Raw genomic sequence first — 57,671 nt, forward strand, 5'->3', positions numbered from 1 at the left:
CCAGGATCTTGGCGAGCAAGGTTTGCGGCTGAACGTCCTTCAATGCCTTGTAGGCCGAAAACGACGACCCACTCGCGGACTGATACTGACCGAGCTGCTCGACCAGCTGGGCGGCAAGCGCCTCCAGCTGCGCCTCGGCCGATTCCAGGGCCAGCAGTTCCGCGAGCAATTCCCGCAGGGCTTCGATGTCGACCTCACCCGAGGGCGTCTTGGGAATCTCGACCTCATCGTCTACGGCCGTGCGCTCACCCACCGCGATCGGAAACCACAGGTCGAACAGCCCGTCGAAGGTCGTGCGATGCGTGGTGCGGCGCAGCAACGCACACGCCAGCCCCTCGCGCAGCACCTCACGGTCCATCAGGTCGAGCACGGTCACCACCCGGCCCGCGTCCACAGTCTCCGAGGGACCCACCGGAATTCCGCGTGTCCGCAGTGCCTCGACGAATCCGACCAGGTGCCCGGGCAACCCGTGCGGCGCATCCATCAGCTCGGCGTCCGCAGGGATCGATCCCGTCGACATGGCTCAGGCCAGCTTCAGCTCGGCGACCGCACGCTGGTGGTCGGCCTGATGCTTGAGCACGACGCCGAGCGTGGCGCGCACCGTCTTGTCGTCCAAGTCGTTGAGCCCGAGCGCGAGCAGCGTGCGACCCCAGTCGATCGATTCGGCGACCGAGGGCAGCTTTTTGAGCTGCATGCCGCGCAGCACGTGCACGATTCGCACCAGCTGGGCGGCGACCGCGCTGGACAGCTCCGGCACCCGGCTGGCCAGGATGCGGCGCTCCAGTTCTTCGTCCGGGAAGTCCAGGTGCAGGTAGAGGCAGCGGCGCTTGAGCGCCTCGGACAGCTCGCGGGTGGCGTTGGAGGTCAGCACCACGAACGGTTTGCGCTCGGCGGTAATGGTCCCCAATTCCGGGACGGTGACCGCGAAATCGCTGAGCACCTCGAGCAGCAGACCCTCGATCTCGACGTCGGCCTTGTCGGTCTCGTCGATCAGCAGCACCGTCGGTTCGGTGCGCCGGATCGCGGTCAGCAGCGGCCGGGTGAGCAGGAACTCCTCGGTGAAGACGTCGGCTTTCGTTTCTTCCCAGTCGTTTTCGCTGGAGGCCTGGATGCGCAGGATCTGCTTGGCGTGGTTCCACTCGTACAGTGCGCGGGCCTCGTCGACACCCTCATAGCACTGCAGGCGCACCAATTCGGCGCCTGCGGTCTGCGCGACCGCCCTGGCCAGCTCGGTCTTTCCGACACCGGCAGGACCCTCGATCAACAGCGGCTTGCCGAGCCGGTCGGCCAGGAACACCGAAGTGGCGGTGGCCTTGTCGGCCAGATAGCCGGTGGTCGCGAGCCGTTCGATCACATCGTCGACCGACGTGAAAATCGGCTGCTGCGGTGCTTCCGCCACGGTTGTCCTTCCTCGGGTGAGCGGAACGAGCCGCCGCACTCCTTATCCATCCAGAGCTCTAAACCGGCCGGATCTGGCCGTCGCCCCACACGATCCACTTGGTGGAGGTCAGTTCCGGCAACGCCATCGGGCCTCGGGCGTGCAGCTTCTGGGTGGAGATGCCGATCTCCGCGCCGAAGCCGAACTGCTCGCCGTCGGTGAACGCGGTGGACGCGTTCACCATGACCGCGGCAGCGTCGACCCGGCTGGTGAACTCGCGTGCCGCGGCGACCTCGCCGGTGACGATGGCTTCGGTGTGGCCGGTGCCCCAGGTGTTGATGTGCTCGACGGCCGCGTCCAGGTCGTCGACCACCTTCAGCGCGATATCGAGGGTCAGGTACTCCTCGCCCCAGTCCTTCTCGTCGGCGGGCACCAGACCGGGCAGGTCACCGTGGACGGTGACGCCGTGCCGTTCCAGCGCCTCGATCAGGCGCGGCACCGCGGTGGTCGCGATCGCGTCATCGATGAGCACCGTCTCGATGGCGTTGCACACGCTCGGGCGGCGGGTCTTGCCGTTGATCAGGATGTTCTCGGCCATCTCGAGGTCGGCGGCGGAGTGCACGTAGAGGTGGCAGTTGCCGGTGCCGGTCTCGATGGTCGGCACCGTCGCGTCGCGGACCACGGCATTGATCAGACCGGCGCCGCCGCGTGGGATCACCACATCGACCAGGCCGCGCGCCTGGATCAGGTGAGTCACGCTGGAGCGGTCCGCGCTGGGCAGCAGCTGCACGGCGTCTTCCGGAATGCCTTGCGTGGCAAGCGCTTCCCGCAGCACCGCGACCAGGGCGCTGTTCGAATGCGCCGCCGAGGACGAGCCGCGCAGCAACACGGCATTGCCGGACTTCAGCGCCAGCCCGAACGCGTCGACGGTGACATTCGGCCGCGCCTCGTACACCATGCCGACCACGCCGAGCGGCACCCGCACCTGGCGGATCTCCAGCCCGTTGGGCAGCGTCGAACCACGCACCACTGTCCCGACCGGATCCGGCAGCCCGGCGACCTGCCGCAGCCCGGAGGCGATGCCGTCGATCCTGGCCTTGGTCAGCCGCAGCCGGTCCAGCAGCGACTCCTCCACGCCCGAAGACTTCGCGACCAGCAGATCTTCGAGATTGGCGTCGAGCACCGTGCCCGCGGTGGCGAGCAGCGCATCGGCCGCGGCATGCAGCGCGGCGTCCTTCTGCGCGGTGGTCAGTCGAGCCAGCGCACGGGAGGCGACGCGAGCCCTGCGCGCGGCCTCGTGCACCACTTCGCGGGTATCCTGCTCGGTCGTCGTGCCTGACGTCATGGGTACAGCCTACGCACCCGGTTTTGCACCGGTTTCACCCACTCGAGGCCCCGATAAGCTGCGCAGCCACTCGTTCGGGGGCAAGACAAACCCGCGGGTAGCGCGGGAACGGCAACGCTGTGCTCACCAGGGAGCACCCGGCTGACGCCCGCGCACCCGCCGGATCGTGCCGAGCGCGCGCCGCACCCCGCGGGCTGGGACTACCGTCGCGCGTATGACCGCCGACCCGAGCAAGCCCGCCATCGTCGTGCTTGGCAGCATCAATATGGACCTCGTCACCACCACCGAGCAGCGCCCCGCTCCGGGGGAAACCGTGCTCGGCACCGGTTTCGCCATGGTGCCCGGCGGGAAGGGCGCCAATCAGGCGATCGCGGCCCAGCGAGCAGGCGGGGCCGTCGAGTTCCTCGGCGCGGTAGGTGACGACGTCTTCGCCGGTGCGCTACGGGGCGTGCTGAAGGATTCGGGCGTCGGCACCGAGCGATTGCGCACCGTCGCCGGTCCGAGCGGAATCGCCGCGATCGTGGTCGATGCGCGCGGCGAGAACAGCATCGTCGTGGTCGGCGGGGCCAATGCCGCCATGACGGCACTCACCGACGCGGATCTGGCCGCGATCGCGGCGGCCGATATTCTGCTGTGCCAGTTGGAGATCCCGGTCGACACCGTGGCGGCCGCGGTCATGCATGCCAGCGCGAACGGGACCGTTGTGTTGCTGAATCCTTCCCCGGCACAACATCTGATGGCCGACCTGTGGGCACATGTCGATGTGGCGGTGGTGAATTCGGGCGAGGCCAAACATCTCGGCTCCGATCTCGAGCCCGTCGCGCATCTGGTGGTCACCCACGGTGCGGACGGCGCCACCTACCGCGGCCCCAACGGCAGGGAGCTGTCACAGCCGAGCCCGCGGGTCGAGGCGATCGATACCACCGGCGCGGGCGACACCTTCACCGGCGCGCTCGCCGCCGCCTGGCACCGCGGCCCCGAAGCGGCACTGGCATGGGCCAGCACAGCCGGTGCGCTGGCAACGACCACACTCGGCGCGAGTTCATCGATACCGACACGAGAACGCATCGAGGCAGCGCTCCCGCCGTGGTAGCGCACCAGGCTGCCCGATATCGAACACGCGGCCGCCGAGTCTGCTCCGACCGCGACCGTCGCCGACTATCGTTGCGGTTCATGCCAACCATGCCGGAACGCATACCCGCCGACGGCGACGTGGAGGCCGTCATCGGCAGGCTGGATGCCGATATGGTCGTGCTGTCCTTCGTGGACAACGCCGGTGTCACCCGAGTCAAGGCGGTGCCGAAATCCCGGCTCGCGCATGCGGCGCGGTATGGCGTCGGGGTGTCGCCGTGCTTCGAGACGTTCGCGTTCGACGATCTCATGGCCGTCGGGCGGTATCTCGGCGGCCCGGACGGCGATCTGCGTCTGGTTCCGGATTTGTCGAGGCTCACCGAGCTTGCCTGCCAGACCGGCTGGGCCTGGGCACCTGCCGACAAGTTCACCCAGGATGGCATGCGTTTCACCGCTTGCCAGCGTGCCTTTGCGGCGCGGCAGACCGAGGCGGCACAACGGGTGGGTATGCGGTTGTCGATGGCCTTCGAAACCGAGTGGTCGGTCGGACGGGACGATCCCGACGGCCACGGTTTCACTCCCGCGGCGCCCGGCCCTGCCTACGGCATCATTCGGTTCGGCCGGGTCGGCGACTACGCAAGAGACCTGGTCACCGCGCTGCAGCGGCAAGGGATCTCGGTCGAGCAGTTCCATCCCGAATATGCGCTGTCACAACTGGAATTATCGGTCGAGGCGACGGATCCGGTCGCGGCCGCCGACGACGCGGTGCTGGTCCGGCACACCATCAGGCAGGTCAGCCTGCAACACGGTTGGCGTGCGCTACTCGCGCCCTGCATCGAACCGGACGGTGCGGGTTCCGGTGCCCACCTCCATCTTTCGGCACACGACGAGGACGGTTCGCTGTTCGTCGGCGGCCATGGACCCTACGGTATGCGCGGCGCGGGCGAATCGTTCCTGGCCGGTGTGCTGCGTGAACTGCCCGCCCTGGTCGCCGTCGGCGCGGGCAATCCGGCGAGCTTCCTGCGTCTGGAGCCGTCCCGGTGGGCCGGGGTGTGGCAATGCTGGGGCCGCGAGACACGGGAGGCGGCGCTGCGCTACGTCACCGGTGTGCGCGGCACCGAACCGTGGGCGGCCAACGCCGAGGTCAAATGCTTCGACGCGACCGGAAACCCCTATCTGATCGTCGGCTCGGTCATCGCCGCCGGGCTCGCCGGCATCGCCGACGAACTCCGGCTGCCCACCGAAATCACCGGCGACCCAGCGACATTCGATGCCGACGCACTGATGATCTCCGGTGTGCACCGACTGCCGACCGCGCCGTCGGAGGCCGCGGATCGACTTGCGGAATCGGCCGTGCTCGCCGAGGCCATGGGGCCCGAACTGCACGACGCGCTTCTCACCGTGCGCCGCGCCGAGGCCGAGCGCTATCGAGACACCCCCGCGGCAGAGCTGGTCGAGCTCACGCGCTGGCGGTTCTAGCGGTGCTCACCGACGGCGTCCCGCTCACCGACCACCATTGCCACGGTGTGGTCACCGCTGACCTGGACCTGCCGCACTTCGAGGAGTTGCTCGGCGAGGGGCGGCGCGGAACGTTCGAGTCATCGATCGGACTCGCGGTGCGGCGCTGGTGCGCGCCCGTCCTCGACCTGCCGCCGCACACTGAACCGGACGACTATCTGACCCGTCGCGCCGAACTGGGCTGGCGCGAGGTCTCGGCGCGCTTATTGCGTGCCGCAGGCACGACTCGATGGTTCCTCGACACCGGTTTCGGGTCCGACGACCTGGCGGCCTTTGCCGAGCTCGCGGCGGGCGAGGTCGGCGAGGTCGTGCGCCTCGAGCAGGTCGCCGAACAGGTGATCGCCGAGATCGGCACGCCGACAACATTATTCGAGCATGTCGAAGCCGCGCTGCGGGAGCGAGCCCGGCACGCTGTGGGCTTCAAGACGATCGTCGCCTATCGGTGCGGGTTGGATTTTCCACTCGTGCACACGGACCCGACTACGGTCGCGTCCGAGCAACGCCTCACTGATCCGGAGACACTGGGCCGCCTTATCGGACTCGGCGCGCGCCTCGGCGCCGAGCTGGGTCTCCCGCTGCAGTTCCACACCGGATTCGGCGACACCGACCTGCGCGCGGCACGCGCCGATCCCCTGTTGCTCACCGATTTCCTGCGTTCGACCGCGGATACCGGGCTCACCGTCGTGCTCTTGCACTGCTGGCCCTTCCACCGCAACGCCGCGTATCTCGCGCATGCGTATCCGCATGTGCTGATGGATCTCGGACTGGCGATTCCCTATGTGGGACATCGCTCTTCGGCCGTGCTGGCCGAGACGCTCGAGCTCGCGCCGTTCCGATCGCTGTGCTACTCCTCCGACGGCTACGGACTGCCTGAACTGCACTATCTCGGTGCGAAACTCTGGCGTCGCGGTCTCGGCCTGCTGCTCGACGAATGGCTGGCCGCGGACGTGATCACCGTCGCCGATGCCGAACGGCTGGTCGCCGCCGTCGCGCACGGCAATGCGAAGCACCGCTACCCGCCAATCCCGCGTCACAGACCGACGTCGAGCAGTCATTCTGGATGAATTCGGCAAATACCGGCAGTACTTCACGAACATCGGCGACACCGCCGACGATGGCGCGCCGAGGCCGGGCCAGGAAATAATGTGGCCTCGCGGCCGACTTCATGGAGCCTGACGGCGGATAATGGAATGCGAGGTCGGCGCAACGACCTCTACCGTTGCGGGAACAGATCAATCGAGAGAAGGACGTTCCCATGTTTCCCGTCGAGCTGCGCGGTACCAGGGCGCAGACGCTGATGTGGGCCAACGAGCACGAGATCGAGCAGTCCGCGCTGCGGCAACTGCGAAATATCGCGCAACTGCCCTGGGTGCACGGCGTCCGCGTAATGCCGGACGTGCATCTCGGTAAAGGCGCGACGGTCGGCTCGGTCATCGCGATGAAGGACGCGGTGGCGCCCGCCGCCGTCGGTGTCGACATCGGCTGCGGAATGGAGAGCGTGAAGACCGACCTCACCGCCGCCGACCTGCCCGACAACCTGCATTCGCTGCGCTCGCGCATCGAGGCGGCGGTGCCGGTCGGTTTCCAGGCGCACAAGGACGCGGTCGATATCACCCGGCTCGGTGCGGAGTTCGCCGCATCGCACGGCGACCTCGCGCGGTACAAGACGGGCTGGGATCGGTTCTGGTCGTCCTTCGGGTCGCTGAACCCCGGGGTGCAGGCGCTGGAGTCCAAGGCGCACAGGCAGATCGGTTCGCTCGGCGGCGGCAACCATTTCATCGAGGTATGCCTGGACGAGAACGACTCGGTGTGGATTCTGCTGCACTCCGGCAGCCGGAATATCGGCAAGGAACTCGCCGAGCGGCACATGACTGTCGCTCGGGGGCTGCCGCACAACGCCGATCTGCCGGATCGCGACCTGGCCGTATTCCTTTCCGGCACACCGGAAATGGATGCCTATCGGCGCGATCTGACCTGGGCGCAGGAGTACGCCGCGCGTAACCGCGCGGTGATGCTGTCGCTGGTCTGCCGTGCGGTCCGAGACGAGTTCGCCGGCCGTGTCGTGGGTTTCGACGACCCGATATCATGCCACCACAACTATGTGGCCGAGGAGACGATCGACGGCGTGCCGATGCTGGTGACCCGTAAGGGCGCGGTGCGCGCCGGGGCGGGCGACCTCGCGTTGATCCCCGGCTCGATGGGCACCCGCTCCTATGTGGTGCGCGGCAAGGGAAATCCCGCCTCGTTCCAGTCGGCCTCGCACGGTGCGGGGCGGCGGATGAGCCGGACCGCGGCCAAGAAGCAGTTCACCGTCGCCGACCTGATCGCCCAGACCGAGGGCGTCGAGTCCCGCAAGGACGCGGGCGTGGTCGACGAGATTCCGGCCGCGTACAAGGACATCGACGAGGTCATCTCAGCGCAGCGGGACCTGGTCGACATTGTCGCCACGCTGCGTCAGGTGCTCTGCGTCAAGGGTTGACGGGTGGCCGCGTCCATCCAGCATGGGCGCGGCCGACCTGGCAAGCGCGCCGGATTCGGATCGCCGACTTCTCGTAACCGACCCGGCTGTCCGGTTAAGCAGCGGGGCAACCGCGAACTGTGTGAGGCAGGGTTCAGCGACGTCTCATGGTGGCCGCGATGCCGGAGCCGATCAGGAGCATGCCGGTGATGAGGGCGAAGCCGTTCATCAGCCAGGCGTGCAGCGCCTGGTGCATCTCGCCGGACATGCGGGGTAGGTCTTCGACGAATCGCCAGGTGTCGTCGGGGAAGGTGAAGTGCGCGATGCCCGGGATGAGGCCCCAGATGAGCCCGGCGATCACGGTGCCTGCCGGGGAATAGCCCGCCAAGGTCGCCACCAGGAACAGCAGTAGCGCCCCGCCGACCATTTGGAAGGTGGATCCCCACCGCGCGCCCACGTCACCGAAGACGACCCATTGCCGGGTGTCCAGTGCGCCGTGTGCGGCAAGCCCGATCCCGATCGGCGTCACCACCAAGCCGATCACGGTACCGACCACGGTCCGTGCGGCATTGCCCCTGGTGCGGAACTGGGCGCCGGGCGGCGACCAACCGGGCGGTGGCTGATAGCTGCTCGACATGGTCGCCTCCTGCGCGGTCCCGCGGTGCCGAGGAAATCCTCTCACCCTATTGCCCTTTGTCCAGGGCGATTTCACGTTTCGTAACGGGATCGGCGCAGGACAACGCAGTGCCCGCTCCGACACTGACAACCATCTGGTGCTCGCCCTGGCCGTCATCGGGCACACCGGCGCGCGCGGGCATCGGGCACACATGTTTCTTGCGTCGGCGTCGGCGCGCACCGGATCCCGCACACCGACACGTGCCGGCTCCGATCACATCCGCGGCGACTACCCCCGGAACGGTCGCCGACCACGCGGCCCGAACGGCTGTCGGTGCCATCCGGCACGATGGAGCCCATGACCACGGCGGCGCACAGCGAAGCGATCGACCTCACCTCGCCAGATCTGCGCGAGCGTGCCGAAGAACTGCTGCGCGAACTCGCGGGCCCGCAGGCGCGGCTGCGCGAGGACCAGTGGACGGCGATCGAGGCGCTGGTGGTGCAACGGCGCAGGGCACTGGTGGTGCAGCGCACCGGCTGGGGTAAATCGGCGGTGTATTTCATCGCGGCCAAGCTGCTGCGCAGGGCGGGGCGCGGGCCGACGGTGATCGTGTCGCCGCTACTCGCGCTGATGCGCAACCAGGTCGCGGCCGCGCAACGCGCGGGTGTGGTGGCGGCGACCATCAACTCGGGCAACGTCACCGAATGGGACGAGATCCACGATCAGGTGGCCTCGGGCGCTGTCGACGTGCTGTTGGTCAGCCCGGAACGGCTGAACAACCCGGACTTTCGCGACCAAGTGCTGCCGAAACTCGCCGCCGACGCCGGACTCGTCGTCATCGATGAAGCGCACTGCGTCTCCGACTGGGGACACGACTTCCGGCCCGACTACCGGCGGATCCGCACACTGATCGCCGATCTCGGCTCCGACGTTCCGGTCCTGGCCACCACCGCGACGGCCAACGATCGGGTGGTGACCGATGTGGCCACGCAGATCGGCACCGACACGCTGGTGCTGCGCGGCACCCTGGACCGGGAATCGCTGCACCTGTCGGTGGTGCGTTTCGCCGACGCGGTCGAGCGCACCGCCTGGCTGAGCGGACACCTCGGCGAGCTGTCCGGTTCCGGCATCGTCTACACCCTCACCGTCGCCGCCGCGCACGATCTCGCCGACGTCTTGAATTCGCACGGGCACAACGTCGCCGCCTATACCGGGCAGACCGACACCGCCCAGCGCGAAGCGCTCGAGACCGCGCTGCTGAACAACGAGGTCAAAGCACTGATCGCGACCTCCGCGCTCGGGATGGGCTTCGACAAACCGGATCTCGGTTTCGTCGTGCATGTGGGTGCGCCGTCCTCACCTATCGCGTACTACCAGCAAGTGGGTCGTGCGGGTCGCGGAACCGAGCGCGCCGAGGTGGTGCTGCTGCCCGGCCCGGAGGACGCCAGGATCTGGAGTTATTTCGCCTCGGTCGCCTTTCCACGCGAGCACATCGTGCGTGCCGTGCTGGATGCGCTCGATTTCGATCGGGCCATGTCGACCGCGGCCCTGGAGCCGTTGGTCGAATTGAACCGCTCCCGGCTGGAGATGGTGCTCAAGGTGCTCGACGTGGACGGCGCGGTGCGCCGGGTCCGCGGCGGCTGGATCGCGACCGGCCAGGAATGGACCTACGACACCGAACGCTACGAGCGCCTCGCCGCGGCCCGTGAGGTCGAGCAGCAGGCCATGATCGACTATCAGTCCACGTCAGGGTGCCGGATGCAATTTCTGCGCCGTCAGCTCGACGACCCGGGACTCCCTGCGCTGGAAGGGAATTCACCCGGCTGCGGCCGCTGCGACAATTGCACGGGCACCCGGCCGGACGTCACGGTCGACGCCGCGGCCATCGCCGCGACCCGGGCCCGCCTCGACCGCCCCGGCCTCGATCTCGCGCCGCGCAAACAGTGGCCGACGGGCATGGCGAAGCTCGGAATTCCGTTGTCCGGCAAGATCTCCGACGGCGCGGAAACCGGCCGCGTCCTGGGCAGGCTCACCGATCTGGGCTGGGGCCAGCGCCTTCGTGCCCTGCTCGACGCCCCCGACGACCCCATCCCCGACGCGGTCTTCGACGCCTGCATCGCCGTGCTGCGCGACTGGAACTGGACAACCCGGCCCACCTCGGTCATGGCCCTGGAATCCCCGCGCTACCCCGTGCTGACCGCCACCCTCGCCGCCCGCCTCGCCGAAGTCGGCCGCCTCCGTGACCTCGGCACCCTGCAAACCCGCCCCGACAGCCCACCCGTCTCGGCCGCGAACTCCGCACACCGCGTCGCCGCCCTCTACGACTCCTGGCTGATCCCCGACCTCAGCGCGGTAGACGGCCCGATCCTCCTGGTGGACACCCTCACCGACACCGGCTGGACCATGACCCTGGCCACCCATGCCCTCCGCGCCGCAGGCGCACCCGCGGTACTCCCCTTCGCCCTGGCAACACCCACCTGACACGCCCTGCACCTCATCTCGGGACCCGCACCCATCCGCACACCCGCAACAAGTGCGTATCCCCAAAAGGCGCCACTGAACTCGGGCCGCTCGAGGGGCTGCCGGACACGCTGGTCGCGGCCGGTGGCTTGTGGTCGGACTCTCGAACTTTCGGCGAGATGTCGAGCTCACACCTGTGGTCGAACCGGACACCCGCTGCGCGGGGCAGGCGGTTCGAGGACCGGGTCCGGTGCATAGTTGTCGCGGGCGGGCGGCGTCACTGGCGGGGGTCGGGCAGGATGATGGTCTTGGGGTCGGGGTCTGGGGTGAAGGGGCGGGTGGCGCTCAATTGGTCCTCCGGCGGGATCGGCCGACGTGGCTCTCGTACGCCTGCGCCGCCGGCGCTGTCGGGGCCGTCGCGGCCACCGCGGTTCCCGGCCGGTACCTCTCTGCCCATCAGTCTGCGGATCGCCCGCATCAGTCTTTGCTTCATCCCTCCAGTGTGCTCGCGCGGCACCACCGGGCCGACAGTTTTCGCACCTAGCGAATCGACCGGAAGCCATTGCGACCTGCCCGGGAACGACGGACACGGTCTCGGCGGCGCTGGCCACGTGATCGCGAGCGACCGCTGCGATGTGGCGCGGCCGAGGGTGCGCGGCATGTCGCGCCCTGGCCTCGGGACTACCGAGTCAGCCGAGCCGAGTGTTCCGGGCCTGCCGCGCGGCCGTTCAGAGGCTGAGTGTGGCGCGCAGGCGGGCGTCCAGGGAGTCGGTTTCGCTGGGTGTCAGCTCGCCGAGGTGCTCGGCCAACCAGGGGCGGTAGATGCGGTGCAGCTCCAACGCATCGGCCCAGCCGTGCGCGGTCTCGGCGGCCAGGACGTGGCCGGGATCGGCGTCCATCAGTGGGACCGCGCTCAGCCAGCGGTTGGGCGAGGTCATCACCGCGGTATCGGATACCAGCACAACTCTGGTTTGCCGCGGAAAAGGCGTGCCGTCACGCAACGTCGGTGCGTAGCGCCAGATTTCGCCGCGCCTCATGCCGCACCGCACGGGCCGGGGTCTTCGGACTCGGCCGCCCTGGCGTGGTCCAGATCGGTGTAGGCGGCAGCCAGCTCGGCGTCGTCGTCGACCACCAGCTTCGCCAGGCTGTCGTGCACCAGCGCGGTGCGCAGCGCGGAGTTGATCACCGACGACAGGCTGCGCTGCTGCCGGTCGGCCGCCTGTTCGGCCCAAGCGGCCACCTGCGGGTCCAGCGTGACCGTCACGCGCTTCGCCTTGCTCATACCGAAATGCATACCAGTTCGGCGCCAGGGTGGATCGGCTATGGTCGGACTCGTGGCCAGCAAATCTGCGACGCCCGCCATCGAGCTGGATGTCGGCGACCGCACGATTCGTATCTCCAACCCGGACCGGGTCTACTTTCCGGAGACCGGCGCGACCAAGCTCGACCTGGTGCAGTACTACCTGAGCGTCGGGGACGGCATCGTCAACGCGCTGCGCGACCGGCCGTGCATGCTGCACCGGTTCCCGAAGGGGCTCGCCGGTGCCAAGGTCCACCAGAAGCGGCTGCCCGCAGGCGCGCCGGACTGGATTCCGACCGTGCGAGTCTTCTTCCCCCGCTACGGAAGACATGCCGACGAGCTGTGCGTGCGCGAGCTCGCCGACGTCATATGGGCAGTGCAGATGTCGACGGTCGAGTTCCACCCGTGGAATTCGCGCCGCGCCGACACCGAGCGCCCGGACGAATGGCGGATCGATCTCGATCCGATGCCGGATTGCCCGTGGTCACGGGTCCAGCGCGTGGCGGGCGTCGTGCACGAGGTGCTCGACGAGCTCGGCGCGGTCGGCTGGCCGAAAACCTCCGGCGGCAAGGGTCTGCACGTATACGTCCGCATCGCACCCGAATTCGGTTTCAAGCAGGTGCGCCGAGGGGCGCTGGCGTTCGCGAAAGAGGTCGAGCGGCGGGCGCCCGACGACGTGACAACCACGTGGTGGCGCAAAGACCGCGATCCGAAGCTGCTGTTCGTCGACTACAACCAGAATGCCCGCGACCACACCATCGCGGCCGCCTATTCGGTGCGCGGTGTGCCGGAGGCCACCGTCTCCACACCGATCCGCTGGGACGAAATCCCCGATATCGATCCGCGCGACTTCACCATGAAAACGGTGCCCGCCCGCTACGCCGAACTCGGCGATCTGCACGCGGGCATCGACAATGCGATATTCCCCATCGAGCCGCTGCTGGAGTGGGCGGAACGCGACGGCGTCGATGTCGACCTGGACGAGGAGTAGCGGACCGGTCCGACCCGGGAGCACGTGTTTCGACCGCAGCCCCGGGACCATCACGATCACGCGGATTCTGTCGCTGAGGTCCGGCGGCCTCGGGTGCTACCTTCGCTTCTGGACACCCGCGAAGAGTCCGCGGGCCGCCATCATCACCGCGAACTCACCGTCGTGCCTACTGCAGGAGGTCTCGAGATGAACCGACCAGAGTTCCCGGTGCCGCTCGCGATCGGCCCGGCCACCCCAGCCCCGACACTGCTGCAGAAGGCAGTCGTCGAAGGCGGGGCCACCCTGACCGAGCTGGCGCAGGCCCGAGGGTTGATCTGGGCCGGCGGCCCCGGCGAATTCCCCGACGAACTGCCCGAGAGCATCGAATGGGTGCAGCTGCCCGCGGCCGGTATCGAGGACTGGTTCACCGCTGGCATCTTCGCCAGACACCCCGATATTCGATTCACCTCCGCCGCAGGCGCTTTCGCCGCCAGCGTGGCCGAACACGCGCTGACGATGCTGCTGGCCGGAGTGCGCTACCTGCCCGAACACCTGCGTGCGGCGAGCTGGCGGCAGCATGACTTCTTCCCGCACGTCGGCACCTTGCGCGGCAAGACCGTCACCATTGTCGGCGCAGGCGGTATCGGCCGCGCCCTGATCCCCATGCTGGTGCCGCTCGGCACGCACATCATCGCTGTCAACCGTTCCGGCCGCCCGGTGACCGGCGCCGGAATCCCCGAATCCATCGAGACCATCCCGGCCGACCAACTCGGGAAGGTCTGGTCACGCACCGACCACGTCGTGATCGCCGCTCCGGCGACACCCGCCACCAAGCACCTGATCGGTGCGGACGAACTGGCTCGGCTGAAGCCGTCCTCGTGGGTCATCAACGTGGCCCGCGGCAGCCTGATCGACACCGACGCGCTGGTCGCGGCGCTGGCGTCCGGCGCGATCGCCGGCGCGGGCCTCGATGTCACCGACCCTGAACCGCTGCCCGACGGCCACCCCCTCTGGGTCCTGCCGAATGCCATTGTCACCCCGCATGATTCGAATCCGCCGCAACTGCGCTTCGCGGCCTTCGCCGACCATGTCGCCGCGAATGTCGCACGGTTCGTCGAGGGCAGAGATCTGCTCGCCCCGATCGATACCGAGCGCGGCTACTGAGGCCAACGCGACAACAGTCCATGGACCCGACGCCGGTTGGCGCAACGTGCATCGAATCCGGGCCGTCGAGAGCAGCCGAACTCCTTCGGCGGCCACCCGTCGGCCTCCCCCGGGTCGGTTGTACTCGCGGCCGATGGCTGGGAGGCGCACAAGCTGGTGCTGCCGCGCGTCGTCGACACCGCGGCGGCGAGCTGACTCAACACGGCATCTGAAGGCTGCTCGCCCGGTCTGAGCAGGGCCGGGCGGCCTCGCAGCTGACGTACAGCGCCCATAATTCGCCTTTTTTGAATGTGCCATTGACAACTGGCACATTCATAGATGACTCTAAATGCATGACAAGGTCAATGAGGACCTCGGTCCCCGGCGTTCCTTCGGCGCCATCCGCGCGGTCCCGGCTCGCTGCCACGGCAGCGGAGATCGGGATGCGGCCACTGAACAATGTGGTGCCGATGAACACCCCGGGCATCTGGTTCGCCCGGAAGCTGATCGCGACCGTGATGGCCGCGGCGGGGCCACCGCTGCGCGGCACCGCTGTCACCCGGGTCCGATCCGGCGCGGTCCGCGGCGAATGGGTGCGAGCTCCCGGCATCGATTTCGGCAAGCGCGCCCTCTACTACATCCACGGCAGCGGCTACGTCCTGTGCTCGGCCCGCACCCATCGCGGACTTGCCTCGCAGCTGTCGAAGAAGACCGGGCTTCCGGTCTTTCTCACCGACTACCGGCTCGCGCCGGAGCATCGGTTTCCTGCCGCCGCCGACGATGTCGAGGCAGGATATCGGTGGCTGCTCGACCGCGGCATCGCCTCGCAAGATCTGGTGATCGCGTGCGATTCGGCGGGCGGGCATCTGGCGCTCGATCTGCTGATCGAAAACGGCCGCCGGGCCAGACCACAGCCCGCTGCCGTCGCCATGTTCTCGCCGCTGATCGATCTCACCCTCGGGCTGGCCGCCGAACAGGAACGGCGCCAACGGGATCCGATCATCTCGGCACGCGCGGCGAGCAGGCTGCCCCACGCCTACACCCGAGGCCTGCCCGCCGACGCACCCCGGCTGCGGTTGACGGTGCCGCCCGGCACAGCGCTGCCGCCGATGCTGGTGCAGGCCGGCGGCACCGAAATGCTCAGCGCCGACGCGCGACACCTGCACGACATGGTGCGCGCCGCGGGCGGCAGCTGCGAACTCGAGATCTGGCCGGGCCAGGTGCACGTGTTCCAGGCCCTGCCGCTGCTCGCCCCCGAGGCGGACCGCGCGCTGGACCGGGTCGCCGACTTCCTGCGCGCCGCAATGGTTTCCCCCACCACCGTCTCGGAAAAGGTGAGCTGACATGTTCGGACTGGAGAGACTCATCCCCCTCGGTATCCGCCCGCGCCGCACCCACGGTGCGCGAGCAGTGGTGACCGGCGCGGGCAGCGGCATCGGCCGCGCCTTCGCGCTCGAAATCGCCCACCGTGGTGGGCAAGTGATCTGTGCCGACATCGATGAGGCACGCGCGGACGAGACCGTCGCCCTCATCGAACGCACACACCCTGGCGCCGCACACGCGTTCCGCTGCGACGTCGCCCGCAGAGAAGACGTGGAAATCCTTGCGCGCTTCGCCGAATCGCAGTTCGAGCGCCCTGCCACGCTGGTGATCAACAATGCCGGTGTCGGCATCGGCGGAAAGCACGTCGGCGATATCGGATTCGACGACTGGGATTGGGCGCTCGGCATCAACCTGTGGGGCGTCGTGCACGGCTGCGAGATCTTCGCGCCGCAACTGCGCGCGGCCGGACGCGGCGGCATCATCAACGTGGCCTCGGCGGCCGGGTTCGCGGCCGCCCCTTCGATGGCCGTCTACAACACGTCCAAGGCCGCGGTCATGTCACTGTCGGAGACGATGGCCGCCGAAATGAGCGGCACCGGCGTCGCGGTCACCGTACTGTGCCCGACCTTCGTCAAGACCAATGTCGCTCGCGACGGTCGCATTACGCGGGAGGCGACCCGGCTCGCCGACACCCTCATGCGCTGGACCGGCTTCTCGCCAGAGCATGTCGCGCGCACCACCCTCGACGCGCACGACCGCGGGCAGCTGTATGTGCTCCCGCAGCTGGACGCACACCTCGTGTGGCGGCTCAAGCGCTACTTCCCCGCCCAGTACACCTATGCCCTCGGGCTCCTGGATCGGCTACTGCCACAGGAGAACTCGACCACCACCGACCGTGCCACGGTCACCGACAAGACAGGAGTCTGACATGGCGACCGCTATGGACTTCGACGACATGCTCCGCAAGATCAAGGATCGGCAGTGGGCCCTGGCCGATATCGACTGGGACGCCCCTGGCGCGGAGACGATCTCACCCGAACTGCACGCCAAGCTCAAGCCCTTCATGGCCGACCTGATGTGGATCGAGAATGTCGGCGCGCGCGGCTTCGCGGCAATGGCGAAGAAGGCGCCCACCGAGACGCTGCGCGAGATCTACCGCTACTTCCACGCCGAGGAGCAGAAGCACGCCAATGCCGAGCTCGCGCTGATGCGGCGCTGGGGCATGCTCGACGGTGACGAGATCCCGCAGCCGAATGTGAACGTCAAGCTGGTCATCGACTTCCTCGACAAGTACTCCGACGACATGTCGTTGTCGTTCCTCGGCACCGTGATCCCGATGCTCGAGGTGACCCTGGACGGCGCGCTGGTCAAGTTCATCATGGACGAGATCGAGGACCCGATCTGTCAGGAGGCGTTCAAGAAGATCAATGCCGACGAATCACGGCATCTCGCTGTGGATTTCGCGGTGATGGATCTGCTCGGCCACGCCACGCTGCGCAAGCTGCTCGTCGATCTGGTCGGTGGCTGGGCCAAACCGTCGCTGCTCATCGGAGTGTTGAGCTACGTGCCGCTGCTGAACAAGATGCGCGACAACATCGTGGAGATGGGTGTCGACGAGGAGAAGCTGTACGCCGCGCTCAAGCGTTACGCGAATGTCGGTGAGCGTAGCGAATTCGCTCGACGGCTGCCGATGTACCAGCTGGTCAAGATGCACGGCGGCTGGGTGATCAACCGCGATCATCCCTACCATCTGGTGGCCGACGCGCTGGTCAAGATCACTGCCCGGGTCCCCAAGCGGCTGCTGCGGTCGCAGCCGACCTGGTCGAAGGAACTCACCTACGAGCCCGCGGCGTGAGCACGATGAGCACCGAAACCCTCGACGTGGCTGTGATAGGCGGCGGGTTCGCCGGTATCGGCACCGCGATTCGCTTGAAGCAGCATGGGATCAGCGATGTCGCGATCTTCGAACGCGGCACGGCGATCGGCGGCACCTGGCGCGACAACACCTATCCCGGTGCGGCTTGCGACATCCCGTCGCGGCTGTACTCCTACAGTTTCGCGCCGAACCCGAACTGGTCGCACACGTATTCCGGAAGCGACGAGATCCTCGGGTACATCGAGTCGATGGCCGCGCAGTTCCAGCTGCACAAGCATTTCCGGTTCGGCCACAACATCACCGGCATCGTGTTCGACGAAGCGGCCGGGCGATGGGACATCACCGTCGAGGGCCGGGCCGACACCGTCCACGCTCGCGCGGTAGTGCTGGCGTCCGGACCGCTGGCCAATGCCAGCTTTCCCGCTATTCGCGGGCTGGAGAACTATCAGGGCCACAAAATCCACAGTGCCCGTTGGGATCACGACTACGACTTCACCGGTAAGAAGGTCGCGGTGGTCGGCACCGGGGCCAGCGCGGTACAGATCATTCCGGAACTGGTCGACAAGGCGGCCTCGGTGAAGGTGTTCCAGCGGACGCCGGGCTGGGTGCTGCCGCGGGTCAATCGACGCACCAACGCACTGACCAAAGAGCTCTACCGGCGGGTGCCCGCCGCCGAGAACCTGGCCAGGCGGGCCTGGTTCTACGGGCACGAGTCGGTCGCGCTCGGCGTCGTCTGGAATACGCCGTTGACCAGGGTGGTCGAGCTCGTGGGCCGGGCCCAGCTGCATCGGCAGGTGAAGGATCCGTGGCTGCGACGACAGCTCACCCCGGACTTCCGGGCGGGCTGCAAGCGACTGCTGATGACCGACGACTACTACCCGGCATTGCAGCAGGACAATTGCACACTGATCACCTGGCCGATCGCCCGTATCGCCGAACACGGCATTCGGACCGCGGAAGGTATCGAGCATCAAGCGGATTGCATCGTCTTCGCCACCGGATTCGATGTCTCCAAAACCGGCACACCGATCCCGATCACCGGACGCGACGGCCGGGTGCTCGCCCAGGAATGGCAGCGCGGCGCATACGCGTACAAGAGCATTGCGGTATCCGGGTATCCGAACCTCTTCTTCACCTTCGGCCCGAACTCCGGCCCTGGCCACAACTCGGCGCTGGTCTATATGGAAGCGCAGATCAATTACCTGGTCGGTGCGATCGAGACCATTCTCGACAGGGATCTGCGGATGCTCGATGTGCGGCGCGACCGGCAGGACCGCTACAACGCGGGAATGCAACGGCGGCTCACCGGGACCACGTGGAACTCGGGCTGCCGCAGTTGGTATCTCACCGAGGACGGATTCAACGCAACCATGTATCCGGGCTTCGCGACGCAGTACGTCAATCAGCTGCGGACGGTCGACCTCGACGACTACAACGTCGTGCCCGCCCAGCCGCGAACGCCACGGATCGCGGCGGTCTCCTGAGGTGACGGTCACCGGCCGCCGGAACGTTAGACTCGGTCGATCGATAACCGTGTTGTTCGGCTGCCGGCAGACCGGCGCCGCAGTGGGCGAGGGAGGTGACGCCGATGCCGGAGTACCGGATCGATGACCTCGCTCGCGCCGCGGGCACGACCACCCGCAACGTACGCGCCTACCAGGAACGCGGCCTGCTGCCGCCGCCCGCGGGCAAAGACGGGCGGGCCAGCATCTACGACGACGCGCACCTGGAGCGGCTGCGCCTGATCGACGCGCTGCTGCAGCGCGGCTTCACCACCGCCCACATCGCCGACTTCATCACGAGCTGGGAGACCGGAAAAGACCTCACCGAGGTGCTCGGCCTGCAGCATGCGGTGACGGCCTCCTGGGCCAAGGACGAGAGCTTCGAGGTGTCACGCGAGCTGATCGGCACCATCCTCGGCGCCGACGCCGACGAGCTCGTCGACCGGCTCGCGGAGATGAAGCTGGTCCGGTTCGAAGGCGACACCGTGGTGTTCACCGACACCCAGCTGCTGGCCTCCTTCGCCGAACTGCACGAGTACGGCATCGAACTGCGCACCCTCATCGAGATCTACGCCAAAGTGGCCGACCGGATCGACGACATCACCCACCTGATGATCACCGCGGCCAAACAGCACATCGTGGATGAACACGGCCCCGGCTGGCTCCCCGAGACCAGCAACGAAATCGCCGACACCACAACAATGCTGAACAAAATGCGCGAGCTGGCCGTCGCCTCGGTGCACACCACCCTGGCGCGCTCCCTCGACGTCACCCTGCGCCGAGAACTCGGCGACTACCTCGCCACCGCCGCCGAGCGCGAACGCGGGCGCCACGCCGACACCCGCTGAGTCTTTTGGCAGCGCCTGCGGCGCTGTGTTTTTGGCCGCGGCTGCGCCGCGGCGTGTTCGCGGCCCCCTTGGTCTCGCTTCCGAGCCGTCGAGACTTGCGCCTTCGGCGCGTGCGCTTCGACGGCTCGGAAGCGAGACGGGCCGCGAACTCTAGGGCTCGGTCTCGCTTCGCTCGGAAGACATCATCGTGCCCAGTGGGGGCGTTGGTGGCTGAGGTTGCGACTTTGGTGGACGCGTCTCGGGTGTTACAGGAGGCGGGCCGCGAACTCTGGTGGTCGGTCTCGCTTCGCTCGGAAGACATCATCGTGCCGAGTGGGCGCGCGGGTGTGCCACAGTCGAGTCCCGTTCGCTGGCCTTCAGAGGCTGGCAGCCCCCAACCCCGACGACGAGCGATGCGGCCTGCGGCTTCGCGGGGATTGTGTCTGCCACGATGGACAGCGTGGGCGAGATCCGGATCGGCACATCGGGGTGGGTGTATCCGCCGTGGCGCGGCGCCTTCTATCCCGAGGGGTTGGCCCACAAGAACGAGCTTGCCTATCTCTCGCAGCAACTCGGCAGCGTCGAGATCAACGGCTCGTTCTATGCCTTGCAGCGTCCGTCGAGCTACCAGAAGTGGGCGAGTCAGACGCCGGAGGGCTTCGTGTTCGCCGTGAAGGGCAGCCGGTTCATCACCCACATGAAGCGGCTGCGCGACGGTGACGCCCTGCTTGCGAACTTCCTCGCGTCCGGGCTGCTTGCACTCGGCCCCAAGCTGGGACCGATCCTCTGGCAGCTGCCGCCCAACTTCGCCTTCGATCCGGTCCTACTAGGCGAATTCTTCGGTCACCTCCCCCGCACGACGACACGGGCCGCCGAGATCGCGGCACAGCACGACCACCGGGTCGACCCCGGATTCACCACGACCGACGCCGAACGGCCGATGCGGTACGCGCTCGAGATCCGACATCCGAGCTTCGTCACTCCGCACTTCACCGAACTGCTGGCCGCACACGACATCGCGCTGGTCGTCGCCGACGCCGCAGGCAAATACCCGCTCATCGAGGCTGCCACCTCGAATTTCGTCTACATCCGGCTCCACGGCCACGACGAGCTCTACGTCAGCGGCTACACCGACAACGGCCTCGACATGTGGGCGGCGAAGATCCGCTCATGGGCCGCGGACCGCGATGTATTCGTCTACTTCGACAACGACGCGAAGGTCATGGCGCCACGCGACGCTCTCGCACTCCAGGCGCGCGTGGGCGGCTGACCCTGGTCGGCATCGCGGTGGGGTGGCAGGCCCACCCTCGAGACAGCTCGGTGTATCGGTCGCCCGAAGCCGGGGTGGAGTGCTCAGGTACCGCGCGCGACTCAGCCGACGACGTTGCTGCTCAATTAGCCGCGCGAGCGGCGAATCGCCACGTAGCCTCCTGAGAGAAACTGTCGATACCCGACGGGATGGAGGCACGATGGCATCCAACCGATCGAAAGTTCCACCGCAGGCGCTGTTGCGAGTGCTCGAGTTCGCCCGCAATTCGATGGCGGGGCTACACCGGCGACTTGTGCCAGGGCATATCGCGCTGCTGGAAATGATCGTTGCCGGGTTCTTGACCCAGGCGATCCACGCGGCCGCCGCACTCGGTGTGGCAGACGCGCTCGCCGACGGTCCGCGTAGCGGTGCGGAATTGGCGCGCGCCACCGGCGCGAACGAGGATGCGCTACATCGGCTGCTGCGGCTGCTGACGAGCCACGGCATCTTCGCTCGCCGATCGGACGGCACATACACGCTCACCCCGATGGCACAGGCGCTGCGCCGGGATGCGAGCGTCTCGCTGCGCGATACCGTGCTCTTCTTCGGCTCGCCGATGCACCGCAATCATTGGACGCATCTGGTCGACGCGGTGCGCACCGGCGAAACCGTCGGCACCGATCTGGACGGTATGTCGTTCTTCGACTACGTGCAGAAAGACCGTGAGCTCGGCGAACTGTTCGACCGCGCCATGACCAGCATCGGCACCCTGGCGATAGAACCGCTGTTCGCCGCGTACGACTTCGGCCAGTACGGCACGATTGTCGACGTAGGCGGCGGACAGGGCACCCTGCTCACCGAAATCCTCTCCCGCACACCGGCATCACGCGGCATCCTGTTCGATCTGCCGGAAGTGGTCGCGTCGGCGCCCGCCCGCCTCGCCGAACTCGGCCTCACCGACCGCTGCACGGTCGAGAGCGGCTCCTTCTTCGAGACGGTGCCCAAGGGCGGCGACGCCTACATTCTCAAACACATCATCCACGATTGGGCCGACGACAAAGCCAAGCAGATCCTGCGCACCCTGCACGAGCAGATGCCCAAGGACGCGACGCTGCTGCTCATCGAACTCGTACTCCCCGAAGACAATCGACCGCACCCGGGAAAATTCATCGACCTGGAAATGCTCATCAATGTAGGCGGCCGCGAACGCACCGAAGACCAATACCGAGACTTCCTCGCCGCCTCTGGATTCACCCTTGTGCGCCGGATCCCCACCGTAGCCCCCGACAATGTCCTCGAAGTGCGCCCCAGTTAGGTGCCGAGTGGCACCTGGCTGTGGCAAACGTCGAGGAAGATGCGGCAATGACGACGGATGAGTCAGCGGATTCCGGCGAGATGAATGATCCGCTGCTGCTGGATGCACGGCGGGCGCGGTTGCTCGAGCGGGTTCGCGAATTACGAGGTGACCTCGAGGCACTTGGCGCGGAATACCAGGCTTTGCCGGGGTCGGGAGTGCTCGTCGATACCGAAGGGGTCGGCGCGTTGACAACGCCCGGGTACTGCATCGCAGGCGCGGTCGAAGTCTTCGAGGAGGCGCAGATCGAGTTGGATGCGGCGGCGGATGCGCTCGACCGGGCCGGAAGATTCACGACTCGACTGCGGCCTGTGGTGTTCGATTGACCTCGGTGATCATGTCAGGGCCAGCGCCTGAACAATCAGCACGATGTAGAGGGCAAGAATGAACAGGACCGCGGGTAGGACCGGGTAGTCCGGCGTGCTCGCGCGCCGGAACTTCGATGCCGCCGTGGCTGGAATCAGTAAGAGCGCCACAGGAATCCAGGCGATCAACGCTTGCGACCCGGAATAGCTCCACGGTCGAACCAGGGCGAGGTCACCGAAAACCGCTATCGCGGCGCACACTAGCGCGGCCGTCGCGCTACCGTGGGCGCCCAAGGCGTTCGAGTAGTACATCTCGCCGGTGCGCGGCAACTTGGATGTCTTGCGGGCGAATTCGAACTGCAGGAAAGCGCCCGCGAAAATGATCGCGACGGCCGCTGCCTGCCAACGGGAGCGGACTTCGCCGGTCCCGATCGCGGAAACGACGACGTACGCGGTGACGAGGAGTTGAACCGGGTAGGTGATGACCAGGTTCAGCACGATGTCGGTGCGCACGGATGCCGAGAGATTCTCCAGACCCCAGAGGGCAAGTCCGTAGGCGAGCACGGCGGTGATCAGCACCGCCGAGCCGAAGGAGAGCGTCAGGCAGGCGGCGATGGCGCCCACCGCTATCACCGCCATCGCGCTGCGCAGTTCGTTCGCGCTGATCGCGCCGGTGACCAGGGGGCGGTCGGGATTGTGCACTCTGTCGTAGTCGAGATCCTTCTGTTCGTCGACGATGCGCAGATACAGCAGGACGACGGCGACGACGGCGATGCGGACAGCAGTGGACCCGGTCGGATGCCACGACGAATCCGGTTCGGAGACAAGGGCTGCCGTTCCTTCGAGTGCGAGCACCCAGAGCACGCCGTAGAGCAGGTAGTGCGGCTTGTACATCACCGCGGTGAACCGGGCGATGCGCGCAAGGGAGCCGAGCAGGCGCGGAGTCGACGAGGTTCCCGCTGCGCCGCTCATGCCGCGCCCCGGTGCCCGCGACTCGCCGATACGCCACTCACTCTTCGCTCCAGCGGTTCCACATCGTCACCTCGGCGGCCGGAATACGGTGCGGACCAGGACTTCTGGCGCCGGGCAGCAGATGGGCTACCGGGAGCATGGCGACCTGGGTTATCTGGTCGAAGGGAATGCCGAGCAGGTCGGCGATCTCTTGTTCGTAGACCAGGTGGGCGGTGGTCATGGTGGAGCCGAGGCCACGGTCGTGCAGGGCGAGCATGAAGTTCCAGACCGCCGGGTAGACGGAGCCGTAGAAGCTGGCGAGCTGGAGGCCGGCGGCGTTCGCGGGAGGACGCCCGAGCGAGCAGACGACCACCAGGGCCGGAACCTCGTGCAGGTGGGCGGCGAGGTATCGGCCGGAGGCGAGGTCGCCGAGTTGGTCGGGGCGTGGGGTGCGGGCGGACAGGTAGGCGGCAAAGCCTTTTCGGTAGTACTCGGCGATCTGCTGTTTGGTATCGGGGTCCTCGACCACGAGGAAGCGCCACGGCTGCCGGTTGGTGCCGCTCGGGGCGTGCACCGCGACGTCGAGGCAGTCGAGCAGGTCCTGTCTGGCGACCGGCCTGGTGAGGTCGAGGCGGCGGCGAAAGGCCCTGGTCGTTGTCAGCAGATCGTTGCCCATCCGGCTCCTGTCCATCAGACGATCCCGGAGTTCGGTTCGGCCTCGGGATCCAGTGTGTCCTCGGCGAATTCGAGATCGACCTGGGCCGCGACGGCACCGGCCTGGCGGATCTCACAGTGGATCACCACGGTGCCCGCACCCTGGTCGACGACCTCCGCCACGCATTCGGCGGGCAGATCGAGTTCGACGAATCGATCGAAAGTACTTGCTACACACTCCAACCGCGGCAATTCGTCGACGATCATCGACAGTGCGGTCTGGCGGCACGCTTCGATCAGCAGACTGCCGGGGACATGGTCGAGCTGATGATCGAACAAGAACGGGTGGCCGAGGTCGGCGACCAGCGCGGCCCGCGCGGTTGCGCCGGCCCGGCGCGGCGGACCGATGACCACGTTGCGCCAGTTCTCCCGGCCCACCGCGGCGGGCACGGCGCGTTCGGTGAGTGCGGAGGCCCCGTGGAAAGGTCCGAGCCCCAGGCTGTCCCGGAACGCGGAGCGCAGGCCCGACCACTGCCGCGCGGTGACCCAGGAGAAGGAACCGTCGACCGTCAACATCGGCTTGCCCGCACACTCGATATCCAGCACCATGTCGAGGCCGTGCAGCACACCGCCGCGGCGGTGCCGCTGCGGCACCCGTACCCGCATCACGAGGTCGGCGGGCGCGGTGTGCACTTCCCAGGCCGGGGTATCGGAGGCGGTGCCGTTGAAAGTCCTGACTACGAAGGCCATTTCGGGCGGCACACCATAGAACTCGTGGGTCAGCGCGATCGCCGCCTGTCTGGCCGCCTCCATCACCAGCAGCGGATCGTGTCGCATCGCGAGCGAACCGGCGTGGTCGCCGTAGTAGGCGTGCATTCTCGGTAGCTGTCCGCCCGCGACGAACTCGTCCGGTGCCACGGTATCCAGCGAGGTCACGAAGACCTCGGAGACCGCGCAGCGATGCGCTAGTTCGCGGGAGATGGTGCGGACGTGGCTTGCTGCCCGTACCGGTGCTGCGTCTGTGGTCACCGTCGACCCTCCAACCAATCTGTCGCGGACACGGGCCGCAAGGTCTGCGGCTGAGTGCCGGTCCGCATGGGAAGCACATATGAGCCGAGCACGATCACCGACCACGGATCCAGGTCCTGGTCCGCGGCCCATGCCGAGTACAGCAATTGCGCGCAGCCCGCATCGGATTCCAGGTCGAGATCGGGCGGGAGCGCGAAACCTGCCCGGTCGAGATCGCTCAGCAGCCGTGCGAGTGCCTCGGCACGGTCGAAGCTGCGGGCAGGAGCGTGGGTGTACAGGTCATGAGCGATCGCGACGGCATCGGCCGAGCGGTCGACACCCGCGCCTGCCTGCGCGATCACCGCCGCCCGCGTCCGCTCGCCGAAGTAGATGGCGAGCTCGCGCAGCACATCGGCGGGATCGTCGGGTGAGTGCACCAGATTGAGCAGATAGTTGTGCCTGCCGAGCAGGTACCGCAATTCGCCGGGCCTGCGTTTACGTGGATCGGTCGCGCCTTTGGCCTCGGTGAGCCGCACCGAGACCGGCAGCTCCCCGTCGGGACCGTGCACCACCAGGACAAGCACCTCCGAGATGCCGACCAGCAGATCGGCGAGCCGCCTGCGTTCGGGTGAGGCGATATTCCATGCGAAGTACCACAGCGCTCGGGCCAGGTGTCGATCCACCGGGATGCGGTAGGCGCCGACCACACGAAAACCGTTGTCGGCCAGCCATTGCAGTGTCGGTTCGACGGCGCGGGCGACGATCGCGTCGGGTTTCAGCAGCAGCAGCGAATGTTGCACGGCGAACTTCGCCGCGTCGACGCCCAACCGATCGAGCTGGTCTACCGACTCCTGCACGTAGGTGTCGTCGAGGTAGACACCGGCTTTCTCCGCCGAGGGCGTCGAACCGGCCAGCAGCTCGCGCAGCGAATCGCCGACGGCCCCGTCGCGCTCGCCCGGTGACGCACCGCTCATCGCCCGCCTCCGAAGTCATTGCTCGCCAGTACATCTTCGATCGATGGCAGCCGCACGCCCAGGTATCCCGATTCCAGGCAGTAGTCGAGGAGCAGACGCAGGTAGTCCTTGCCGCTCGGTGGCGACGGCTTGCCCAGTAGTGCGTCGGCATGAGCGGTGTCGAATATCAAGCGCCGCTGGAAGTAACTGGTATAGAGCGAGCCGATGCGCCGGTAGTACTCCCGTTCTACCGGGTCCAGGTCGTCCTCGGCAAAGGTCGCCTCCGGCACGAAGGTGGCCACCTCGAAAGAGGGATATTCGGCGAGCACATCCGATACCTCGCGCAACGACACGGTGTCCCGGCCGAGCGCGTGGAAGGTGCGACCGTGAGCGGAGTCGAAATCCAGGACCGCCGCGGCGATGACGTCGGCGACGTGATCCACCGGAGCCAGCGACAGGGTCGCGTCGTAGCGGCCCGGCAGGGCCCGGAGTTTGCCTTCCACCATGAGTTTCACGACGGTGTAGAGGTTCTTGTATTCGCGGATCGCGCCCGAGTCGGCGACGCCGGTCACGATGCCGGGCCGTACGATCGCCCAGCGCAGCCCCTGCTCACCGGCCGCGCGCACCAACTGTTCAGCGCGAAACTTGCTGTCCTCGTAGCCATTGCCGAACGACTGGCCCGCGTCCAGCTCGTCCTCGGTGACCACGCCGCCGCGCCGTCCGCACACATACGCGGTGCTGACGTGCACGAGCGGAACGTCCCACTGCCTGGCCAGCGCGATGGCGTGCACAGTGCCGCGCACATTCAGTTCCTCATAGTCGGAATCTCGCGCGTCGAAGGCGGTGGTCGCCGCGCAGTGCACGATGGCGCCGACGCGCTCGGCCAAGTCGGCGGTGTCGCGCTCCGACATGCCGAAACCGCGCGCCCGAATATCGCCCGCCACCGGCGTGCCCGCCTCCAGCACCGTGCCGTCGTTGCGGACAATGCTCGAATTGCTGTGCAACACAGCAGCCACCGGTCGGCCGGCGGCGGCCAGCCGCGCCACGACTTCGGCGCCCACCAATCCGGTCGCGCCGGTGACCAGCACGGTATCGCGCGCGCTCGCGATCGCACCGCGCTGCCGGTCAGCCCCGGCCTGCTCGCTCATGATGGGCCGCCTTCGGCCAGCGTCCCCGCGACGAGGGCGATCACTTGCCCGACTCGACGCACGCCGATCAATTGCTCCGGGCGATAGCGCGGCAGGTCGAAGGAGCGCTCGAGGACCACCGTGAGTTCCATGAGACGCAAGGAATCGAAGCCGAGGTCTTCGACCAGCCGCTTCTCATCGTCGGTCGCCGATGGTCGCGGTGCCATCGCGAGGACGAGGCGGCGGACCTTCTCGGCGATCGCGGTATCGGCTACAGCGGTCATGCCGACTCTCCTTCCCGTAGATGGGGCTGGTGGCCACCGGAGGCCAGCAGATCGCGGGCCTCGTCGAGCGGCAGGTCGGTGTTCAGGTAACCGGCGAGGCGCAGCCAGTCATAACCGATCGCCAGGGTCCGGCGCCATTGCTCGCGCGAATCGAACGAGGCGGGGAAACCCGTCGCGGACTCCGAGCCGCCTGCGATCCGCCGCACCAGGGCGACGAAGTCGTCCAGGATCGCGAGACCGGCGCTGGTGTCACCGCTGGTGCGGAGAATGTCCGAGAAGCACACCTGTTGAGCTGATTTCAGCTGGGCCAGCAGCGCATCGCGACCCGATGCGTGCGCCGGAAGTATGCGTCGTACCGTTTCGGCGGGCGCCACGTCGGCGGGCAATGGATGAATACCGAAGGCGGATAGCACGACCCGAACTGCCATGGCGATCAGGCGGTGGGCGGCTATGTCGGCGACCGCGCCCTGGGAGTTCTTCACCGCGCCCGCCAGGTCCTCCCTGGCATTCTCCAGAACGATGTTGGACCACACCAGATTCAGCGCACATTCGGTGAATCTGGTCGCGGGCAGTGGAGAAAGGGTGGCGATCGGTTCTGCTCCCGCGGCTCCGGTCACGCCGAGCGCGGGGGCGCTCGTACTCGGCACCGGTGTATAGGGCCGCACCGGCTTGCACAGTGCCAAGGCGGGTTCGATGGGTTCGCCGCCGCGCCATTGCAATCCGACGAACCCGAGCCGGATGAACTCGGACAGCTCGGCGGCGATGTCCGACTGGGCGCGGGCGAGCACGTCGCGCACCGAATGCCGGAACACCACCGACCGCCAGGCCCGCGCGGCCGGGTCCGAGAGCACGAAGACATCTCGATCGTCGCGTACGACATGCACGCGGCCACCGATCGTCCAGGTGGTGACGCCGGGGCGGCGCGCGAACAAGATCTGATGCGGGTCGTCCGGCACCGCGGGCACGCCGAGTGCCGCGGCAAGTTCCCACACCTTGTGCCAGGTCAGCTGTTCGGCCGCGGCCCCAGCTCGCGCGTCGCCGGGCCGATCGGATTCCGTGCCGACGGACACCGGGACAGCATGGTGCGCAGTTTCGGAATCCGATTCCGCGTCGCCGATCTCCCGCGCCTGGTCGTCGAACGCCCAGACGGCGGCAGCACTGGCGTCCCGGTAGCGATCGATAAGGTCGTCGTGCCCGATCCGGTCCAGCTGCTGGGGCAGCCATTTGGTCTCCAGGTAGGTTTCGCCGCGCCGCGCCGCCCACCCCTTCATCGCCTGCACGAGACCATCGCGCGCCCACCCGCCCGCTTCGGCGTGCGCTCCCAGTGCGCGCAGTGCGACAGCGAATCGCAATGCCTGCGTGGCCCGCGCGGTCCACCAGTCCGCCATCAGCTCCGTGAAGCCGGAGTAGGGCAGCAGCGAGCGCAATTCGGCTACGTCGGGCGTGCCCGACCGGACCACGGCCGCGCGCAGGAATCGCTGACACCGGTTGAGCAGGTCCTCATCGAGTTCTCTGGGGTTCCCCGCCGCCGCGACCTGCGCCAACTGTCCGCGCAGCTGTGCCTGCGACCGGGTGCGCACCTCGACTCGCCGCCCATCGATGAACAGCACTGTCGGCAGTGTCGGCATCTCCTCGTCGCCGGGAGCGAGCACGAGGAAGTCCACATCGGATCCCTCGTTGCCGAACCCCTCGGCCAGTGAACCTTCGAACAGCACCGTCGAATCCCGCGGTACCACTACGGTTTCCAAGGCGCGCTCGAGCAGCTGACGCACCCGCTCCGCAGCCAGCGCCGGTTCCGGTGCGATGTCCTGAGCGGCTCTGCCATGGCCTGCTTCGGTGTTGTCTGCCTCGTGGGCGATGGCGCCGTCGAGGACTCCATCGCGAAACAGCTGCCACATATGGCGGCGGCGCGGTTTGCCGCTGGAGGTGCGGCGGATGGTTCCACGGGGTCCGGTGACGATGGTGACGGACTGGGCGGGACCGAGCTCACCACGAATGATGGTGCGAGCCTGGGAGATCCAGTCGCCCGGCGCGGATTCGGCGAACAAAGCGATGCCCTGCGCGCCCGCCTCGGTGATCGTGACCGCGGCGAGTTTGCCTTTGGTGATCCCGGTTTCCTGGGCGACCCGGGATTCGATGTCCTCCATGAACACCGAACGGCCGCGCACCTTCAGGCTCGAGCCCATCCGGCCGAGCACGAAAACCTCACCGCGATACAGGAATCCCGCGTCACCGGTGTAGAGCCTGCCGTCGATGATCCGGGTGGACGAACCCGCCGCGGGCTCCCCCGAGTCCGTCACCGAATACCCGAGCGCCACCGAATCGCCGACCACGACCATCTCGCCCAGGGTGCCGTCGGGGAGCTCGTGACCGTCCTCGTCGACCACCGTGACCGTCGACTCCGGCGTCGAGTAGCCCAGGCCGGTAATCCAGCCCGCGCCTTCGACCCGATGGGTGTCGTCGAGCAATCGCTCGTCCAGGATCGTGATCCTCGACCCGAAGCGCAGACTCGGGTTGTCGAGGCGCAGCGCGGTGACCGGGCGGTTGCGTGCCGACGAGGTCACCATCAGCGTCGCCTCCGCGAGCCCGTAGGCCAGCGTGTACGCATTGGTCGAGAAGCCTTGTTCGCCTGCGAGATTCGCGAACGACTGCAGATCGGCGACCTCGACGGGTTCGGAGCCGACGGCGAGCGTGCGCCAGCCGGAGAGGTCGAGCTCGGCGATGTCCTCCTGCGGCACCCGATGTGCCACATAGCCGAGCGCGAACGAGGGTGACGGCGAGTGCTGGGCATGGGTCATCGCGCGCAGCCACCGCACCGGGTCGCGGACGAACTGGTCGGGTCGCATCAGGTATAGGTCGCCCTGATTGGTCACAGCGGTGAGGAAGGCGCCGACCAGGCCCATGTCGTGATAGAGCGGCAGCCACGAAACCATGGCCTCGCCGGGTCGCCAGTCCACGAGGGTGGAGATCATCGCGATGTTGTTGGCCAGGTTCTGCCAGCTGACGCGCACGCCGCGCGGCGTGCCGGTGGAGCCGGAGGTGAATTGCAGCAGCGCGCACTCGTCCGGCTCGCCGAACTCACGCACCGCGGGTGGCGGCCCCAGGGTCTGAGCGTTGATCACCAGCGGCTCGTCGGTGCGGCCCGCTTCGATCGCCGCCCTGCGGACGAGTTGCTCGAACTCCGTCGAGGTCACCACCAGTCGCGGACGGGCCTGCGCCAGGATCGCCGCGATGTGGGCGACGATCTGGTCGAGGTCACCGAACATCGGCGGGGCGACCGGGGTGAAGACCCCGCCGCAGGCCCACACGGCGTAGAACGCTGCGGCACACGGGAATCCGGTCGGCATGATCACGCACGCACCGTCGCCGCTGCCCATGCCGTGCGCCCGCATCAGAGCGGCGATGGACCAGGTGATGTCGGCGAGCTCGCGATAGCTGCGATAGGTCCAGCCCTCGCCTTCGTCGGCCAGATGGACCCCGGCGTCCTCCGCGGGCTCGACAAGCCAATTACGCACTGCCGCAACATATATGTCACGCTCCATCGCGGAGGTCTCCTTCGGACAGCACGGTAACCGTCCCATTGGTTCCATCGACCCGAATCCGCATGCTGGACCGTATCTTTTTCGTGAGGTCCTTGACTTGTACCACGGTGGGAACTCCTAATTCACGCGCCACGATCGCGACATGCGTGAGGGGGCTGCCGCGCTCGATCACCAGAGCCGACGCCGAGGGCAGCGCAGCCACCCAGCCCGGGTCGGTTCGATATGCCACCAGGACGCCGCCTGCGACGTCACGGGGCTTGTCGACCACGATAGCCGTGCCCTCGACGATCCCCGACGCCGACGGCGTTCCGGTCAGCACCGTTCCGACTGTCGCGGCCGGAGTGTCGGTCACCGGCACCCAGCCCTGAGCCGCGAGCTCGGCCCGCCCGAAGGCCGGACCTGTTGTGACGAAGCGAGCCGGCGCGACCAACTCGCTGTCCCTGGCGCGCTGAGCTTTTCGTGCCGCCACCAGATCGCGCAGCGTCTCGGTCTGCGCGCCTTCGTAGCAGCCACGCAATTCCTGCACGGTCAGCAAGAACACGTCGCCGAACTCGTCGATAACCTCGCGCTCGACCAGGTCGCGGCCCATCACCCGGATCATCCGCTTCACCATGCCGAAGGCTCGCGTCCGGCAGAAGCGCAGCCGCTCGCGGTGCGCGGCACAACGATTCACCTTGGCGCGCAGCCGTTCGTAGATCCGACGGCGCAGGCCGTGCAGGTGAGCGTCGAGATAGTCGTCGGCCTCGGCGCTGCGGCTGTGCTGTGCGGCGTCTCCTACCCGCCCGATGGCGCTGCGCAGCATGACGAACAGGCTGGCCGGGTCTTCCCGCAGATCGGGCGTCTCCAGTTTCAGCTCGTCGAGACTGCGATAGCCGTAGCGATCGATGTAGGCGTCGACCCGGGCCAGGAACTCGGCGCGCTGCGATCCGCGCAATGCCGGGTAGATCTGTTCCGGCGGAGTCGAATTGACCAATGCCACGAGTTCCGGCTCGGTGCGCACGAACTGGGCCAGCTCGGTCATCGCACGCGCGGGCTCCGCCGATTCGACATCGGCACCCGGGCCGACCACGGCGTACAGGAACCACTCCGGCGCCTTGGGCAGCAGCAGTTTCGTCAGCAGGAACATCAAACCGGTGCTGGTCAGCAGGATCGCGTCCAGCACCATCAGCGGGCCCCAGCGCTGCACCAGATCACGGTCGACGGTGCGGTAGGACGCGTAGGCCTGTTCGCCGGACAGGGACGGGTAGTCCATGGCGTCGTATTCATCGTAGACGCGATAGAACTCGGTCATGAATTGCTCGACCATATCGTCGATTCCGAACAGCCGCCGCAGATAGGTGACCGTGGTGACCGTCCTGGAGCGAAGCCGGGCCCCTCGCGTTCGGAAAGTGAACGGCCGCAGCGTCTTCGCGAGCTCGTCGGCAAGTGGTTCGTCGACGCCGAGCGCCGCTTCCAGCACCTTCCTGTTCAACGGGTAGCCGGGCGCGATGCCCACCATCCGGTACCAGTGCAGGAGGTTGTAGTAGACGCGGCCGTGAAAGTAGCCCAGCAGCACCGGAGTCCAGCGATCGGTCTGACGCAGCTGCTCGTCGGGCACCCGCAACGATTTCGCGTAGCCATGATAGACCCGGCCGTAGATATCGGCCGCCGTGGTGAACGTCAACGGCGAAGTGATGCCGCTGAAACTCTCGATGATGTTGGAGTTGTCCCAGATCCGCTGCTCGTCGTCGGCGAGCACCTCACCCGCGCCGCGCAACAGCGCGCCACCGGATCGGGAGGTGTCGCGCACGGCGGTGGTGATCGGTCGTGTCTGCAGCAACCAGAGCCCGTCGTCATCGATCGCCCACTCGACGTCCTGCGGCGCGCCGAGGTCGGCCTCCAGCTTGCGCCCCAGTTCGGCCACCTCGATGAGTTCGGCATCCGACAGCGCGGCACGGCTGCGCCGCTCCTGATCGACCTCATCGATCGCGACGCCCTGATCACCGGCGGGTGTATAGGACCGCTCCTTGTCCCCCAGCACCGTTTCCAGCACCGCGCCGGAGGATTTGTCGACGATCGCCGAGTCGGCGTCCACCGCGCCCGATACGAGGCCTTCACCGAGCCCGTACACCGCGCTGATCACCAACTCCTCCGCCGCGCCGGTGATCGGGTTCGCGGTGAACATCACGCCGCTGGTCCGCGCGGAGATCAACCGCTGCAGGACGACGGCAGGCGCGCCGGTAGAGGGCAGCTCGTGGGCGAAGGCGTAGCGGATGGACCGCTCGGAGAACGCCGACGCCCAGCACGCCCGCACCCGGGATGTCACCGCGTCGAGGCCGTTGACGTTCAGGAACGAGTCGAATTGGCCCGCGTAGGAGTGGCTGGGGCCATCCTCGGCGGCCACCGAGGAGCGCACGGCGACCGAGCCGCCGTCGAACCGGTCGTAGGCGTCGGTGATCAACGCGAGCACCGACGGCGGCAGCGCCGCGGCGACGACCTGTGTGCGCAGCGCCGCTCCCGCCGCCAACGCCCTTTCCAGGTCGTCGATGGCGAGGAAAGCCGTCAACTCCCCGGTGAGGTCGCCCGCGCGCAGCACCTGCTCGAACACATCGGTTCCCAGCACGACCCAATCCGGCACGCGGAAACCACTGGTGTGCAGAGTGTGCAATCCGCGCGCTTTACCTCCCGCTAGCGCGGCGATCGTTGCTGTATCGGTCCACGGTCCAAGTACCTGCAAGGTGTCTCCTGTCGACCCCTCGGTACCGGGTGGAGCCGGGTGCTACGGCACCGGGCACGCCGAACAAAAGAGGGGACTATTTTGGATATATCCGAGAATTCACCTCGACGTTAGCCCGCAATCCTGCGGGCTCGCTGACCGAAGAGTTGGTCGCAACCCTCGACTCGCCGCTAAGCTTCAGGCTGATTCGGTGGGTTCGGTGAGGATGTGAGTCGGCGTGGGTTGGACATTCACCCCGGATGAGTTCGCACATGTCTGGCAGGAAACCAAGGTAGATCGCCATCCCTACCCCATCCGGATCCTCGAGACACCGCGCACGGAGCGTGACGCCGATGTGTTGCGCGCGCAGCTGGACGAGCGGCTGCCACCCGGCAGCGACCCGGACCTGACCGCGTGTCTGCGGATCCTGGCCCAACCGCACACGCGGATAGTGGCGATCGGCGGGACGCATCGCCCGGGCACCGAGATCCGTTTGCTGGCGGGTGCGATCTTCGACCATGCCGTGCTCGCCCTGCAGGAGCCGGGCGCCGGCCCGGATTTCGGTGGCCGAGTACGCATCTCGATCGGGCACAGCGCCAAACTCGGCGCCAGGATCGCGGCGCTGCTGCCGAAGACGCCGCCGGGGCGGGAACCGGCCAGAGCCGCACCTGCCGACACCATCCGCGACGATGAGATCGTCGCGCGCCAACCGGCCGCGCCACCGATCCGCAGGCTGTTGCTGAAGCCGCACACCGCGGAGGGACACCTCCGGATCGAGGCGCGGCTGGATCGGGCGGAACCGGCGCCCCCGATCCACTACACCTGGATCGATGTCGAGGGCGACGGACGCTACCTGATCAAAGCGGGTTCGACCGTGCATGTTGTGCCCGCTTCGGCCGAGCAACTCGCCGCTCAGCTGCAGAAACGCATTCCGGCACAGGCAGGATGACCATCGCCGACGGGTAACTACTACTGACCGACGGCTTGGCTTCCGGTTAGTCTGGGTCGGACCGACCGATCTCAGGGGTGCGCATGACGATCGAGACCAGCCGAGCCGATATCGCCCGGTTCAAGCAGCAGGCGCAGGCAGGAACAGTCAAGTTCGATCCGGCCGCGGCACGGCGCTGTGCCGAGATGTACGACCATCAGGCCGATCGACTGACCTATCTCCAGCAACGCCTCGAAGCCGCGTCCGAAGCACAGGGCTTCGGCGGGTTCGTCTCCGCTCAGCAGCTCCAGGCCGGTTTCAGCCACAAGGCTCGCGACGCCGCCGCACTGCTCGACCACTACATCGAGGCCGCCTACCGAATGAAGGAGGCGTTCCTGATCAGCGGCGGACTGCTCGAAGAGGCCGACGCCGCGAATGCCGCCGCGTTGCGGGCCATCGAAACGAGGGTGCCGCGGTGAACGGGAACGACCCCGACTACATCAGCTCGATGGAGCATTTCGAGTCGATGCGGCATGAGGAGATCTACGCCAAGACTCAGCAAATCGACGCTGCGCAGGTCCTGAGCGCCTCGGTCACCTGGCTGGAAGTGGCAGGCACACTGGCTACTTCGTTTCCACTGACCCGAGCCAGCTCGGATCGAGCGATGAACTCCATGGAGTGGGAGGGCGCCACGGCGGACGCGGCATACGCCAGTGCCCGCAGTTACGCCGAGTCGGTCGACGAGCTCGCCGCCATCATGGGCCAGGTGGGCGCGCGGCTCGGTGGGGTCGCCGCGGCCGCCGAGGCGGTGAAGATCGCCGTGGTTCCCCCCGGAGGCTCGGGCCCGGTCGGCGCGATCGCGAAACTGCTGGAGGCCGGCGGCATTATCGACGCGCAGATGGCGGCGGAAGCACTGCGCCAGGAAGCCGTCCTCGCGATGAACATGGTGTACAAACCGGCCTACAACATGGCAGGCACCGGCGTTCCCGCCCTTCCCGACCCCCCACAGCTGCCCGGCGAGATGGCCCCGCGGCCGATCAACCCACGACATACCCGACCGGAACACTCCGAACCCTCACTGCCGCAACAGGATCAGCAGCCGATCACCCCGGTTCCAACCACCCCCGCCCCGACGCCGCCCGGCACCGCTGTGCCGCCGACGGTTCCCTCGACACCGGAACAGCCAGCCCCCCAACCTGTTCCGACACCGCCGTCCACCCCGGCGCCCGCGCCCGACCCCCGGCTAACCCCCAGCCCGACGCCGGTGCCGACCCCTCCGCCGACCCAGCAAACCACGCCGCTTGCACCATCTCCGGCTCCGCAGCCGGAATCATCTTCTCCCGCACCGGGACCCACACCGTCAACGCAGCAGGCACCGCCGGAGCCATCCCCTGCCCCGCAACCGGAACCACCAGTCCCCACAGTGGAACCGACTCCGCCACCTGCTCCGCCGACCCAGCAAGCGCCACCACCGGAGCCACCGCCTGCCCCACAGCCCGAACCACCAGTCCCCACAGTGGAACCGACCCCGCCACCCGCGCCACCGACACAACAAACGCCACCACCAGAGCCACCCCCAGCCCCACAGCCCGAGCCACCAGCCCCTGCACCGCCAACACAACAAGCACCACCACCGGAGCCACCGCCTGCCCCACAGCCCGAACCACCAGTCCCCACAGTGGAACCGACCCCGCCACCCGCTCCGCCGACCCCGCAAACACCACCAGCCCCACAGCCGGAACCACCTGCCCCACAGCCTGGAGAACCCACTCCCCCACTTGTCGACCCCGGCGGCCAGCCAGGTGTCACCGGCCCCGTCACAGAAGACCAAGACCAGCAATCACCTTCGACCACCAACCAGCCCGGCGTCATCCCCACACCCCACAAGTAGGCCACCGACAGCCCTCCCACCCATGCGTACCCAGCAACACCCGAGCGCCCGAACCCCGGATGGCCGACGCCCTCGATCCTCCATCCCGATGATGCGTTCGATCAGGTGTCGGGCAAACCCACACCTCCAACCGGCACAGCAACCGGCAGCGCCGAACGGAGTCGAATGGCGGCCACCCGGCAACCTCGGACCACCATCTGACTCGACTCGACGTAACAAGCCGGCGCTCACCAGCACCGCAGCACGATTCGGGCGCAGCAGCCGGGCGGAGGGCGCACCTCTACCCGACCCGCATTCGATCAGGTGTAACCAAAGCCCCCCACTCGGCGAAGCACAGCACAGCACAGCACAGCAACGACACCGCAGCCGCCGAACGGAGTCGAGTGGCGGCCATCCGACAGCCTCGAACCGCCACAGGACCGACTCGACGAAACGCGGCGCCGTGCCTACCAAAGTTCGAACACCGCTGCATGATTCGGGCACATCCGCCGGAGGCGAGAGCACACCCGACCCACGCCACTTGGTCATCCACCCGACCCTGATTCGATCATGTGTCGGGAAAACCACCAGCGGATCCAATGCTCAGCCCACCGCAACGGCACCGCAGCGGCCGAATGGAGCTGAATGGCGGCAACGCACCACAGCCTCGAACCGCCGAACGACCCGACTCGAGGAAATAGGATCGCCAAAGTTGCAGCACCGCACTATGATTCGATCACAACTACCGGGCGGAGGCGCAACAGGGCCGATGCCACAATCCTCCATCCTGACCGCGGATTCGATCAGGAGTCGCGCACACACTCATCGAGCACCCCGCCAACCGCACCGCAGTCGGCGAGCGGAGACGGGTGGCGGCCGCGATCTCCTCGGCAACCGCCAATTCTCGCCCCGCCCGACCCCATGCCCCTCGCCGGACACCCACTCAGCGGTGTGCCCTGCGGAGGCAAGGGTGCGGATCTTGCAGAATGGGGGGTCAGACGTTGACGAGGTCGTCGGCGTGTATTACCGGGCGCTGCATGGTGTCCGGGAGCTCGGCGGTGGAGCGGCCGAGCATGCCGGTGAGTTCGGTGCTGTCGTATTCGATTACGCCGCGGGCTATTACGCGGTTGTCGGGGGCTACGAGGTCGACTACGTCGCCGCCGTGGAAGCGGCCGCGGACGCCGATGATGCCTGCGGCGAGCAGGGAGCGGCGGCGGTGGGCCACGGCTTGGACCGCGCCCTCGTCGATGAGGACGGCGCCGCGGCTGTCGGCGGCGTGGCGGACCCAGAACTTGCGGGCGGATAGGCGGACCGGGCGGGCGGCGAAGGCCGTGCCGACGGTGCCTGTGGTCAGTGCGGTGGCAGCCTCGGTAGCGGCCGCGAGCAGTACGGGCACGCCCGCGTCGGCGGCAAGGCGGGCCGCCGACAACTTCGAAGCCATCCCGCCGGTGCCGAGTGCGCCGCCGCTGCCTGCGATGACGCCGTCGAGATCGGCACTGCTGCGGACCTCGGGGATGAAGTTCGCCGCACCCTTGCGCGGGTCGCCGTCGTAGAGGCCTTCGACGTCGGAGAGCAGGATCAGCGCGTCGGCGCCGACCAGGTGCGCGACCAGCGCGGCGAGCCGGTCGTTGTCGCCGAAGCGGATCTCCTCCGTTGCGACAGTATCGTTTTCGTTCACCACGGCGACCGCACCGAGCGAGCGCAGCCGGTCCAGAGTGCGTTGGGCGTTGCGGTGGTGCTCGCGGCGGGAGAAGTCGTCGGCGCTGAGCAACACCTGTCCGACGGTGCGTCCGTACCTGGTGAAGGAGGTGCCCCACGCATGGGCGAGCGCCAGCTGGCCGACGCTGGCGGCCGCCTGCTTGGTGGCCAGATCACGCGGGCGGCTGGTCAGCCCGAGCGGAGCGATGCCCGCGCCGATCGCGCCCGAAGACACGACGACCACTTCGGATCCCGCGCGCATCCGCGCCTCCACCGCATCGGCGAGTCGATCGAGACGCGCGGTATCCAGCCCGCCCTTCAGGCTGGTGAGCGCGGACGACCCGATCTTCACCACCACACTGCGCGCCGAAGCGATCGCCTGCCGAGCCTCACTCAGCCCATCCTGCGACATCGCCTCGGCCATACCAGAACTCACCTGCATAGCAACCGAACTCCCTGTACCGCACCAGAACACACCGTCGCCCCGACGAATACCGGGGCTCGAACGACACCGAAGGCAGCGCGAGACTCCCGCTTCCGCCCCGGCGAAGAGACGGCTCGCACACGCACCACGCCTGCACCGGAACCCCGACCGCCGAATCCCGTCATACCCTGCCGCGCCACAACAGCTCGCGACCGCACCGCATCAACACCGGAAACACCGGAACCCCAACGCACGCCATCGAATTCCGGTGTGCGCCGCACCGACAAGGTGGCAGTTCCCGCGCCCCCGGGCATCATCACTTGTCCTTGTCCTCGTCCTCGTCCTCTTTCACCAGACCACGGCGCACTCGGGACGCGTGCTTGCGTTCAGCGGCGCCGATCCGGTCGTTCTGCTCCAGCCGCAGGTCGGTGCCGCGGCCGGTCGGCACCATATCGATGCCGGCCGAGATCTGCGGCTCCCATTCGAAGGTCACATCGCCGATGGTGACCGGCGCTCCGGGCTCGGCGCCCTGTTTCACCAGAGCATCTTCGACACCGAGGCGGGCCAGCCGGTCGGCGAGGTAGCCCACCGCTTCATCGTTGTCGAACTGGGTCTGGCGCACCCAGCGCTCGGGCTGGCTGCCACGCACGATGAAGCCGCCCGGCTCTTCGGGATCGGCGATCACGCTGAAACCGGTCTCGTTCGCCGCGATCGGCCTGATCACCGGGCGCGCAGGCGCTGCCTTCGGATGCGCTTCACGGTACTTCAGCACCAGGTCGGCGAGAGCAAAGGTCAAGGGCCGCAGGCCTGCTCGGCTCACCGCGGAGATCTCGAACACGGGCCAGCCGCGCGCGGTGAACTCCGCGGTCACCATCTCCGCCAGCTCGGCGGCATCGGGCACGTCGATCTTGTTCAGAATGACCACACGAGGCCGATCGGCGAGGTCGCCGAGGCCGGTGTCGGCGTTGAGCATGGACTTGTAGGCCGCCAGCTCCGTCTCCAGCGCGTCCACGTCGGACACCGGGTCGCGACCTGGCTCCAACGTGGCGCAGTCGACAACATGCGCGAGCACCGCGCACCGTTCCAGATGGCGCAGGAATTCCAGCCCGAGCCCGCGACCCTCGCTGGCTCCCGGAATCAGCCCTGGCACATCGGCGATGACGAACGTGGTGTCACCACTGGCGACCACGCCGAGGTTGGGCACCAACGTGGTGAACGGGTAGTCCGCGATCTTCGGCTTGGCCGCCGACAGCACCGACACCAGCGAGGACTTGCCCGCCGACGGGAACCCGACCAGACCGACGTCGGCGAGCGACTTGAGTTCGAGAACCAGGTCGCCTTCTTCACCCTCCTCGCCGAGCAGGGCGAAGCCGGGAGCCTTGCGCGCCTTGGACGCGAGTGCCGCATTGCCGAGTCCGCCGCGACCACCGCGGGCCACGATGAACTTGTTGCCCGCGCCGACAAGGTCGATCAGGACCTTGCCGTCGTTGTCGAGCACCACAGTGCCGTCGGGCACCTTCAGCAGCAGATCGACGCCTTGCTTACCGTCGCGGTTGCTGCCCTCGCCCGGCTTGCCGTTGCCCGCCTTGGCGTGCGGATGGAAATGGAAGTCCAGCAGGGTGTGCACATTCGGGTCGACCTCGAGAACCACATCCCCGCCGCGACCGCCGTTACCGCCGTCGGGTCCGCCGAGCGGCATGAACTTCTCGCGGCGCACGGAGGCACAACCGTGACCACCCTTGCCCGCATGCACGTGCAATACGACACGGTCGATGAATTTGGACATAAGCCGAATCATCCTCCTCGGTGGTTGTGGTTGTCGGTGCCGACGCGATCGTTCGAAAACGCGAAAACGGGCCAGGGTGTGTCACCCTGACCCGCTCGGCTGTTGTCTGGAGTAGCAGGCGGCTGCCTCGCCTGCGCTCGGTCGGCGCAGTCGGTGGACGAACTACGTCCGGCCGCGCCTATCAGGCGGTCAGGCCTGAACCGGCTCCGGGACGACGATGTTGACGGTCTTGCGGCCACGCTTGCTGCCGAACTCGACCGCGCCCGCCGCGAGGGCGAACAGGGTGTCGTCACCGCCACGACCGACGTTGACGCCGGGGTGGAAGTGGGTACCGCGCTGACGAACCAGGATCTCGCCTGCCTTGACGGCCTGGCCGCCGAAGCGCTTGACGCCGAGTCGCTGGGCGTTCGAATCGCGACCGTTGCGGGAGCTGGACGCACCCTTCTTATGTGCCATTTCTGAACTCCTGTGAAGTAACTCGAAATCGAGGAGGCTTACTTGATGCCGGTGACCTTGATGACCGTCAGCGGCTGACGGTGGCCCTGCCGCTTGTGGTAGCCGGTCTTGTTCTTGAACTTGTGGATGCGGATCTTCGGGCCCTTGGTCTGCTCGACGACCTCGGCGGCCACGGAGACCTTGGCCAGCTTGGCCGCATCGGTGGTCAGCTCGGCGCCATCGACGACAAGAACCGGAGCAAGCGCCACGGAAGTACCCGGCGCACCCTCGATCTTCTCGACCTTCACCAGGTCACCGACCGCGACCTTGTACTGCTTTCCGCCGGTCTTGACGATCGCGTACGTTGCCATCGGTCGGCTGCCCTTCTTCCTGTAATGCGCGCGGCTGACGCTCACGCGGCTGCATGCTCCCACCCGGAAATTCCGCTTGGAAACCACAGCACTCTGGTCTGGTAGTCACTGCCGCCTCAGCAAACCTGAAGGCCCTCGGCCTCGGGGCCGAGTCACAATCACAGCGCAGTAGAGCGCTGTCGCCGGGCAGCGACTGTTCGAGATTACAGGACGCCTACCACCGGGTCCAAACCGGCATCCCCCGAATAGGCGTACCTCCGCCTTCGCTCCGGCCATGCGCAGGCGTACCTCCGCCTTCGCTCCGGCCATGCGCAGACGTACCTCCGCCTTCGCTCCGGCCATGCGCAGGCGTACCTCCGCCTTCGCTCCGGCCATGCGCGTAGGTCCGGCACGCCCGAAATACGAGACCCCCGCCACCATCGTGACGGGGGTCTCGGTCGTTCGGCATGATCCGATCAGCTCGGACCGGTCAGTTCGCCTCGTCCACCGGCGGCCCCGCGGGACGTCCCGCGGCCCGGCGGCGCGTCTTGCGCACGGGCACCGCGACCGGAGCCTCGGCCACGAAGTCCACGACCGGCGCTGCGGGCGGCTGATCCGCCGCCAGCACGAACACGGCACCGCTGCTGTCGGCTGCGGGCGCGGCGGCCGAACGGGCCACCCTGCGCCTGCGACCAGCCGTCCGCGGCGCGGCAGGCTCGGGAACACCGTTTCTGGTAGCGGCATGCTCCGGGACGGCGACCGGCTCCCGTGCACCGGTAGCTGGGGCCGGGGCTTCCGGCTCCACGACGACGGCAACAGACTCGACCGTTTCGGCAGGCGCGACCTCGGTCGCCACGGCCTCCTCGACCACTGCCGCAGCTGTTTCGGTCGGCTCCTCGGCCGCGGCCTCGGTCACCACAGCATCGACGTCGGCAGCTTCTGCCTCGACCGCCTCGACGGCGTCGGCGTCGGTCGCGTCACCGTGATGCGCTGCCATCGCCAACGCGACCGGATGCGCCCGCTTGACGGCGGCATCCTCCTCGACGGCCTCGGTCACCGGCGCGGTGCCGTTGGTCGAGGCGGGTGCGGCGGCCGCACCCTTGTCCCGGCCCCTGCGTCGACGCGAGCCGGTCTCCCGGCTCTTCGCGCCGCCGTCCTCGCCGGCGGACGACTCCACCGGGTAGGCGTGCACCAGGATGCCACGGCCGTGGCAGTGCTCACAGGTGGTGGAGAAGGCCTCCACCAGACCGGTGCCCAGCTTCTTGCGGGTCATCTGCACCAGGCCGAGCGAGGTCACCTCGGAGACCTGGTGGCGAGTTCGGTCGCGGCCGAGCGCCTCGGTCAGACGACGCAACACCAGGTCGCGGTTGGACTCGAGGACCATGTCGATGAAGTCGACGACGATCATGCCGCCGATATCGCGCAGCCGCATCTGGCGCACGATCTCCTCGGCCGCCTCCAGATTGTTGCGGGTGACCGTCTCTTCGAGGTTGCTGCCTCCCGCACCGGTGAACTTGCCGGTGTTGACGTCGACCACCGTCATCGCTTCGGTGCGGTCGATTACCAGGGTGCCGCCCGAGGGCAGCCACACCTTGCGATCGAGCGCCTTGGCCAGCTGCTCGTCGATCCGGTGGGTCTCGAACACGTCGATACCGTTGTTCTCGTGCCGGGCGACCCTGGCGAGCAGGTCCGGTGCGACAGTGCCGATGTACTTCTCGACGGTGCTCCACGCCCGGTCACCTTCGATGACGAGCTTGGAGAAGTCCTCGTTGAACAGGTCGCGGATGACCTTGACCAACAGGTCGGGCTCTTCGTACAGGGTCTTCGGCGCGCCGGAGTCCTTGCCGTCGGCGGCCTTCTCGATGGTGCGCCAGGTCGCCTGCAGCCGCTCGACGTCACGGGCGAGCTCGTCCTCGGCGACGCCCTCCGACGCGGTCCGGATGATCACGCCCGCGTCGGCGGGCACGATGTCGCGCAGGATCTCCTTGAGCCGCTTGCGCTCGGTGTCGGGCAGCTTGCGGCTGATGCCGGTGGACGAACCGCCCGGCACATACACCAGGAAGCGGCCGGCCAGGCTGATCTGTGTGGTCAGCCGGGCGCCCTTGTGCCCGACCGGGTCCTTGCTCACCTGGACGAGCACCTGATCGCCCGGCTTGAGCGCCTGCTCGATCTTGCGCTCCTTGCCGCCGAGTCCGGCGGCCTCCCAGTTCACCTCACCGGCGTACAGCACACCGTTGCGGCCACGGCCGATGTCGACGAACGCCGCCTCCATGCTGGGCAGCACGTTCTGCACCTTGCCGAGGTAGACGTTGCCGACCATCGACGCGGAACCGGTGCTGGTGACGAAATGCTCGACCAGAATGTTGTCCTCGAGCACCGCGACCTGGGTGGCGGTCGGGTGATCGGGGAACGCCTTCTCGCGCACCACCATCACCCGGTCCACCGCCTCGCGGCGGGCCAGGAACTCCGATTCGGTCAGGATCGGCGGCCGACGGCGACCGGCCTCGCGGCCGTCCCGCCTGCGCTGCCGCTTGGCCTCGAGCCGGGTGGAACCGGTGATGCCCTGCACCTCGTCGGATGCGGCGGCGCGGTTGCGGCTCTTGTTCCGCGGCTCACGCTCGTGCACGACGGTGTTCGGCGGGTCGTCCTCGGAGACGGCCTCGGACTCGGCACCCTCCCCTGCCACCTTGCGGCGGCGGCGACGACGGCGACGGCGGGTCGAGCCATCCGGCAGGTCGGCCTCGTCGTCATCGGACTCGGCGGTCTCGTCGGCATCGGCAGGCTCGGCGACAGCGTCGCGCGATTCGGCGGGCTGCTCGTCCTCGGTGTCGGCATCGGAGTCCGCGGTGTCGTTCTCGTCACCTTCGGCATCGCTGTGCTGCTCACCCCGACCGCGACCGCGGCCACGACGACCACGACGCCTGCGACGCGGCTGGCCATCGATATCACCCTGCTGGTCGGATGAGTCCTGATCGTCTTCGGTGGTCTCGACCTCGTCCTCGACCACCTCGGCCTGCGGCTCTTCGGTGCGACGGGTATCGCGCTCGACGCGACGCTTGCGCCGGGTCTGTTCGGCGGCGGCGGCGTCCGGTGGCAGGAACAACGGCGCCTGCACCGTGACGGCGGCCTCGAACACCGCGGGTGCCGCGACGTGCGGTTCCTCCCGGTCCAGATGCGTGAACAGCTGCACCGACGGCTGGTGGGCGGGCTGGACCGCGCCGGTAGCCGCCGAACCGGACTGATCGATCACCGGGTCCGGTGCCGAGAACAGCAACCCTGGCTCTCGGGCCGGGGCGCCCGGCTCGGGCTCCGGCGCGGGGGGCGTGGCCTCGGGCGCGGTGACGGTGGCGTCGGGCTCGACCAACGCGTCGCGGACTGTCTCCGCGACCGCTCTGTCGACGTTCGACTGCGCACTGCGCGCATCGGACCCCAACTCGGTCAGCTTGGCCAGGATGCGCTTACTCGTCACTCCCAGCAGCTTGGCAAGCGCGTGAACTCGGATTCGCTCCGGCAATTGTTCGGCATCCTGTGATGTTGTTTCCAGCGGCTCTTGATCGGCCACGAAGTCTCCTCGGGACCCCCGGGCGCGTCCCTCCTGGCAGAAGTGACGCGGCCGACGCGGGGGCACTAATCGTTCGCCTCACGTGGTTGACGCAAGGTCATGTGGTCTCGCCCCGCATGCCCGGTTATCACCATGGTTATTCGTCGGGCTAACTGGTCACGCGGCGCCTGGCTGTTGGCTGAACTCCACGAAGCGAGCGCTCATCCAGCGTGCCGACGCGAACAATCAACCCCCAACAACCGGGCTGTTTGTCCGTGGCAGCGATGATCGGCATCGAACCGCGGTGTCATCCGGCTGCTTCCGTTACCGATCGCTCGCGTACCAGCGCGAACAGTCGATGTCGGTTGCACCCGATGCCAGTATCCCACACCGTGCGCCAACAGTTCGCCATCGGCGCACGACTCAACCCCGCATTCGCGTGGTTTCGCCGTCCGCCGAAGGCGCTGTGCCCACCGGTGCGCTCGCAACGCTCCCGCACGACTCAACCCCGCATTCGCGCGGTTTCGCCGTCCGCCGAAGGCGCTGTGCCCACCGGTACGGGCGCTGCGGACGTGACGCGTGGAGGAATTGGGTCAGGCCGGGAAGTCGGGGAACCAGAGGGCGATCTCGCGCTTGGCCGATTCCGGCGAATCGGAGCCGTGGACCAGGTTCTCCTGGGTCTCCAGGGCAAGGTCACCGCGAATGCTGCCGGGCACGGCCTTCTCGACCGGATCGGTGCCGCCGGCGATCTGCCGGAATGCCGCGATGGCGCGCGGGCCCTCCAGGATGGCCGCGACGACCGGGCCGGAGGTGATGAACTCGATCAAGGAACCGAAGAACGGCTTCTCGGCGTGCTCGGCGTAGTGGCCGCGGGCCACCTCTTCGGAAACCTGCTTCAGCTCCAGGGCGGCGATCTTCAGCCCCTTGCGCTCGATCCGGGCCAGCACCTCGCCGACCAGGCCACGGGCCACGCCGTCCGGCTTGATGAGTACCAACGTCTGCTCAGTCACGGCGCACAGCCTAACCGGCGGTCGGGCGAAGTATTCAACGGGCAACTGCGCAGCGGGCCGAGCGAGCGGCTAGGCGGAGCGCTGAGTGCGCTGGCTCGGCAGCAGTCCCTGCTCCATACGGCGCTTGACATCGTGACGCAAGACCAGGATGAAGCCCCACACCACGGCGAACAGAATCCCCATCACCCCGATGGAGACGTGCACGAATACCCCGAGTATCAGCAGCACCTGGAGGGTCAGATTGAACGGTATCGCCCACGGGCGACGCTGGAGTCCGGCACCGAGAATCATGACCAGCGCCAAGATCACGAGGTAGCTGCCGGAGAACCAGCCGACCCCGCCGCCGACGGACCCGACGACGGGCAACGCGAGCAGGACCGTGATCGCCTCGAGAATCAGCGTGCCCGCCATGACGCCGCGCAACCCCTTCCACGGGTCGGGGGCAGTGGGCGCGGCGGCCTGGTCGCCGTCGGTCGGCTCACTCATGCTGTCTCCTTCGCGGCGGATCGATCCTTCACGCCGGATCCTTTCCGAACAGCGCGCGGGCGGCGCCCGCCGTGACCACCGAACCCGTCACCACGACACCGGCGCCGGAGACCATCTCGCCGGGCTCGCCGACCTCCTCGGCCAGTGCGATAGCCGTTTCGAGGGCGTCGGGCAGTGTTTCGGCGGTGACGACCCGCTCGTCGCCGAAGCGCTGCACGGCCAGGTTCGCGAGGGTGTCGACGTCCATGGCGCGCGGCGATCCATTACTGGTGACGACGATTTCGTCGAGAACCGGCTCCAGCGCCTCGAGGATGCCCGCGGCGTCCTTGTCGCTGAACACCCCTACCACGCCGACGAGTTTGCGGAAGTCGAACTCCGTGGTCAGCGTCGCGGCAAGGGCTTTTGCGCCTGCGGGGTTGTGCGCGGCGTCGATGAAGATGGTCGGCGCGCTGCGCATGCGCTCGAGCCTGCCCGGGCTGGTGACGCTCGCGAAACCGGCTCGGATCGCTTCGATGTCGAGCTGGCGGTCCGCGCCTGCGCCGAAGAACGCCTCGACCGCGGCGAGGGCGAGCACGGCATTGCGCGCTTGGTGCTCGCCGTGCAGCGGCAGGAAGATCTCGTCGTACACCCCGCCGAGGCCTTGCAATTCGAGCTGCTGGCCGCCGATCGCGATCTGCCTGGCAAGCACCCGGAACTCCGAGCCCTCGCGGGCCACCGCGGCGTCGACCTCGACGGCGCGTCGCAGCAGCACCTCCATGGCCTCCGGCTCCTGTTCGGCGATCACCGCGACGGTGTCGCGCGGAATCAGGCTGTCGGGCGCACGCTTGATGATTCCGGCCTTCTCCCCGGCGATGGCGGTGAGGTCGGGGCCGAGGTAGTCGGTGTGGTCGAGGCCGATCGGGGTGATCACCGCGACTTGCCCGTCGATCACATTGGTCGCGTCCCAGGTGCCGCCCATGCCGGTCTCGACGATCGCGACATCGACGGGCGCCTCGGCGAAGGCCGCGAAGGCCATGCCGGTGAGCACCTCGAACTTGCTCATCGCCGGGCCGTCCGCGGCGTCGGACTGCTTGTCGATCATCTCGATGTAGGGCAGCAGCTCACGGTAGGTCGCCACGTACTGGGCGGGCGTGATCGGCTTGTTGTCGATGCTGATCCGTTCGGTCGCCAGCTGCAGGTGCGGGCTGGTGATCCGGCCGGTCCGCCGGTGCAGCGCGGTGAGCAGCGCGTCGATCATCCTGGTCACCGAGGTCTTGCCGTTGGTGCCCGCGACGTGAATCGCCGGATAGTGCTGCTGCGGCGAGGCGAGCAGATCCATCAGGGTGGCGATGCGGGTGAGCGACGGCTCGATCTTGGTTTCCGGCCAGCGGCGATCGAGTTCTGCCTCGACCAGGGCCATTTCGGCCAGGTCGACGGGAGAGGGCCCGGCACCGAGCCGGGTGGCGGGGATCGGTGACCCGTCGTCGTCGTACTGCGGTTCCGGCTCGGCGTTCATTTGCCGCTCAATTCCGCGAGCCGGGCGCTGATCCGGGTGACTTCGGACTCGGCGACATCGCGCCTGCCCTTGATCTTGTCGACCACCGGTTCCGGCGCCTTGGCGAGGAATGCCTCATTGCCGAGTTTGGCCGTGGTGGCTACCAATTCCTTCTCGGCGGCGGCCAGGTCCTTCTCCAGACGACGGCGTTCGGCATCCAGGTCGACGGAGCCGGAGGTGTCCAGTTCCACGGTGACGGTCGCCGTGCTGAGCCGGATCTCCAAGGAGGCGGTCGCCGCGAAATCGTCGCCCGGCTCGGTGAGCCTGGCCAGGTTGGCCACCGACGCCTGCTGCTCGATGAGGCCCGCCGCGTCGAGGCCGATCAGCGTGGCCGCGACCTTCTGCTTGTCGGCGAGGCCCTGATCGCTGCGGAACCGGCGGATCTCGGTGATCAACCGCTGTGCGTCCGCAATACGCTGCGCCGCGGCCACATCGGTCGGCACTGCGCTGGCCTGCGGCCATGCGGCGATGACGACCGACTCGCCGCCGGTCAGCGCCTGCCACAGCGATTCGGTGACGAACGGGATCACCGGGTGCAGCAGTCGCAGCACCGCGTCGAGGACGTTGCCGAGCACCACGGCGGTCGACTCGGCGCGCGGGCCCGCCGCGGCGAACTGCACCTTCGCCAATTCCAGGTACCAGTCGCACAGTTCGTCCCACGCGAAGTGGTAGAGCGCCTCGCAGGCCTTGCCGAACTCGTAGGCGTCGAACGCCGAATCCACTTCGGCGCGAACCTCTTCGAGCCGGTCGACGATCCAACGATCGGCGTCGGTGAGCTCGGCGCGCGCAGGTAGCTCGCCGGTGTGCGCGCCGTTCATCAGCGCGAACTTGGTGGCGTTGAACAGCTTTGTCACGAAGCTGCGCGAGGCGAGTGCGTGCGCTTCGCCGACCGAAAGGTCACCACCGGGCTGTGCGCCGCGCGCCAGGGTGAAGCGCAGCGCGTCCGCGCCGTAGGAGGTGATCCAGTCCAGCGGGTCGATGCCGTTGCCGCGCGATTTGGACATCTTCTTACCGAACTGATCGCGAATCAGGCCGTGCAGGAACACATCCTTGAACGGCACCTGCTTCGCGCCGTCCTTGCCCGCCGTGAGCACCGGGTCGTCGGAAACGAACGTGCCGAACATCATCATCCTGGCCACCCAGAAGAACAGGATGTCGTAGCCGGTGACGAGCACGCTGGTCGGATAGAACTTCTGGAGTTCGGTGGTGGAGTCGGGCCAGCCCATGGTGGAGAACGGCCACAGCCCCGAGGAGAACCAGGTGTCGAGCACGTCGGGGTCCTGCACCCAGCCTTCCGGCGCGGTCTCGTCCGGCCCGACGCACACCACTTCGCCGTCGGGGCCGTACCAGATCGGGATGCGGTGGCCCCACCAGAGCTGTCGCGAGATGGTCCAGTCGTGCATGTTGTCGACCCAGTCGAACCAGCGCGGCTCCTGGCTTGCCGGGTGAATGATCGTGTCGCCGTTGCGAACCGCGTCACCGGCGGCCTTGGCCAGTGCCTCGACCTTGACCCACCACTGCATCGAAAGGCGCGGCTCGATCGGCTCGCCACTGCGCTCGGAGTGCCCGACGCTGTGCAGGTAGGGCCGCTTCTCGGCGGCGATGCGGCCCTCGGCGGCCAGGCGCTCGCGCACCTTGACCCTGGCCTCGAACCGGTCCATGCCGTCGAATTCGGTGCCGGTGCCGGTGATCCGGCCGCGCTCGTCCATGATGGTCGGCATCGGTAGGTTGTGCCGCAGCCCCATCTCGAAGTCGTTCGGATCGTGCGCGGGGGTGATCTTCACTGCGCCGGAGCCGAATTCGGGGTCGACATAGTCGTCGGCGACGATCGGGATCTGCCGTCCGGTGATCGGGTGGTGCAGCGTGGTGCCGATCAAGGACTGATACCGGGGGTCGTCCGGGTGCACCGCGACGGCGGTGTCGCCCAGCATTGTCTCCACGCGGGTGGTCGCCACGATCACGTGCGGCTCGTTGTCGTCAAGGGAGCCGTAGCGCAGCGAGATCAGCTCGCCAGGCACCTCCTCGTGCTTGACCTCGATATCGGAGATGGCGGTGCGCAGTTCCGGCGACCAGTTGACCAGCCGCTCCGCGCGGTAGATCAAGCCCGCGTCGAAGAGCCGCTTGAAGATCGTCTGCACGGCCCTGGACAGGCCTTCGTCCATGGTGAACCGGTCGCGACTCCAGTCGACGCCGTCGCCGAGCGCGCGCATCTGCCACTGAATGGCGCCGCCGGACTCGCGCTTCCAATCCCAGACCTTGTCGATGAACAGTTCGCGGCCGAAGTCTTCTTTGGTCTTGCCGTCCACCGCGAGCTGTTTTTCCACGATGCTCTGGGTGGCGATGCCCGCGTGGTCCATGCCGGGAAGCCACAGCACCTCGTAGCCCTGCATGCGCTTGCGGCGGGAGAGGGTGTCCATCAGGGTGTGGTCGAGGGCGTGGCCCATGTGCAGGCTGCCGGTGACGTTGGGCGGCGGCAGCACGATCGAGTAACCGGGCTTGTCGCTCGCGACATCGGCGGTGAAATAACCGGCGGCTACCCAGCGCTCGTACATTTCGGCCTCCACCTCGCTGGGGTTCCAGCTTTTGGGGAGGGCATCGGCACGATTACGCGAGTTGTCAGAGGCTGCGCTGGTCACCCGACGATTCTAGTGGCCGGGTTCGGCGCGCTCACACCGCCCACCAGGCACAGAAAAAAGGCGGAGTCTTCGGTGGATGAGGGACACCGAACACTCCGCCTACAGATGAGAGCCTACCGTCGATCCGGGGCAGGCCCCGGAATCCATAAGTAATTCTCAGCTTCATTACGCATTCAATGCGTGGCTGCCGGAACGCTGGTGTCCTGCTCCACCAGATCTGAAACCCGTGCATGTGCTCGGCCTGCGCGTTGCGTGGCGCACCACGGCAACCCGCCGCCGCGCCCTGGTCAGCACCAGGGCAGCGGACAGTCCCGCCGCACCGCCACCAATGATCACTACGCCTATGTCTCGCTCATCTGCGATCACCTCCGCGATCACCCTGCCGCCGTCCGCACGATTTCGGCAACAAATGTTGCCGATTCCGGGAATCAGCGGTGCACTGGTGGGATGCAGATTCAGCCGGGAATCACCCAGGCCATCGCCGACATCGGCCCGCGACTCAAGGCGTTGCGCACGCACCGCAACGTCACACTGACGGCACTGTCGGAGGCCACCGGGATCTCCAAGAGCACCCTCTCGCGCCTGGAGTCCGGCCAGCGCAAGGCCAGCCTGGAGCTGCTGCTGCCGATCGCGCTCGCCCATCAGGTGCCGCTGGACGAGCTCGTCGCCGCACCGAAGATCGCCGACCCGCGCGTGCACTCCAGTCCGCGGAAGGTCAACGGCACCACGATCATTCCGCTCACCCGGCAGCCTGGTCCGCTGCAGGCGTTCAAGATGGTCATCCCGGCCGAGCGCACCGAGCCCGATCCCCGTGTCCACGAGGGCTTCGAGTGGCTCTATGTGCTGTCGGGCCGATTGCGCCTGGTCCTCGCCGAACACGATGTCGTCCTCGGCCCCGGCGAAGCCGCCGAATTCGACACCAGACAGCCGCACTGGTTCGGCAGTGCCGGGCGCGGGCCGGTGGAGATTCTGAGCCTGTTCGGCAGTCAGGGCGAGCGCATGCATCTGCGGGCGCGGTCCCGTGGCCGCGCGACGACCTAGCATCATCAGGGAATTCTCAGCCGGAATCAGGGTTTTCCCTGTTGCCGAATCGAATTCGGCCCGCGACGCTGGAAAGGGTGAACCCTCCGCTCGACGGGCCGCCCTTCGCCGCTTCGGAATCGCGGCCGCCGCTCGCCGAATTCCCTGTCATCGCACCGGATTCCGTCCACGATCTGCGCGGGCTGCTCGTCGATGAGCTGCGGTATCCGGCGACGGCCGCGCTGATCGTCGCGGGAGTGCCCGGCGCGGGCAAGAGCACCGCGCTGCGAGTGTTCTTCGGTGCCACGGCGGATGCCGACCAGGCGGCGAAGGGACCGCAGGGATCGGTCGTGCTCGATTCCAACCAGACCCGCAACTGGTGGCGGCGCCGGGTCGGTCGGCTGCCCTATCCGCTGTGGCGACCGGTCGTGCACATCGCGCATTTCGTCCGGATCCGAAATGCGCTGCGCGACAACGCAGGACCGGTCGTAATCCACGATTGCGCCACCTTCGGATGGACGCGCCGACTACTCGCACGGTGGGCCACCGGGTACCGCCGGGAAGTGCACGTGATCCTGCTCGATGTGCCTGCCACCGCGGCCCGCGCGGGCCAGTTCGCACGCGGGCGCCGGATCAACGGGCCCGCGTTCACCCTGCACTGCTATCGATGGCGACGACTGATCCGCGAACTCGGTGCGGGCCACGTGCCACAGCCCGCACCGGCCTCGACGGTGATCATCGACCGGACCAATGTCGACCGGATCAGCCGAGTCGGCTTCGCCGCGCAGGGATCCGACGTCTAACGGCGAACCAGCACGGTGAGCGCGCCGGGTACGGCACTGATCGTGACCGGCAGCGTGCCCGCTGGTTCACCGTCGGCGGTGGCCGGGGCGCCCGCGGCGGTCAACCTCACCTGCGCGGTTCGATACTGCTTGGTCGCCGGATGGTCGATCCGCTTGCCCGCCGACAGCGCGGGGAGCAGCCGGAGCATGTCCAGTCGCGAGACCGCACCGACGACGGTCAGGTCGAGCAGGCCATCGTCCATGATCGCGTCCGGGCAGATCAGCATGCCGCCGCCGTAGGTGCGGGTGTTGCCGACCGCGACCATGACCGCCGCCGTCTCCACGACCGTGTCGGTCGCCGGATTGTCCAGCGCGCCCGGCGCGACCCCGGTCAGCTCGATCCGATAGGGCACGGTGAAGCGACCCGAGATCTCGGCCAGCGCCGCGAACGTGTACCGCAGTGGCCCCTTCGGCCAGCGCATGCCGTTGGCGCGCAGGGTGACTCGGGCATCGAATCCCGTGCCCGCCACGGTGGCGAACCACATCGGCTCGGACCCGGGCGATTCGATCCGGCCGAGATCGATGGTGCGAGTGTGGCCGTCGAGTACCAGATCCGCGGCGGCCACCGGGTCATCGGTGGGGACACCGAGTTCCCTGGCGAGGTCGTTGCCGGTGCCCGCGGGGACGAGCCCGAGCGGCACTCCGGTCTGCGCCAGCGCTTCGAGGACGACGTTGACGAGCCCGTCCCCGCCGATGCACACCACCGCGTCCGGCACCTGATCCGCGCGGGAGATCGAATCCCGGACCAGGCGAACAGATTCGGCGGCCGATGGCGCACGCACCTCGGTGACCTCGACGCCGCGCTCGGCGAAGCGGGCCAGCGTCGCGGCCGCGACGTCGTGGCCACGGCCGACCCCGGACATGGGGTTGGTCACCACGGTGACCGCACCGATGGTGCGCGTCGAGTCCTGCGTCACGGGACCAGCTTTCCAGGATTGAGGATTCCGGCGGGGTCCAATTCCTGTTTCACCGCACGCAATACCCGGACACCCAGGTCGCCGACCTCCGCGGACATCCAGGGGCGGTGATCGGTGCCGACCGCATGATGGTGGGTGATGGTGCCGCCCGCGACCACGATGGCGTCGCCGACCGCGTGCTTCGCGAGGCCCCACTGCGAGATCGGATCATCCAATTGCTTGGCGATGATCGTGAAGTACAGCGAGGCGCCCGTCGGGTAGGTGTGCGAGATGTGGCACATCACCAATGGCGGCGTGCCCTGTCCGGCCAGTGAATCCGTCAGTGCCGCAGTGACCTTCGCCTTGAGGTTGTCGAGATTCGACCAGGTGGTCGCGGTCTCCAGCGTCTCGCACAGCACCCCGACGTCGAGCAGCGCGTCGCGCATGTAGGGCGCGGCGAAGCGGCCGTGCTCCCACTCCTCGGCAGGGGTCGCGCCCAAGTCCGTGCCGCCCGCCGCCGCCAAGAGCGCACTCGCCTCGGCGCTGCGCGACGCGACGTGGGCTCCCGTGCCTTCGAACGTGGTGATGGCCAGGCAGCCCGACACCGGGGTGCCGCCGACGTCACTGGAGCGGGCCAGGTTGATGCCGGTCTCGACCTCGTCGGACAAGCGCAGCACCGTCGGCGCCGCGCCCGTCTGTACCACCGAGCGCAGTGCGGCCGCGCCGGCGGCGAAGTCGGGGAACGACCAGGCCCGGTAGGCAATGGTTTCCGGCACCGGATGCACCCGCAGGGTGACCTCGGTGATCACGCCGAGGGCGCCTTCCGAACCGACGAACAGTTCGCGCAGGTCCGGACCTGCGGCCGAAGCGGGGGCACGGCCGAGTTCCAGCGTGCCGCTCGGCGTGGCGATCTTCAGGTGCTGGACCATATCGTCGAAGCGGCCGTAGCCCGCGGACGCCTGTCCGGAGGACCGGGTGGCCGCGAAGCCGCCGATGCTCGCGAATTCGAAGCTCTGCGGGAAGTGGCCGAGCGAAAGTCCCCGTTCGGCGAGCAATGCCTCGGCGCGCGGGCCGGTGAGACCGGCGCCCAGCGTGGCCGTTCCGCTCACCGGATCGATGTCCGAGATGGTGTCGAGGCGACGTAAGTCCAGCGCGATGACCGCCTCGAAACGGCCGCGCACCGGGTCGACGCCGCCGACCACGCTGGTGCCGCCGCCGAAGGGAACCACCGCGATGGCGTGTTCGGCGCAGTAGGCCAGGACCGCGAGCACCTGTGCGTGGCCGGCGGGGAAGACGACCGCATCCGGTGCTTGCTGCGGCCCGTCGGCGCGGCGGCGCAGCAGGTCCGGAGTGCTTTTGCCGCCTGCGTGCAGCAACCGATCGCGGTGGGCGACCGACACGTTGTCCGCGCCGACCACCTCGGCCAACCCGTCTCGCCGGGCAGGGGTCAGCACCGACTCGCGGAGCGGGACCTCATCCTGGTCGCGGCGCGCCACCGGGTCGCCGGACACTCCGAAAACCTGCGCCAGCAGGCCGCGAATCTGTGCCGAAAGCGGCTTGTGCCCGGCCGGAATACCCCAGGCGTCCCACACCATACTTGCTGCGTGCTCCGGTACGCCCGGCTTTGCCGCGTGGGCGTCCGAGCGGGGAGCCGAATCCTCGTCGGCATGCTGTTGCGTCTCGACCATGCGTTACAGTTTGACATATACTGTCAAGGAGTAACGATACCTGCCCATTTCGACACCCGGTGGTGACACTCGAATGCCTGCCCCCGACGAGCCCGACACCGCATTGTCGGCCACCGACCTTGCGATTCTCGACGCCGCGCGCGACTGCGTCGAGGAATTCGGCGTGCGCCGCACCACCCTCACCGAGGTGGCACGGCGAGCCCGGGTAAGCAGGCCCACCGTCTACCGTCGCTGGCCCGACACCGGCGCCCTGGTGGCCGAACTGCTGGTGCGCGAACTGCGTGCCATCGTCACCGCGACCATGCCTGCCTCCGGGCCCGCGCGCACCCGCCTGGTCCGAGGCATTGTCACCGGCGCCGCGGCGATCCGGGAGAATCCGTTGTTCGGCAAGATCTTCCGCACCGACACCGACTTGATGCTCACCTACGTGTTCGGCCGCCTGGGCCGCAACCAACGCCACCTGATCGACCTGTTCACCACGGGAATCCGCGAAGGCCAACAGGATTCGTCGATTCGCGACGGCGACGCCGAGCAGATGGCGACCATGCTGCTGCTGATCGCCCAGTCCGCGGTGCAGTCGGCGGGCACCGTCGCCGCCCTGCTCAACGGAGCAGCACTCGACGCCGAATTGATGCGCGCTATCGACGGTTACCTTGTACCACCGGTCGGCTCGGCCGCGGCCGACACCAGCGGTGTCGAATCGTCGGACGCCCATGAGGAACGGACATGAGCGAGCCGACATCGGGCATCACCGCGCCCGCCATCACCCGCGGCAGTCCCCTAACGCCCGATCCGCATCGTCAACGATCGCTCACCTCCGCACCGGCGGCAGGTCCGACCTCGGAAAGAGACTGTCATGACCGCTAATTCGGCCATCGTCGGCAATTCCGCCCTCAACGCCGCCCGGCGCTCCCGCGAGCTGGCACAGCTCGGCGATGACACCGAGATCGACGTGCTGGTAATCGGCGGCGGTGTCACCGGCGCGGGCGCCGCACTCGACGCCGCCGCACGCGGCCTGCGCACGGTGCTGGTCGAACGGCAGGATCTGGCGTTCGGAACCTCGCGGTGGAGCTCGAAGCTTGTACACGGTGGACTGCGCTACCTGGCGAGCGGTCAGGTCGGCATCGCGCACGAGAGCGCCGTCGAGCGCGGCATCCTGATCCGCACCACCGCACCGCATCTCGTGCGTCCGCTGCCACAGCTGGTGCCGCTGCTGCCGGACATCGGCGTCGCGCAGAGCATGCTGATTCGAGCCGGTTTCGTCGCGGGCGATGTGCTGCGGCGCACCGCGGGCACCCCGGCCGCGATCCTGCCCCGTTCGCGCCGCGTCGCCACCGCGGAGGCGCTGCGGCTGGCGCCGACCGTCCGGCGCGACGGGCTGCGCGGCGGTCTGCAGGCCTGGGACGGACAGTTGGTCGACGACGCCCGACTGGTGCTCGCGCTCGCCCGCACCGCGGCGGCCAACGGCGCGACCGTGCTCACCCGAGTGGAAGCTGTTGCTGTCGAAGGCAATTCGGCGACCCTGCGCGACACGCTGACCGGCGAGTCGATGACGATTCGCCCCCGCACCGTCATCAACGCCACCGGCGTCTGGGCCGACCAGGTGGACCCGAGCATCGAACTACGGCCGAGCCGCGGCACCCACCTGGTGTTCGACGCCGAATCCTTCGGCGGCCTCACCGCCTCCCTCACGGTGCCGGTTCCCGGTACCACCAGCCGCTTCGTGTTCGCGTTCCCGGCCGCGCACGGCCGGGTGTATCTCGGCCTCACCGACGAGGACGCCCCTGGCCCGGTTCCGGACGAGCCGCAGCCCACCGAGGCCGAGATCGACTTCCTGCTCGACACCATCAACACCGCACTGCGCGAGCCGTTGACCCGCGCGGATATCCGCGGCACCTACGCGGGACTGCGCCCGCTGCTGAAAACCGCGGACAATGCCACCGCCGACATCTCCCGTCAACACGCGGTCCTGCACTCCCCCACCGGCGTCATCACCATCGTCGGCGGCAAGCTCACCACCTACCGACAGATGGCCGAGGACGCCGTTGACGCCGCTGTCGCCCATGGCGGCCTCGCCGCGGGTCCTTGCCGCACCAAGCGACTTCCGCTGGTCGGCGCGGTGTCGGGAGCCGCACGCGACCATATCGCCGCCCCACCGGTCCTCGTCGAACGCTACGGCAGCGAAGCGCCCACCGTTCTCGCTGTCGCACAAGACAATTCAGCCGCGCTCGAGCAGGTCGCCCCTGGAATCGACGTCACTGCCGCAGAACTCGCTTTCGGTATCACCCACGAAGGCGCACTGGACATCGAGGACCTCCTCGACCGGCGCACCCGCATCGGCCTGGTCGCCGCGGACCGGGCCGCCGCCCTTCCCGCGGCGGAAGCCGCCTTCTCCCGGGCTCGCGGTTAGTCGAATATCCAGTCCGCCAGCTCCGCGCGCATGCAGGCGCGTGGCCACCGATCAAGCCCGTTGGCCGCCTCGGCGGCGCGGATCTCGCGCAGTCCCCGCGTCTCTTGCGCCGTGGTCAGGTAGCGAAAACCGAGCCGCTCGTAGTACGGGCCGTTCCAGGCGACGTCGGTGAAGGTGGTCAGGGTGATGGCAGGCAGCCCTTGTGCTT

51 protein-coding genes (2 of these 51 running past the window's edge) are annotated in these 57,671 nt (G+C 67.8%); 23 read left to right on the top strand and 28 right to left on the bottom strand.

Going from position 1 to position 57,671, the window contains the following annotated elements:
• The 3 genes in view from ACFU4Z_RS14760 to ACFU4Z_RS14770 are tightly spaced (at most 58 nt apart) and all read right to left on the bottom strand, a layout consistent with a single transcriptional unit that may run on beyond the window.
• On the bottom strand, positions 1-520 hold the beginning of the coding sequence (locus ACFU4Z_RS14760; protein WP_379062976.1) for a VWA domain-containing protein. It extends 908 nt beyond the left edge of the window; only the first 520 of its 1,428 coding nucleotides appear in the window; its start codon is at positions 518-520; the stop codon falls past the left edge of the window.
• A gap of 3 nt (positions 521-523) precedes the next feature.
• Positions 524-1,399 (bottom strand): AAA family ATPase, encoded by an 876-nt coding sequence (locus ACFU4Z_RS14765; protein WP_379062978.1) that lies wholly within the window; start codon positions 1,397-1,399, stop codon positions 524-526.
• 58 nt (positions 1,400-1,457) lie between these two features.
• A complete protein-coding gene (locus ACFU4Z_RS14770) occupies positions 1,458-2,723 on the bottom strand; it encodes a glutamate-5-semialdehyde dehydrogenase (RefSeq protein WP_379062980.1) in 1,266 nt (421 codons plus the stop codon).
• 214 nt (positions 2,724-2,937) lie between these two features.
• On the opposite strand from ACFU4Z_RS14770, the gene ACFU4Z_RS14775 reads away from it, so the two are divergent.
• The 4 genes from ACFU4Z_RS14775 (at position 2,938) to ACFU4Z_RS14790 (ending at position 7,791) form a co-directional block, all read left to right on the top strand.
• Positions 2,938-3,816: a ribokinase gene (locus tag ACFU4Z_RS14775; RefSeq protein ID WP_379062982.1), complete on the top strand. Its 879-nt coding sequence runs from the start codon at positions 2,938-2,940 to the stop codon at positions 3,814-3,816.
• An 80-nt stretch (positions 3,817-3,896) separates the two neighbouring features.
• The gene (locus tag ACFU4Z_RS14780; protein ID WP_379062984.1) at positions 3,897-5,273 is read left to right on the top strand and encodes a glutamine synthetase; all 1,377 of its coding nucleotides are present in this window, start codon (positions 3,897-3,899) and stop codon (positions 5,271-5,273) included.
• A 2-nt stretch (positions 5,274-5,275) separates the two neighbouring features.
• Entirely contained in the window at positions 5,276-6,376 is a 1,101-nt protein-coding gene (locus ACFU4Z_RS14785) for an amidohydrolase family protein (RefSeq protein WP_379062986.1), read from the top strand.
• Between the two features lie 191 nt (positions 6,377-6,567).
• On the top strand, positions 6,568-7,791 hold the full coding sequence (locus ACFU4Z_RS14790) for an RtcB family protein (protein WP_379062988.1): 1,224 nt from the start codon (positions 6,568-6,570) through the stop codon (positions 7,789-7,791).
• Positions 7,792-7,924: 133 nt separating this feature from the next.
• On the opposite strand, the gene ACFU4Z_RS14795 is transcribed toward ACFU4Z_RS14790, so the two are convergent.
• Positions 7,925-8,407 carry a hypothetical protein gene (locus ACFU4Z_RS14795; protein ID WP_379062990.1) on the bottom strand — a complete coding sequence of 161 codons (483 nt, stop codon included), beginning with the start codon at positions 8,405-8,407 and terminating at the stop codon, positions 7,925-7,927.
• A 336-nt stretch (positions 8,408-8,743) separates the two neighbouring features.
• On the opposite strand from ACFU4Z_RS14795, the gene ACFU4Z_RS14800 reads away from it, so the two are divergent.
• Complete coding sequence (locus ACFU4Z_RS14800) at positions 8,744-10,867, top strand: RecQ family ATP-dependent DNA helicase (RefSeq protein WP_379062992.1); 2,124 nt, start codon at positions 8,744-8,746, stop codon at positions 10,865-10,867.
• A 256-nt stretch (positions 10,868-11,123) separates the two neighbouring features.
• Here ACFU4Z_RS14800 and ACFU4Z_RS14805 read toward each other — a convergent pair whose 3' ends face one another.
• From ACFU4Z_RS14805 to ACFU4Z_RS14815, 3 genes are all read right to left on the bottom strand, one after another.
• Entirely contained in the window at positions 11,124-11,339 is a 216-nt protein-coding gene (locus ACFU4Z_RS14805) for a hypothetical protein (protein WP_379062994.1), read from the bottom strand.
• Positions 11,340-11,574: 235 nt separating this feature from the next.
• Entirely contained in the window at positions 11,575-11,883 is a 309-nt protein-coding gene (locus ACFU4Z_RS14810) for a hypothetical protein (RefSeq protein WP_379062996.1), read from the bottom strand.
• Complete coding sequence (locus tag ACFU4Z_RS14815) at positions 11,880-12,128, bottom strand: hypothetical protein (protein ID WP_379062998.1); 249 nt, start codon at positions 12,126-12,128, stop codon at positions 11,880-11,882. The genes ACFU4Z_RS14810 and ACFU4Z_RS14815 overlap by 4 nt, the downstream gene beginning before the upstream one ends.
• A 52-nt stretch (positions 12,129-12,180) precedes the next feature.
• On the opposite strand from ACFU4Z_RS14815, the gene ligD reads away from it, so the two are divergent.
• The 11 genes from ligD to ACFU4Z_RS14870 all read left to right on the top strand — a co-directional run bounded on the left by ligD (position 12,181) and on the right by ACFU4Z_RS14870 (position 22,716).
• Positions 12,181-13,137 carry a non-homologous end-joining DNA ligase gene (gene ligD / locus ACFU4Z_RS14820; protein ID WP_379063000.1) on the top strand — a complete coding sequence of 319 codons (957 nt, stop codon included), beginning with the start codon at positions 12,181-12,183 and terminating at the stop codon, positions 13,135-13,137.
• 186 nt (positions 13,138-13,323) lie between these two features.
• Positions 13,324-14,280 (top strand): D-isomer specific 2-hydroxyacid dehydrogenase family protein, encoded by a 957-nt coding sequence (locus ACFU4Z_RS14825; RefSeq protein WP_379063002.1) that lies wholly within the window; start codon positions 13,324-13,326, stop codon positions 14,278-14,280.
• A 36-nt stretch (positions 14,281-14,316) separates the two neighbouring features.
• The gene (locus tag ACFU4Z_RS14830) at positions 14,317-14,475 is read left to right on the top strand and encodes a hypothetical protein (RefSeq protein ID WP_379063004.1); all 159 of its coding nucleotides are present in this window, start codon (positions 14,317-14,319) and stop codon (positions 14,473-14,475) included.
• 227 nt (positions 14,476-14,702) lie between these two features.
• Positions 14,703-15,602, top strand: a complete 900-nt coding sequence (locus tag ACFU4Z_RS14835) for an alpha/beta hydrolase (protein ID WP_379063006.1) — start codon at positions 14,703-14,705, stop codon at positions 15,600-15,602.
• A gap of 1 nt (position 15,603) precedes the next feature.
• The gene (locus ACFU4Z_RS14840) at positions 15,604-16,509 is read left to right on the top strand and encodes an SDR family NAD(P)-dependent oxidoreductase (RefSeq protein ID WP_379063008.1); all 906 of its coding nucleotides are present in this window, start codon (positions 15,604-15,606) and stop codon (positions 16,507-16,509) included.
• 1 nt (position 16,510) lies between these two features.
• Positions 16,511-17,437 (top strand): ferritin-like domain-containing protein, encoded by a 927-nt coding sequence (locus ACFU4Z_RS14845; RefSeq protein WP_379063011.1) that lies wholly within the window; start codon positions 16,511-16,513, stop codon positions 17,435-17,437.
• A 5-nt stretch (positions 17,438-17,442) separates the two neighbouring features.
• On the top strand, positions 17,443-18,942 hold the full coding sequence (locus ACFU4Z_RS14850) for a flavin-containing monooxygenase (protein WP_379063013.1): 1,500 nt from the start codon (positions 17,443-17,445) through the stop codon (positions 18,940-18,942).
• Positions 18,943-19,046: 104 nt separating this feature from the next.
• Entirely contained in the window at positions 19,047-19,808 is a 762-nt protein-coding gene (locus ACFU4Z_RS14855) for a MerR family transcriptional regulator (protein ID WP_379063015.1), read from the top strand.
• 439 nt (positions 19,809-20,247) lie between these two features.
• On the top strand, positions 20,248-21,057 hold the full coding sequence (locus ACFU4Z_RS14860) for a DUF72 domain-containing protein (RefSeq protein WP_379063017.1): 810 nt from the start codon (positions 20,248-20,250) through the stop codon (positions 21,055-21,057).
• Positions 21,058-21,256: 199 nt separating this feature from the next.
• Complete coding sequence (locus ACFU4Z_RS14865; protein WP_379063019.1) at positions 21,257-22,351, top strand: methyltransferase; 1,095 nt, start codon at positions 21,257-21,259, stop codon at positions 22,349-22,351.
• Between the two features lie 47 nt (positions 22,352-22,398).
• Positions 22,399-22,716, top strand: a complete 318-nt coding sequence (locus tag ACFU4Z_RS14870; protein ID WP_379063021.1) for a hypothetical protein — start codon at positions 22,399-22,401, stop codon at positions 22,714-22,716.
• Between the two features lie 9 nt (positions 22,717-22,725).
• Here the strand turns inward: ACFU4Z_RS14870 and ACFU4Z_RS14875 are convergent, their stop codons facing one another.
• Genes ACFU4Z_RS14875 through ACFU4Z_RS14910 form a run of 8 tightly spaced genes read right to left on the bottom strand, consistent with a single transcriptional unit; the run spans position 22,726 to position 33,930 of the window.
• Complete coding sequence (locus ACFU4Z_RS14875; RefSeq protein WP_379063023.1) at positions 22,726-23,667, bottom strand: hypothetical protein; 942 nt, start codon at positions 23,665-23,667, stop codon at positions 22,726-22,728.
• 37 nt (positions 23,668-23,704) lie between these two features.
• Positions 23,705-24,337, bottom strand: a complete 633-nt coding sequence (locus ACFU4Z_RS14880) for a nitroreductase family protein (RefSeq protein WP_379063025.1) — start codon at positions 24,335-24,337, stop codon at positions 23,705-23,707.
• The gene (locus ACFU4Z_RS14885) at positions 24,337-25,329 is read right to left on the bottom strand and encodes a ScbA/BarX family gamma-butyrolactone biosynthesis protein (RefSeq protein ID WP_379063027.1); all 993 of its coding nucleotides are present in this window, start codon (positions 25,327-25,329) and stop codon (positions 24,337-24,339) included. The genes ACFU4Z_RS14880 and ACFU4Z_RS14885 overlap by 1 nt, the downstream gene beginning before the upstream one ends.
• The gene (locus ACFU4Z_RS14890; RefSeq protein WP_379063029.1) at positions 25,326-26,282 is read right to left on the bottom strand and encodes a nucleoside-diphosphate kinase; all 957 of its coding nucleotides are present in this window, start codon (positions 26,280-26,282) and stop codon (positions 25,326-25,328) included. The genes ACFU4Z_RS14885 and ACFU4Z_RS14890 overlap by 4 nt, the downstream gene beginning before the upstream one ends.
• A complete protein-coding gene (locus tag ACFU4Z_RS14895; RefSeq protein WP_379063031.1) occupies positions 26,279-27,409 on the bottom strand; it encodes an SDR family oxidoreductase in 1,131 nt (376 codons plus the stop codon). The genes ACFU4Z_RS14890 and ACFU4Z_RS14895 overlap by 4 nt, the downstream gene beginning before the upstream one ends.
• Positions 27,406-27,672, bottom strand: a complete 267-nt coding sequence (locus ACFU4Z_RS14900) for an acyl carrier protein (RefSeq protein ID WP_379063033.1) — start codon at positions 27,670-27,672, stop codon at positions 27,406-27,408. Before ACFU4Z_RS14900 ends, ACFU4Z_RS14895 begins: the two co-directional genes overlap by 4 nt.
• Positions 27,669-31,214: an AMP-binding protein gene (locus ACFU4Z_RS14905; RefSeq protein WP_379063035.1), complete on the bottom strand. Its 3,546-nt coding sequence runs from the start codon at positions 31,212-31,214 to the stop codon at positions 27,669-27,671. The genes ACFU4Z_RS14900 and ACFU4Z_RS14905 overlap by 4 nt, the downstream gene beginning before the upstream one ends.
• Positions 31,204-33,930 carry a phosphoenolpyruvate synthase gene (locus ACFU4Z_RS14910; protein ID WP_379063036.1) on the bottom strand — a complete coding sequence of 909 codons (2,727 nt, stop codon included), beginning with the start codon at positions 33,928-33,930 and terminating at the stop codon, positions 31,204-31,206. Before ACFU4Z_RS14910 ends, ACFU4Z_RS14905 begins: the two co-directional genes overlap by 11 nt.
• A 217-nt stretch (positions 33,931-34,147) precedes the next feature.
• On the opposite strand from ACFU4Z_RS14910, the gene ACFU4Z_RS14915 reads away from it, so the two are divergent.
• From ACFU4Z_RS14915 to ACFU4Z_RS14925, 3 genes are all read left to right on the top strand, one after another.
• A complete protein-coding gene (locus ACFU4Z_RS14915) occupies positions 34,148-34,858 on the top strand; it encodes an ESX secretion-associated protein EspG (protein ID WP_379063038.1) in 711 nt (236 codons plus the stop codon).
• An 83-nt stretch (positions 34,859-34,941) separates the two neighbouring features.
• Positions 34,942-35,316, top strand: coding sequence for a hypothetical protein (locus ACFU4Z_RS14920; protein WP_379063040.1), 375 nt, complete (start codon positions 34,942-34,944; stop codon positions 35,314-35,316).
• The gene (locus ACFU4Z_RS14925; RefSeq protein WP_379063042.1) at positions 35,313-36,728 is read left to right on the top strand and encodes a hypothetical protein; all 1,416 of its coding nucleotides are present in this window, start codon (positions 35,313-35,315) and stop codon (positions 36,726-36,728) included. The genes ACFU4Z_RS14920 and ACFU4Z_RS14925 overlap by 4 nt, the downstream gene beginning before the upstream one ends.
• A 973-nt stretch (positions 36,729-37,701) precedes the next feature.
• Here ACFU4Z_RS14925 and proB read toward each other — a convergent pair.
• The 10 genes from proB to ACFU4Z_RS14975 form a co-directional block, all read right to left on the bottom strand.
• A complete protein-coding gene (gene proB, locus ACFU4Z_RS14930; RefSeq protein ID WP_379063475.1) occupies positions 37,702-38,817 on the bottom strand; it encodes a glutamate 5-kinase in 1,116 nt (371 codons plus the stop codon).
• A 328-nt stretch (positions 38,818-39,145) separates the two neighbouring features.
• Positions 39,146-40,615, bottom strand: coding sequence for a GTPase ObgE (gene obgE / locus ACFU4Z_RS14935; protein ID WP_379063044.1), 1,470 nt, complete (start codon positions 40,613-40,615; stop codon positions 39,146-39,148).
• A gap of 189 nt (positions 40,616-40,804) precedes the next feature.
• Positions 40,805-41,071 (bottom strand): 50S ribosomal protein L27, encoded by a 267-nt coding sequence (rpmA, locus tag ACFU4Z_RS14940; protein WP_328410470.1) that lies wholly within the window; start codon positions 41,069-41,071, stop codon positions 40,805-40,807.
• A 38-nt stretch (positions 41,072-41,109) separates the two neighbouring features.
• A complete protein-coding gene (rplU, locus tag ACFU4Z_RS14945) occupies positions 41,110-41,421 on the bottom strand; it encodes a 50S ribosomal protein L21 (RefSeq protein ID WP_228002256.1) in 312 nt (103 codons plus the stop codon).
• 469 nt (positions 41,422-41,890) lie between these two features.
• Positions 41,891-44,962 (bottom strand): translation initiation factor IF-2 N-terminal domain-containing protein, encoded by a 3,072-nt coding sequence (locus tag ACFU4Z_RS14950; RefSeq protein ID WP_379063047.1) that lies wholly within the window; start codon positions 44,960-44,962, stop codon positions 41,891-41,893.
• A 572-nt stretch (positions 44,963-45,534) separates the two neighbouring features.
• Positions 45,535-45,951, bottom strand: a complete 417-nt coding sequence (gene ndk, locus ACFU4Z_RS14955) for a nucleoside-diphosphate kinase (protein WP_379063049.1) — start codon at positions 45,949-45,951, stop codon at positions 45,535-45,537.
• A gap of 69 nt (positions 45,952-46,020) precedes the next feature.
• Complete coding sequence (locus tag ACFU4Z_RS14960; RefSeq protein WP_379063051.1) at positions 46,021-46,437, bottom strand: DUF4233 domain-containing protein; 417 nt, start codon at positions 46,435-46,437, stop codon at positions 46,021-46,023.
• A gap of 28 nt (positions 46,438-46,465) precedes the next feature.
• Complete coding sequence (locus ACFU4Z_RS14965) at positions 46,466-47,836, bottom strand: bifunctional folylpolyglutamate synthase/dihydrofolate synthase (RefSeq protein ID WP_379063477.1); 1,371 nt, start codon at positions 47,834-47,836, stop codon at positions 46,466-46,468.
• Positions 47,837-47,928: 92 nt separating this feature from the next.
• Entirely contained in the window at positions 47,929-50,607 is a 2,679-nt protein-coding gene (locus ACFU4Z_RS14970) for a valine--tRNA ligase (RefSeq protein WP_379063053.1), read from the bottom strand.
• 165 nt (positions 50,608-50,772) lie between these two features.
• A complete protein-coding gene (locus ACFU4Z_RS14975) occupies positions 50,773-51,126 on the bottom strand; it encodes an FAD-binding protein (protein WP_379063055.1) in 354 nt (117 codons plus the stop codon).
• Here ACFU4Z_RS14975 and ACFU4Z_RS14980 point away from each other — a divergent pair.
• On the top strand, positions 51,055-51,648 hold the full coding sequence (locus ACFU4Z_RS14980; protein ID WP_379063057.1) for a helix-turn-helix domain-containing protein: 594 nt from the start codon (positions 51,055-51,057) through the stop codon (positions 51,646-51,648). The genes ACFU4Z_RS14975 and ACFU4Z_RS14980 overlap by 72 nt on opposite strands.
• 77 nt (positions 51,649-51,725) lie before the next feature.
• Positions 51,726-52,430, top strand: coding sequence for an AAA family ATPase (locus tag ACFU4Z_RS14985; RefSeq protein ID WP_379063060.1), 705 nt, complete (start codon positions 51,726-51,728; stop codon positions 52,428-52,430).
• Here the strand turns inward: ACFU4Z_RS14985 and ACFU4Z_RS14990 are convergent.
• Positions 52,427-53,386 (bottom strand): diacylglycerol kinase, encoded by a 960-nt coding sequence (locus tag ACFU4Z_RS14990; protein WP_379063062.1) that lies wholly within the window; start codon positions 53,384-53,386, stop codon positions 52,427-52,429. The two genes, ACFU4Z_RS14985 and ACFU4Z_RS14990, sit on opposite strands and share 4 nt — an antisense overlap.
• Entirely contained in the window at positions 53,383-54,960 is a 1,578-nt protein-coding gene (locus ACFU4Z_RS14995; protein WP_379063479.1) for an FAD-binding oxidoreductase, read from the bottom strand. Before ACFU4Z_RS14995 ends, ACFU4Z_RS14990 begins: the two co-directional genes overlap by 4 nt.
• A 166-nt stretch (positions 54,961-55,126) precedes the next feature.
• Between ACFU4Z_RS14995 and ACFU4Z_RS15000 the strand changes: the two genes are divergently transcribed.
• The gene (locus ACFU4Z_RS15000) at positions 55,127-55,783 is read left to right on the top strand and encodes a TetR/AcrR family transcriptional regulator (protein ID WP_379063064.1); all 657 of its coding nucleotides are present in this window, start codon (positions 55,127-55,129) and stop codon (positions 55,781-55,783) included.
• A gap of 126 nt (positions 55,784-55,909) precedes the next feature.
• On the top strand, positions 55,910-57,463 hold the full coding sequence (locus ACFU4Z_RS15005) for a glycerol-3-phosphate dehydrogenase/oxidase (protein ID WP_379063066.1): 1,554 nt from the start codon (positions 55,910-55,912) through the stop codon (positions 57,461-57,463).
• Here the strand turns inward: ACFU4Z_RS15005 and ACFU4Z_RS15010 are convergent.
• Positions 57,460-57,671 carry the end of a GNAT family N-acetyltransferase gene (locus tag ACFU4Z_RS15010; RefSeq protein WP_379063068.1) on the bottom strand. It continues 316 nt past the right edge of the window, so only the last 212 of its 528 coding nucleotides appear in the window; its start codon lies beyond the right edge, outside the window; it ends in the stop codon at positions 57,460-57,462. The two genes, ACFU4Z_RS15005 and ACFU4Z_RS15010, sit on opposite strands and share 4 nt — an antisense overlap.

It is taken from the genome of Nocardia sp. NPDC057440 (assembly GCF_042802915.1).
GTDB lineage: Bacteria > Actinomycetota > Actinomycetes > Mycobacteriales > Mycobacteriaceae > Nocardia.

Bases quoted from the DNA above. Each gene is read 5' to 3' on its own strand.
- ACFU4Z_RS14770 (WP_379062980.1), bottom strand. From the start codon at position 2,723: ATGACGTCAGGCACGACGACCGAGCAGGATACCCGCGAAGTGGTGCAC.
- ACFU4Z_RS14775 (WP_379062982.1), top strand. From the start codon at position 2,938: ATGACCGCCGACCCGAGCAAGCCCGCCATCGTCGTGCTTGGCAGCATC.
- ACFU4Z_RS14780 (WP_379062984.1), top strand. From the start codon at position 3,897: ATGCCAACCATGCCGGAACGCATACCCGCCGACGGCGACGTGGAGGCC.
- ACFU4Z_RS14790 (WP_379062988.1), top strand. From the start codon at position 6,568: ATGTTTCCCGTCGAGCTGCGCGGTACCAGGGCGCAGACGCTGATGTGG.
- ACFU4Z_RS14795 (WP_379062990.1), bottom strand. From the start codon at position 8,407: ATGTCGAGCAGCTATCAGCCACCGCCCGGTTGGTCGCCGCCCGGCGCC.
- ACFU4Z_RS14800 (WP_379062992.1), top strand. From the start codon at position 8,744: ATGACCACGGCGGCGCACAGCGAAGCGATCGACCTCACCTCGCCAGAT.
- ACFU4Z_RS14805 (WP_379062994.1), bottom strand. From the start codon at position 11,339: ATGAAGCAAAGACTGATGCGGGCGATCCGCAGACTGATGGGCAGAGAG.
- ACFU4Z_RS14810 (WP_379062996.1), bottom strand. From the start codon at position 11,883: ATGAGGCGCGGCGAAATCTGGCGCTACGCACCGACGTTGCGTGACGGC.
- ACFU4Z_RS14815 (WP_379062998.1), bottom strand. From the start codon at position 12,128: ATGAGCAAGGCGAAGCGCGTGACGGTCACGCTGGACCCGCAGGTGGCC.
- ACFU4Z_RS14825 (WP_379063002.1), top strand. From the start codon at position 13,324: ATGAACCGACCAGAGTTCCCGGTGCCGCTCGCGATCGGCCCGGCCACC.
- ACFU4Z_RS14835 (WP_379063006.1), top strand. From the start codon at position 14,703: ATGCGGCCACTGAACAATGTGGTGCCGATGAACACCCCGGGCATCTGG.
- ACFU4Z_RS14840 (WP_379063008.1), top strand. From the start codon at position 15,604: ATGTTCGGACTGGAGAGACTCATCCCCCTCGGTATCCGCCCGCGCCGC.
- ACFU4Z_RS14845 (WP_379063011.1), top strand. From the start codon at position 16,511: ATGGCGACCGCTATGGACTTCGACGACATGCTCCGCAAGATCAAGGAT.
- ACFU4Z_RS14850 (WP_379063013.1), top strand. From the start codon at position 17,443: ATGAGCACCGAAACCCTCGACGTGGCTGTGATAGGCGGCGGGTTCGCC.
- ACFU4Z_RS14855 (WP_379063015.1), top strand. From the start codon at position 19,047: ATGCCGGAGTACCGGATCGATGACCTCGCTCGCGCCGCGGGCACGACC.
- ACFU4Z_RS14865 (WP_379063019.1), top strand. From the start codon at position 21,257: ATGGCATCCAACCGATCGAAAGTTCCACCGCAGGCGCTGTTGCGAGTG.
- ACFU4Z_RS14870 (WP_379063021.1), top strand. From the start codon at position 22,399: ATGACGACGGATGAGTCAGCGGATTCCGGCGAGATGAATGATCCGCTG.
- ACFU4Z_RS14875 (WP_379063023.1), bottom strand. From the start codon at position 23,667: ATGAGCGGCGCAGCGGGAACCTCGTCGACTCCGCGCCTGCTCGGCTCC.
- ACFU4Z_RS14880 (WP_379063025.1), bottom strand. From the start codon at position 24,337: ATGGACAGGAGCCGGATGGGCAACGATCTGCTGACAACGACCAGGGCC.
- ACFU4Z_RS14890 (WP_379063029.1), bottom strand. From the start codon at position 26,282: ATGAGCGGTGCGTCACCGGGCGAGCGCGACGGGGCCGTCGGCGATTCG.
- ACFU4Z_RS14895 (WP_379063031.1), bottom strand. From the start codon at position 27,409: ATGAGCGAGCAGGCCGGGGCTGACCGGCAGCGCGGTGCGATCGCGAGC.
- ACFU4Z_RS14900 (WP_379063033.1), bottom strand. From the start codon at position 27,672: ATGACCGCTGTAGCCGATACCGCGATCGCCGAGAAGGTCCGCCGCCTC.
- ACFU4Z_RS14905 (WP_379063035.1), bottom strand. From the start codon at position 31,214: ATGGAGCGTGACATATATGTTGCGGCAGTGCGTAATTGGCTTGTCGAG.
- ACFU4Z_RS14920 (WP_379063040.1), top strand. From the start codon at position 34,942: ATGACGATCGAGACCAGCCGAGCCGATATCGCCCGGTTCAAGCAGCAG.
- proB (WP_379063475.1), bottom strand. From the start codon at position 38,817: ATGTCGCAGGATGGGCTGAGTGAGGCTCGGCAGGCGATCGCTTCGGCG.
- obgE (WP_379063044.1), bottom strand. From the start codon at position 40,615: ATGTCCAAATTCATCGACCGTGTCGTATTGCACGTGCATGCGGGCAAG.
- rpmA (WP_328410470.1), bottom strand. From the start codon at position 41,071: ATGGCACATAAGAAGGGTGCGTCCAGCTCCCGCAACGGTCGCGATTCG.
- rplU (WP_228002256.1), bottom strand. From the start codon at position 41,421: ATGGCAACGTACGCGATCGTCAAGACCGGCGGAAAGCAGTACAAGGTC.
- ACFU4Z_RS14960 (WP_379063051.1), bottom strand. From the start codon at position 46,437: ATGAGTGAGCCGACCGACGGCGACCAGGCCGCCGCGCCCACTGCCCCC.
- ACFU4Z_RS14965 (WP_379063477.1), bottom strand. From the start codon at position 47,836: ATGGCCCTGGTCGAGGCAGAACTCGATCGCCGCTGGCCGGAAACCAAG.
- ACFU4Z_RS14980 (WP_379063057.1), top strand. From the start codon at position 51,055: ATGCAGATTCAGCCGGGAATCACCCAGGCCATCGCCGACATCGGCCCG.
- ACFU4Z_RS14995 (WP_379063479.1), bottom strand. From the start codon at position 54,960: ATGGTGTGGGACGCCTGGGGTATTCCGGCCGGGCACAAGCCGCTTTCG.
- ACFU4Z_RS15000 (WP_379063064.1), top strand. From the start codon at position 55,127: ATGCCTGCCCCCGACGAGCCCGACACCGCATTGTCGGCCACCGACCTT.
- ACFU4Z_RS15005 (WP_379063066.1), top strand. From the start codon at position 55,910: ATGACCGCTAATTCGGCCATCGTCGGCAATTCCGCCCTCAACGCCGCC.